Raw genomic sequence first — 57241 nt, forward strand, 5'->3', positions numbered from 1 at the left:
GTGTCGCCGAGGCGGTGCGCCGGGCACGGGCCGCGCAGGCCGGCTGGGCCGGGGCCAACGCCGCCGAACGCGCCGCCGCGCTCACCGCGGCGGCCGCGGCCGTCGCCGGAGCGGCGGACGAGCTCGCCGCGCTGGTCGTCCGCGAGGTCGGCAAGCCGGTGACCGAGGCCAAGGGCGAGGTCGCCCGGTCCGTCGCGATCCTGCGCTACTACTCCCAGCAGGTCTTCGACCCGGTCGGCGCCGTGCACGAGCCGTCCGGCACCGGGCTCGCCTACACGCGCAGGCGCCCGCGGGGGGTCGCCGGGCTGATCACCCCGTGGAACTTCCCGCTGGCCATCCCGCTGTGGAAGGCCGCTCCCGCCCTGGCGTTCGGGAATGCGGTCGTGCTGAAGCCGGCCCCGCAGGCGCTCGGCAGCGCGCTGCGCCTGGCCGAGCTGCTCGGCCTGCCCGAGGACCTGTTCCAGGTCGTGCCGGGCGACGCCGAGGAGGGCTCGGCGCTGGTGGAGGCCGCCGACGTCGTCTCCTTCACCGGATCGGCCGCCGTCGGCCGCAAGGTGAGCGTCGCCGCCGTCGGCCGCGGCACCCCCGTGCAGGCCGAGATGGGCGGGCAGAACGCCAGCATCGTGCTCGACGACGCCAACGTCGAGGCCGCCGCCGCGCAGATCGCCGCCGCCGCGTTCGGGTACGCCGGGCAGAAGTGCACCGCCACCAAGCGCGTCATCGCCGTGGGCAACGGCGAGCAGGTCCGCGAGGCGCTGGTCGCCGCGGTCGCCAAGCTCGGTGTGGGCGACCCGTCCGACCCGGGCACCGCCGTGGGTCCGGTGATCGAGGAGACGGCCCGCGACCGGGTGGTGGCGGCGACCGTCGGGGGACGTGTGCTCACCGGCGGCGACGCCCTCGACCGGGCCGGCTGGTTCGCCGCCCCCACGCTCGTCGACGGCGTCCCGGACGGGCACGTCCTGGCCTGCGACGAGGTGTTCGGGCCGATCTGCCTGGTGCAGGACGCCGGCTCGGTGGACGAGGCGGTCGCCCTGGCCAACGGGGTGCGGTACGGCCTGGCCTCCGCGGTGTACACCCGCGACCTCGACCGCGCGCTGTCGGTGTCGGCGCGTCTGGAGTCGGGCCTGGTCAAGGTCAACACCCCGACCACGGGCGTCGACTTCTACATGCCGTTCGGCGGCGAGAAGGACTCCAGCTACGGCCCCCGCGAGCAGGGCAAGGCCGCCCAGGAGTTCTACACCTCCACCCACACCGTCGCCCTCGGCCTGTCCGGCAACTGACCCGTCCACGCGGCCACATCGACCCGGCGCCGTCATCGGCGCCGGGTCCCGCCGTGGGCGGGTTTTCCGTTTCGCCGTTCTGCGCGGCTTTCCGGTCGTGACGGCAGGGACGGCTGAGGAGCGTGGTGCATTACGGGTTCTACCAGCGGGTTAACGGTCTGGTCTCGAAGCTTGACGCCCGCTTTTCGCGCGGTGTGCAATGTCACACACCATGCGGAGCCGGTGTTTTCGGTAGGAGAGATACAAGATGGGCAAATCGCGCATAGCGGCGATCTGGTCAGCGGCCGCGGCCGTGACCATGCTGACGGCCGGCTGCGGCCAAGGCCTCCTCGGCGGTGGCGGCGGCTCGGACGCCTCGCAGGACAAGGGGCCCATCAGCCTCGGCATGCTCGTCCCCCAGTCGGGCAGCGAGGCGGCCATCGGACCTTACATGAAGAACGCCGCCCAGCTGGCGGTGGACGAGATCAACGCCAAGGGGGGCGTGCTGGGCCGCAAGCTCGAGCTCAAGGTCGCCGACGACGCGTGTGACGCGCAGACGGCCGTCGCCGGCGCCAACAAGCTCGTCACCGAGGGCGTCAAGATCTCGGTGGGCGGCTACTGCTCGGGCGCGACGCTGCCCACCCTGCCGGTCTTCGGCAAGGCGAACATCCCCATGATCATCCCTGCGGCCAACTCGCAGGAACTCGTCGACCAGCACCTCAAGCACGTCTTCCTGATCAACGGCACCGGCACGCAGCAGGCGTCGGCCGCCATGGCCTGGATGACCAAGCAGGGCGCCAAGAGCGTCGCGCTGGTGCACGACAACACCAGTTACTCCAAGGACATCGCCGTCCGCACCCAGCAGCTCCTCGACCAGGCCGGCGGCCCGGACACCGCGATCCTCGAGGCGGTCACGCCCAAGGAGAGCGACTACAGCGCGAACATCCACAACATCTTGGCCAAGAAGCCCGACTTCGTCTACTGGACGGGTTACTTCCAGGAGGGCGGCCTCATCATCCGCCAGCTCCGCCAGGCCGGGTACAAGGGCGCGATCATGGTGGGCGACGGCGCGGTCTCGGAGAAGCTCGCCCAGATCGCCGGCGGCGACACCGCCGAAGGCGTGTACGCCACGATGACCCAGACCCCCGACACCCTCGAGGGCGCCCAGGGCTGGATCGACAGCTACAAGAAGAAGTTCAACGCCGACCCCGGCCCGTACTCCAACCAGGCCTACGACGCCGTCCGGCTCGCCGCCGAGGCCGTCAAGAACGCCGGGTCGACCGACGGCGCGAAGGTCATCTCCGCGCTGGAGGGCATCAACGGCTTCCAGATGTTCTCCGGCCCGCTGAAGTTCACCCCCGACCACACGCTCTCCAGCGGTGGCTTCCAGATCCTGGTCGTCAAGGGCGGGAAGTTCGTCCTGCAGGACTCGCTCAAGTGACCTTGGGCACCGATCTTCCCCGGGCGGCCGGCGCCCGCGTCCCCCTCCGGCGGGTGGGCGCCGGCCCCTCCGGTTCCAAAGGAAACGTGAAATGTCACAGCTGATCTGGAACGGCCTGTTCGTCGGCTCGTTCTACGCGCTGGTGGCGCTGGGCTACAGCATGGTCTACGGGATCATGAAGCTGCTCAACTTCGCCCACGGCGACATATACATGCTCGGCGCCTTCACCGGGTTCGCGGTCCTCGGTGCCGTCGGCGGCATCTCCCCGGGCATGGCGCTGCCCGTGCTCCTCGGGGTCCTCGTCGTGACGATGGCCGTCACCGGCATGTCCGGCGTCGTGCTCGAGCGCATCGCCTACCGCCCGCTGCGCCGGGCGCCGAGGCTCTCCCTGCTGATCACCGCGGTCGGCGCGTCCTTCGCACTGGAGTACGGCATGCGGGCGGTCGCCGGGCCGGACCCGCAGGTCTACCCGGTGCGGCTCGGCGGCACCTCGGTCCAGGTGCTGGGCGCCACGATCACGCTCCAGCAGGTCGCGCTCATCATCATCGCCGTCGCGCTCATGGTGGGCCTCAACCTGCTGGTCACCCGCACCCGCGAGGGCCGCGCGATGCGCGCCATCGCCCTCGACCCGCGCACCAGCGCGCTGATGGGCATCGACGTCAACGCCGTGATCTCCCGGACGTTCTTCCTCGGCTCGGCCCTCGCCGGCGCCGCCGGCGTCATGGCGGGCGCCTACTACGGGAAGATCGACTTCCTGATGGGCTTCCTCATCGGCCTCAAGGCGTTCACCTCGGCGGTCATCGGCGGCATCGGCAACATCCCCGGCACCATGCTCGGCGGTCTGCTGCTCGGCCTGCTGGAGTCGTTCGGCACCTACTTCCTCGGCGGCGAGTGGCGTGACGTCTTCGCCTTCGGCGTGCTGATCCTGTTCCTGTCCGTGCGGCCGACCGGCCTGCTCGGCGAGCGCGTGACGGAGCGCGTATGACGACGGCCAAGACCCGCGGGCGGGTCACGCCGCTCGGCCGCGCCACATCCCGGCTCCTCGAGAGCAAGTGGGCCCTCATCGGCCTGACCGTCGCGCTGCTCGCGCCGTTCGTGATCGCCACGCCGTACGCGCTGTCGGTCATGACCATCGCCGCGATCTTCGTGATGCAGGCGTCCGGGCTGAACATGGTGGTCGGCTTCTGCGGCCTGCTCGACCTCGGGTACGTCGCCTTCGTGGCCATCGGCGCCTACACCAGCGGCGTGCTGTCCACCCGGCTCGGGCTCCCGCTGATCGCCACCGTCCCCGCGGTCATCGTGGTCACCGTCATCGCGGGCATCGTGATCGGCGCCCCCACCCTGCGGCTGCGCAGCGACTACCTGGCCATCGTCACCCTGGGCTTCGGCGAGATCATCCGCATCACCGCCAACAACCTGGACGTCACCGGCGGCCCGTCGGGCATCTACGGCATCCCGAGCCTGATCAACGCGCAGAACTCCCAGCAGGGCGCCGTCCTGTTCTACTACGCGACCGTGATCATCGTCGCGCTGGCCGTGATCGGGTCCTCCCGGCTCGGGCGCTCCCGCCTCGGCCGGGCCTGGCGGTTCATCCGCGAGGACGAGGACGCCGCCGAGGCCATGGGCGTGCACACCTACAAGGTCAAGCTCGCCGCCTACATCGCCGGCGCGGTCTGGGGCGGGCTCGCCGGGGTGCTGTTCGCCTCGCAGCTGACCGCCATATCGCCGGGCAGCTTCTCGTTCCTGCAGTCGGCGCTGGTGCTGATGGCCGTCGTGCTCGGCGGCATGGGCTCCACCCCCGGCGTCGTCATCGGCGCCATCGTGATCAGCCTCCTGCCGGAGGTGCTGCGCGACTTCGCCGACTACCGCTTCTTCGCCTTCGGCGTGCTGCTGATCATCGTCATGCTGGTCCGCCCGCAGGGCCTGTGGCCGCACCGATCCAGGGAGGCGAGCTCATGACGCTGCTGTCCGTCGAGGGCCTGCGGCTCTCCTTCGGCGGCCTGCTCGCCATCGACGGCCTGTCGTTCTCGGTCGGCGAGGCCGAGATCGTCTCGGTCATCGGGCCGAACGGCGCCGGGAAGACCTCCGCGTTCAACTGCGTGACCGGGTTCTACAAGCCCACCGCCGGGCGGATCTCGTTCAAGGGGCAGCCGATCAGCGGCATGCGCCCCTCGCGCATCGCCGGCCTCGGCGTCGCCCGGACCTTCCAGAACCTGCGGCTGTTCGGCGAGATGTCCGTGCTCGACAACGTCCGCGCCGGATCCCACCTGTGGCTCAGGCAGAGCTTCGTCGACGCGCTGCTGCACACCCCCCGCTACCGCCGCACCGAGCGCGAGTGCACCGAGCAGGCCCACCACTGGCTCGACTTCGTCGGGCTGCGCGGCGACCGGTACGGCGAGGCGCGGGCCCTGCCGTACGGCGAGCAGCGCCGGGTGGAGATCGCCCGCGCCCTGGCCCGCAAGCCCGACCTGCTGCTGCTGGACGAGCCGGCGGCCGGTCTCAACCACGGCGAGAAGGCCGAGATGCTCGACCTGATCCGCCGGATCCGCGACCTCGGCGTCGCCACCGTGCTGATCGAGCACGACATGGGCCTGGTCATGGAGGTGTCCGAGCGCGTGGTCGTGCTGAACTTCGGCAGGGAGATCGCCGACGGCCGTCCCGAGGACGTACGCCGCGACCCCGCCGTCATCGAGGCCTACCTCGGCCGGGACGACGACGAGGACGGGGATCCCACGGAGGAGACGAAGGGAGCCCGCGATGGCGGCGCTTGAGGTCGACGGGCTCGACGTCCACTACGGCGGCGTGCACGCCCTGCGGGGGCTCTCCCTGACCGTCGAGCCGGGGGAGATCGTCGCGCTGCTCGGCAACAACGGCGCCGGCAAGACCACCACCCTGTCGGCCGTCTCCGGACTGGTGCGGCCGAGCGCGGGGAAGGTCGTCTTCGACGGCACCGACGTCACCAAGGCCAAACCGGAGGCCATCGTCAAGGCCGGGCTGGTCCACGTCCCCGAGGGACGCCGGGTGTTCAGCACGCTCACCGTGCACGAGAACCTCCAGATCGGCGGGTACCTCGTGCGCGACCAGGCGGAGATCCGCAAGCGCATCGACCGGGTGTACTCCCTGATGCCGCGCCTGGCCGAGCGGCGCACCCAGCACGGCGGCACGCTGTCGGGCGGTGAGCAGCAGATGCTGGCCATCGGCCGCGCCCTGGTCACCGGGCCGCGCCTGCTGCTGCTGGACGAGCCGTCGATGGGCCTGGCGCCGCTGGTAGTGGCCTCGGTGATGGAACTGGTGCGCGAGGTGAACGCCGAGGGCGTCGCGGTGCTGCTGGTGGAGCAGAACGCCAAGGCCGCCCTGAAGATCGCGCACCGGGGCTACGTGATCGAGAACGGCGAGTGCGTGCTCGGCGGCACCGCCGCGGAGCTGCGCGGCGACTCGCGCGTGGTCGAGGCCTACCTCGGAGGGGTCTGATGACCGTCCACGCGCAGGCGGAGATCAGCACCGTCGACTACCACACCGGCGGGGAGCCGTTCCGGATCGTCACGGCGGGTGTCCCGGAGATCCCCGGCGACACCGTCCTGGCGCGCCGTGAGCACGCCTCGGCGCCGGAGGTCGACCGGGTGCGCCGCCTGCTGTGCCACGAGCCGCGTGGGCACGCCGACATGTACGGCTGCTTCCTGGTGCCGCCGGACGACGACGGCGCCCACCTGGGCGTGCTGTTCTGGCACAAGGACGGTTACTCCACCGCCTGCGGCCACGGCACCATCGCCCTCGGCGTCCACGCCGTGGAGTCGGGGCTGGTCGAGGCCGATCCCGACGGCGACACCGACGTCGTGGTGGACGTGCCCTCCGGCCGGGTGACCGCGCGCGTGCGCCGCCGCGCCGGGCTGATCGAGGCGGTGACGTTCAGGAACGTTCCCAGCTACGTGGTCGCCCGCGACGTCCCGGTCACCCTCGCCGGCCACGGCGAGGTCGCGGTGGACGTGGCGTACGGGGGCGCCTTGTACGCCTCGGTCCCGGCGGCGGCCTTCGGGCTCACGGTGGAGCCCGGGCATCTGACCGAGCTCATCGCCCTCGGCCGCTCCGTCAAGGCGTCGCTGGCCGGGCACCCGGCCGCCCGGCACCCCGAGGACGACCGGCTGTCGGGGATCTACGGCGTGATCTTCCACGACGAGCTCGGCCCCGCCCGGCAGCGCAACGTCACCGTCTTCGCCGACGGCGAGGTGGACCGCTCACCGTGCGGCTCGGGGACGGCCGCGCGGCTCGCCCTGCTGCACGCCGGCGGCTTCACCGGCGAGCTCACCCACGAGAGCATCGTCGGCAGCGTCTTCACCGCGCGGGTCGCCGGGACGCGCGGCGAGGCGATCATCCCGGAGATCACCGGGATGGCGTACCGCACGGGCGCGCACCGGTTCGTCCTGGACCCCCGCGATCCGCTGGGTACGGGGTTCACCCTGCGATGAGCGATCTGCCCTACATCGACGGGGACACCCTGCGGCGGCTGGTCCCGGTGGAGGACGCCGTGCGCGCGCTCGCCGGGGCGCTGCGGGGCGGCCTGGACCCCGAGGGCGGCACGCCGCGCCAGGTGGCCGGCGTGCCCGCCGGGCAACTGCTGCTCATGCCGGCCGCCCACGGCCGGTACGCCGGGGTCAAGGTCGTCAGCGTCGCCCCTGGCAATCCCGCCAGGGGCCTGCCGCGCATCCAGGGCACCTACCTGCTGTTCGACGGTGGGACCCTCACGCCGGTGGCCGCCATGGACGGCGTCGCGCTGACCGCGCTGCGCACCCCGGCGGTCTCCGCGCTCGCCGCGGCGCACCTGGCGGGCCCGGACGCGCGCTCGCTGGCCGTGTTCGGCACCGGGCCGCAGGCGTGGGGCCATGTGGAGGCGCTGCGCGCCGTACGCCCCGTGGAGCGGGTGACGGTCGTCGGCCGGGACCTCGGCCGCGCCCGGGGCCTCGCGGCCCGCAGCGCGGGCCTGGGCCTCACGGCGGAGGCGGTCTCGATGGGGGACGGGCGGGCGGTGGCCCGCGCCGTCGCGTCCGCCGACCTGATCGCGTGCTGCACCAGCGCCCGTGAGCCGCTGTTCCCCGGCGATCTGGTGGCCGATGGCGCTACCGTCGTCGTGGTCGGCTCGCACGAGCCCGACGCCCGCGAGATCGACGGCGACCTCGTGACCCGCGCCACCGTGGTCGTCGAGTCGCGCGCGGCCGCGCTGGCCGAGGCCGGCGATGTGATCATGCCCGTCCGGGCGGGCCTGATCGGCCCGGAGCACCTGGCCGGCGATCTCGCCGACCTGGTGAACGGCGAGGTGAAGCCGGGCCCCGCACCCCGTGTGTTCAAGAGCGTGGGCATGGCCTGGGAGGATCTGATCGTTGCGGCCGCCGTCCACGAGGCGTGGGCGGGGCGATGAACCCGGGGAGGGGATGCCTGCATGGGCAGCGGGTCCAAAGGGGTCCGGCGATGAAGGACGTGACATGAGCGAAGAGGGCAGGCTCGACCTGCCGGTCATGGCCGGGCGCCAAAGCCTGCGCGAGCAGGTGGCGCAGGCGCTGCGCGACGCCCTCGTCGCCGCCGAGATGCGCCCCGGCGTGGTCTACTCGGCCCCGGTGCTCGCCGCGCAGTTCGGCGTCTCCGCCACCCCGGTGCGCGAGGCGATGCTCGACCTCGCCAAGGAGGGCCTGGTCGAGGCCGTCCGCAACAAGGGGTTCCGGGTCACCGAGCTGTCGGAGCGCGACCTGGACGAGCTGACCGAGATACGGGCCCTGCTGGAGGTGCCGACCGTCGCCCGCCTGGCCGACTCCTCGCGGGCCGCCGACTTCGAGGCGCTGCGGCCGGTGGCCCAGGAGATCGTGACGGCCGCCGAACGCGGCGACCTGCTCGCCTACGTCAACGCCGACCTGCGCTTCCACGTGGAGCTGCTCGCGCTGTCCGGCAACGCCCACCTGGTCGAGATCGCCAGAGACCTGCGGTACCGCGCGCGGCTGTACGGGCTGAAGTCCATGTCGGAGCGGGGCACCCTCGGCGACTCCGCCCGGGAGCACCTCGCCATCCTCGACGCGCTCATCGGGGGCGACGCGGAGGCCGCTCGCACGATCATGGAACACCACATCCGGCACGTGCGCGGCATCTGGGCCGACCGGCCCGAATGACACCCGGAGCGCCTCCGGCCGACCGGCCGGAGGCGGCTGCTGGAGCGCGCCCGGCCGGCCGACGCGGGTGACGCCGGGAGGTCACCGCGTCCGGGACGCCGGGCGGCCGTTGTGCGCGCAGACGGCGAGGGGCAGGCGCAGGACGAATCGCGCGCCGCCGAGCGGGGAGGCGCACGCCTCGATCGTCCCGCCGTGGGCGATCGCCACGTCGCGCGCGATCGCCAGGCCGAGCCCGGTGCCCCCGGTGTCCCGGCTGCGGGCGGAGTCCAGCCGCGTGAAGCGCTCGAAGATGCGTTCGCGGTCGGACTCGGCGACACCGTCGCCGTCGTCGTCCACGATGAGCTCGGCGCAGCGGCCGTCACCGCGCACCTCGACGAGCACGTCCTTGTGGGCGTGGCGCTCGGCGTTGTCGAGCAGGTTGGTGACGACCCTCTCGATCTGCGTCGGTATGACGTCCACGGCGATGCCCGGCGTGAGCCGCAGTCGTATCGGGAGCCCGGCGATCCGCCGGGTCACCAGCTGCTCGGCGGTCGCCGCCAGGTCGATCGTCTGCCGCGTCTCGGGGGAGCTCACCCCGATGCGCGCCAGCAGCAGCAGGTCGGTGATGATGGCCTCGAGCCGGTCGACGTCCCGCAGCGTGTGCTGGAGCAGCGACTCCAGGTCGGTGCTCTCGGGGTGGAGCTCGGCCTCCTCGAGCTGCGCGCGGATCCCGGCGATCGGGGTGCGCAGCTCGTGCGAGGCGTCGGCGGCGAACTGCCGCTGCTTGTCCATGACGGCCTCCATGCCCTGCTTCGCCTCTTCCAGGCGATCGAGGGTGGCGTTGATGGTCCGGGTCAGCCGGGCGACCTCGTCGTCGCCGGCTCTGTCGGGGACGCGGGCGCCCGGCTCGCTGAGGTTCATCGTCGTCAGATCCGATTTGATGACGCGCAGCGGCCGCAGCATCCAGCCGGTGATCATCCAGGACGCCACGACGGCGAGGATGATGATCACGATGTTGCGGATCGTGATGTACAGGTCCTGAGCGGACGTCGAGATCTCCCGCGGAGCGGGCCGGCCGGCGTACACGATCCTCGCCCCCGGCGAGGAGCCGGTCCTGAGCGCGGAGACCCGGACGCACCCCACCCGGGGCAGGCCGCAGGTCCGCACATCTTTCCCGGCCTGGTCGGCGGGCCAGGCCGAGGAGAGCGGTGGCAGCCCCTTCGCCGCCGCCGAGGCGGCGACGAGCCGGTGGTCGCGGGAGAAGACCTGCACCAGATCGATTCCCGGCACGCCCGAGTCGACCGGATCGGTGAGCATCCCCAGCCGGTCGGCCTCGGCGACGCGGGCCGCCGCCTCCCGGTTCTCCCGCCACAGGTTGTCGACGACGGTCTGCCGGGTCAGCCTGACGGTCAGCGCCGCCGTCGGGACGAGCAGGAGCACCGCGAGGACGGCCACCAGGGCCGTGATGCGTCCCCGGATGGTTCGCGGGCGGCGTCCCTTCCGGAACACCCGTGCTGACGGACCCATGATCACACCTCGCCCATGGGCCACGGACGCCTCGCGTACACCGGCAGCTCGAACCAGACGGTCTTGCCGCGGTCCCTGCCCTCCACGCCCCAGCGGCGGGACAGCAGGTCGACCAGGTGCATCCCCCGGCCGGTCTCGTCGTAGGCGTCCACCTTCACGGCCAAGGTCGGCGGCTCGGGATTGCCGTCCTCCACCTCGCAGCGCAGCGTGCCCGCCGCCGAGCGGAGCCTGAGCACCGGCGCTCCCCATGCGTGCCGCAGCGCGTTGGCGAGCAGCTCGCCGGCGAGCAGTTCGGCGATCTCACTCTGGTCGTGGTGACCCCAGTCGGCCAGCTGCGACCGGATGAGGGACCGCCCCACCGGTATGGACCGGAAATCCTCACTGAGCACCCAGGACGCCCGCCGGGGACGCCGGGTGGACAGCCGCCGCACCGGCCCCGGGAGGCGGTGCAGCATGGTCCCGAGCCTCCGCAACAGCTTCGGAGGGTGCTTCGTGGGCCGGCACAGCAAGGTCGGTGCGGGCGTGTGGATCCGCAGAAACCGGTCGGCCACCGAGGTGAGGCACGTGAGCGCGAGACACGCCGGCAGGGCCGACTCCGCGAGGACGCGGGCGGCGGGAGAGCGCGGCAGGGGCGACGCCAACGGCGCCGTGGCCGTCATGGGTGCGGTGTACGTGCTGGTGAGCCGGGTATACATGGCGTTTCCCCTCTCCGCTCGCTTGCTGCTCCAGGTGCGTCGCGGTGGCCTGGCCTCCCGCGTTTCCCTGTCCACGATCCCGGCTCCGGCGCCCGCCGTCTTCGATGGCAGCCCCCATCTTGGGCTTCGCGCCAGCGGGGGCACCGACATTCCTGCTAGCTGCAATGCGCTCGGGGGACGGTGTTGAAATCCTGGTGATGTGCCGCTCAGCTGTCTCATCGTCGACGACAACGATCACTTCCTCCAGGTAGCCCGCCAGGTGCTCGAACGAGGGGGGATCGCCGTTGTAGGCGTGTCGTCGACCACCTCCGACGCGATGCGGCGGTTCGAGGAGTCCCGGCCCGACGTCGCGCTGGTCGACATCGATCTGGGTGACGAGAACGGCTTCGATCTGGCACGCCGCTTCTCCGAGGCCGCCGGGCGATCGGCCGGCGGCACGTGTTCGAGGGTGATCCTCATGTCGGCGCACCTCGGCGACGACTTCGCCGAACTGATCGCCGACAGCCCCGCCGTCGCGTTCCTTCCGAAGACGGACCTGTCCGCGAGGATCATCCACGACATCCTGGGCGAGAACGACTTCGGGAGCCCCGCGGGCCTCAGCTGACGCGGCTCCCGGACCTGTACTCGGGACGCCGGCCCCGGTGGTTCACACCCGGCCCGTCAGTGGAAGTCGGTGATGCGGAACACCGCCATCATGTCCGCCGCCCGGGAGCCGGTGGTGGAGAAGGAGGCCTCCACGCCGACCCAGCCACGGAAGGCTCCCCTGTCGTCGATGATCTGCATGAGCGGCTTGACGTGAGAGTTGCCGGTGTAGCAGAACTCACCGCGCTCCATCGCCAGGCAGGTGCACCAGTGCCACAGCGTGTCGCGGCGGTCGGAGTTGGAGATCTTCGTGAGGTAGTACTGGATGGAGCTGATGTCGGCGCGCGTTCCGCCGCCGTACTTGGGGCAGCCGCCGGACTTCTGGCACGCGCCGCGCGAGGAGGGCTGCAGGTAGGTCAGGCACGAGGTGGTGGTGGCGCAGGCCCGGAAGGCGGAGTTGCCGAAGGGCTGGTCGCCGGAGGTGACGAGCTTGCCGCCCGCCCAGCTCGTCAGGTCCTGCCTCAGCGAGCCGGGGAACGCCCTCACCGAGCTCATCGCGCGCCGGACGCCGGGCGCCGCGTTGCTGCCGTAGCCGTACCCGTGAGTGGCCAGCGTGCTGTACTTGAGGTCCAGACGGGCCAGCTTCCCGTCGGGGGAGGGCCGCACGTACCACTGCTCCGTCCACGTCTGGGCGATCTTCCAGCGGATGGTCAGCACGTTCCCCGACACGGTGTACGTCCCGGTGCGGCTCTCGCCGGGAGCGCCGGTGAAGCCTCCGGCGGTGAGCACTTCGCAGGTACGGGGGCGCGACCGGGAACCGCCGGCCTTGGTGCTGCAGCCGGCGTCGGGGACGAGGCCGGTGCGCTGCCTGGCGACGGGGTGACGCTGCCACCACAGGTACAGCGCGGCGGTCACGGTGCCGTCCGGGGCGAAGCGGTAGCTGCCCAAACGGACCCAGTTCTGTCTGGAGGCGGCTTCGAGATGCCCCTGGGAGACGACATAGGCGGCCCTGCCACCCGGCAGCGGAGAGGCGGAGACGCCGGCGGAGGCCGGCTGGGGAGGCGCCATGACGATGCCGAGAACGAAGGAGAGGACTGCCGCTGCAGCACGCATGGAGAGACTCCCGAAGGCTTGCGGACGTGGCCGTTGTCCACGGGCCACCGTATTCGCCCCGGACCCGTTGCGTCCCCCGAACGGCCGAACGGCCGCGCGACGGCAGGGGGAACCATGGAGGCTTCACGATCACCGCACCGGAACGAAGGTCGACCGCCGGACCCCACCGATCTCGACTTGGTACAGGCCCTACCGCGACTCCAGGAACGCCAGGACGGCGAGGACGCGGCGGTGGTCCTCCTGCGTCTCGGGCAGCTGCATCCTGGTCAGGATGCTGCGCACGTGCTTCTCCACCGTGCCCTCGGTGATCCACAGCCGGTGGGCGATGCCGGCGTTCGACCGGCCTTCCGCCATCAGCGAGAGCACCTCGCGCTCACGCTGCGTGAGCAGCTCCAGCGGGTCGTTCTTCCGGTGGGCGGCGACCAGCTCCTGGACGACGCAGGGGTCGACGACCGACGCGCCGAGGTCGATGCGCCGGATCGTCTCGATGAAGTCGGCGACGTCCATCACCCGGCTCTTCAGCAGGTAGCCGACCCTGCTGCCCGCGGCGAGCAGCTCCATCGCCTGCTCGACCTCGACGTGCGCAGACAGCAGCAGGATGCCCGTGCCGGGGAACTCGCGGCGTATCAGGCGGGCCGCCTCCAGCCCCTCGGTGGTGTTGCTGGGCGGCATGCGGATGTCCACGATCGCCAGATCGGGGACGTGCTCGCGGACCAGGGCGACCAGCTCGGAGGCGTCCTTGGCCTGGCCGACCACCACGAAGCCGTACCGCTCCAGCAGGCTGGCGAGCCCTTCGCGCAGCAGGACGTCGTCGTCGGCCAGCACCACCGTCCTCGGACGCTCGGTGCGCTCCGCGCCGCGCCCCGTGGCGCCCGCCGACGGGGCGCCCGCACTGGTCACGGAGAGTGGGACATCGCCGGCAGAGGCGCCGGGACGGGACGGGGAATCCCAGGTGGAACGGGGTGGGCGGGCGCCGGCACGCGAGCACGGACGGTCAGGGGCCCGCCTCGACACGGGGGTATGCTTGAGAGTTATGTGAGCGGTTTTCATCACTGCTGCTCCGCCCGGAACGTCCGCGACTTGCGATCGGAGTCGCGGTCGGCGCCGTGTGTGTCGCCCTGGAAACCCTCATCGCGCATCATCTGGATGCGATCGCGCCCGTCCAATCTCTGGCGATAGTCTATCTTCCCGCCGTCCTGCTGTTCTCCCTCGCCTGGGGCCTGCCGGCCGGCATCCTGCTCGCGCTCGTCAGCGTCCTGGCCTACAACTACGTCTTCATCGCACCCTACGGGTCCATCGCCGTCGCCGACAGCGAGGACATCGTCACGATCCCGATCTTCCTCGTCGTCGCCGCTGTGACGAGCTGGCTGGCGGCCCGGGTCCGACGCATGGCGGCCGAGACCACGCGGCGCCGTCAGGAGGCCGACCTGTCCGCCCGGCTCGGCCAGATCCTGCTCGGTACGATCGACCTGGAGGCGGGCCTGGAGGCGGCGGCGTCCCAGCTGGCCGTCGATCTGGGCCTGCCGGAGGCGAAGATCGAGGTCTCCGCGGTGACCGGTGACGAGGCGCACCGGGCCGTACCGCTCGTGGACGGTCGTGCCCCGGTCGGCACGCTCCTGCTGCCCGCCGGCACGCCCTCCGAGACCGTCGAGTCCCTGCGCGCCAGGATCGTGCCGTCACTGGCCGCGCTGGTCCGGGCGGCCCGCGACCGCGCCGTCATCCGCGGTTCGCTGGCGGCCAGCCGCGACGAGTACCGCCGCGTCGCGGAGGAGCAGGCCGCCCTGCGGCGGGTCGCGACGCTCGTGGCGCGAGGCGTCTCGCCGACCGAGCTGTTCAGCGCCGTCGCCTGCGAGATGGGACGCCTCCTGCACGCCGACCACGCCGGGATCACCCAGTTCGACCGGGCCGCCGGTCAGATCGTCTCGGTCGGCTCCTGGAGCGTCTTCGGCCCCGAGTTCATGCTGCCCGTCGGTTTCACCTGGCCGGCCGACCACCCGAGCGCCTCGGCGAAGGTGTGGCGCACCGGGCGCCCGGCGCGGATGACCGACTACGCGACCGCCGGCGGCCACATCTCCGAATGGGCGCGTACCCGCGGCATCCGCTCCTCGGTGGCCTGCCCGATCACCGTGGACGGCCGGCTGTGGGGCGCGATGGTGGCCCTGGCGGCAACGCCGTTCCAGCGGGAGGACGCCGAGCGGCGCATGGTCGGCTTCACCGAGCTCCTCGGCACGGCGATCGCCAACGCGCAGGCGCACGCGCAGCTCGCGGCCTCCCGGGCGCGGGTCATGGCCGCGGCCGACGAGTCCCGCCGCCGCGTCGAGCGCGATCTGCACGACGGCGCCCAGCAGCGCCTTGTGTCCCTCGGCCTGGAGCTACGGGCCGTGGAGGCCGCCATGCCGCCCGAGCTGGAGCAGCTGCGTGAGCAGCTGTCGCTCACCGTCGAGGGCCTCGGGGGGGTGCTCCAGGAACTGCAGGAGATCTCCCGGGGCCTGCACCCCGCGATCCTGTCCAAGGGCGGCCTGGCCCCGGCCCTGAAGGTGCTGGCGCGCCGTTCCTCGGTCCCGGTGAAGCTGGAGGTGGACCTGGAAGGCCCGCTCGCCGAGCGGGTCGAGGTGACCGTCTACTACGTGGTGTCCGAGGCGCTGACCAACATCGCCAAGCACGCGCAGGCCTGCGAGGCCTCCGTCCGGGTGACGGGGCGCGACGGCGCCGTCGAACTGGTGGTGCACGACGACGGGGTGGGCGGGGCGCGGCTCGACCAGGGGTCCGGGCTGATCGGCCTGATGGACCGCGTTGAGGCGCTCTCGGGCAGGATGGAGGTCTTCAGCCCCAAGGGGAACGGCACCCGCATCGAGGTGCGCATCCCCGCCCAGCGGCGGTAGCCGCCGCCGGGCCGTCAGGACGTCCGGGTGGCGCCGACCGAGGCGATGACCACGCAGCCGATCGCCGCCCACTCGCGCACCTGCAGGAACTCTCCCAGCACGAACAGGCCGACCAGGGCGGCGGCGGCCGGCTCGAGGCTCATCAGGATGCCGAAGACGCGCTTGGGCATCGTCCGCAGCGCCTGCAGCTCGAGGCTGTAGGGGATCACCGAGGACAGCAGCCCGACACCGGCGCCCAGCAGCAGCAGATCCGGGCGGAGCAAACCGGTGCCGCCCGTGGTCACCCCGATCGGCGCGATCACGACGACCGCGATGATCATGGCGAAGGACAGCCCCGTGGTGCCCGGGTAACGCTTGCCGACCGCCGCCGACAGCAGGATGTACCCCGCCCAGCACAGTCCCGCCAGGGCCGCGAAGCCCATGCCCACCAGGTCCAGCCCGCCGCCCTGCCACGGGGCGAGCAGGACGATGCCCGTGGCGGCCAGCACCACCCACAGCAGGTCGAGGCGGCGCCGCGAACCGGCCACCGCCACCCCGAGCGGGCCGAGGAACTCGATGGCCACGGTGACGCCCATCGGCAGGCGCGCCAGCCCCTCGTAGTACGAGAGGTTCATCAGGCCGAGCGTGACCCCGAAGGCGGCGCCGACGGCGAGGTCGCGCCGGGTGAGGCCGCGCAGCCGGGGGCGGGCGACCAGGGCGAGGATCACGGCGCCGGCGGCGATCCGCACGAAGACCACCGCGCTCGGCGGCAGCTGCGTGAAGAGGTTCTTGGCCAGCCCGGCCCCGATCTGCACCGAGAGGATCCCCAGCATGACCAGGCTGGAGGGGGGAAGCGCGCCGGCGGCGCTGCGCAGGAGGGCGCCGGGGCGGAGGCGGTCCGGCTCGTACGGCCCGGAGGACGCGGACAGGGAGGGCACGGTCATCAGGCGTTCTCACGTTCCTCGCACGCGGCGGTGCGATCGGGGGGAGGGGGATGCGGAGGAGCCGGGCTCACTCCCAGCGGAAGGTACGGGAGGCCACGAACAGCGTCACCGCGGCCCAGGCGAGCAGCACCAGCAGCTCGCGGGCCGGCAGCCCGCCGCCGTGCGCGAGCACCGAGCGCAGGCCCCCGGTGAGCGCCGTGATCGGCAGCAGCTCGACGACGGCCCGCACCGCGTGCGGGAACGCCGTGACCGGCAGGACCACGCCGCCGAGGCCGAGAAGCACCAGGTAGACGAGGTTCGCCGCGGCCAGGGTGGCCTCGGCGCGCAACGTGCCCGCCATCAGCAGCGCCAGCCCGCTGAAGGCCGCCGTGCCGGCGATCACCAGCAGGACCGCCCAGACGGGATCGCCCTGGGGGTGCCACCCCATCGCGAGCGCCACGGCGGCGATCACCACGATCTGGAGCACCTCGACGGTGACCACCGCGAGGGTCTTGGCCAGCATCAGCCCCGGCCTGGACAGGGGAGTGGCGCCGAGGCGTTTCAGCACGCCGTACCGCCGCTCGAACCCGGTGCCGATCGCCTGCCCCGTGAAGGCCGTGGACATGATCGCCAGCGCGAGCACGCCGGGGGCCACGAAGTCGATGCGCCTTCCGGGCAGCTCCAGCAGCGGCGCCGCGGAGAACCCGACGAGCACCAGGATCGGGATGATCAGCGTGAGCAGCAGCTGCTCGCCGTTGCGCAGCACCGCCCGCACCTCGGCGGCGGCCTGCGCGAGCACCATGCGGGGCAGCGGCGCCGCGCCCGGGGCCGGGGTGAAGTCGAGGGCCGGGCGCGAGGTCAACGCAGTTCCCTTCCGGTGAGCTCGAGGAAGACGTCTTCGAGGGTGCGGCGCTCGACGCTGAGGTCGTCGGTGGTGACGCCCTCGGCGGCGCACCAGGCGGTGACGGTGCCGAGGAGCTCGGGGCCGACGTGGCCCTCGATGACGTAATGGCCGCTCGGCGACTCCTTGGCGGTGCTGCCCGTGGGCAGCGCGGTCAGCAGCTCGTCGAGGTCGAGGCCGGGCCTGGCGCGGAAGCGCAGCTGCCGCTCGGCGCCGGTGAGCCCCTGCGGGCTGCCCTGGGCGACGACGGTGCCGCGGTCGATGATCACGACCTTGTCGGCGAGCTTCTCCGCCTCGTCCATGTGGTGGGTGGTCAGGACGACCGACACGCCCCGGGCGCGCAGCTCGCCGACGACGTCCCAGCAGGCGTGGCGGGCCTGCGGGTCGAGGCCGGCCGTCGGCTCGTCGAGGAAGACGAGCTCGGGGCGGCCGACGACGGCGGCGGCGAGCGACAGGCGCTGCTGCTGGCCTCCCGACAGGCGGCGATAGGGGGTGCGGGCGTGGTCGGCGAGGCCCAGCCGTTCGAGCAGGGCGCCGGGGTCGAGGGGAGAGGCGTGGAAGCGGGAGACCAGCCGCAGCCACTCACCCGCGCGGATCGCCGGCGGCACCCCGCCGGACTGCAGCATCACGCCCACCCGCGGCTTGAGCTCGGCCGCCTGGCGGACGGGGTCGAGGCCGAGGACGGACACCTCGCCGCCGTCGGCCTTCCGGAACCCCTCGCAGATCTCGATGGTGGAGGTCTTCCCCGCGCCGTTGGGGCCGAGGATCGCGGTGACGGCACCGCGATCGGCGGTCAACGTCAGGCCGTTGATCGCGACGGTGCGGCCGTATCGCTTGACCAGGTCGGTGACCGCGACGGCGGGGGCTTCCATGCTGACGAGTTTAGGGACCGCCGTGTGTGGTTCCTTCGCCGGACCTCGGGCTCGGCGTCGGGGGCCGGTAAAGGTTGGGAGCGTCTCCTCCCAAGTGGGGCGTCCGGCCCGGGTCCGGACGCCCGCCGCGTGTGAGGCTGGCCCCGTCCCCACCGCCCGAGGCGGCCGCGGCGCGAGCCCTCCGGCGCGTCCCGGCGAGCGGGACAGCGCGACGACGCCGTCGAGGAGGCCCGCATGCCCGCCCGTACCGGTTACAAGCCCGGCATGCCCTGCTGGGCCGACCTGTCCAGTGCCGACCTCGCCGTCTCCGTGGCCTTCTACGAGGGCCTGTTCGGCTGGCGCGCCGAGTTCGATCCGCGCCCGGAGGCCGGGGGGTACGGGTACTTCCGGCAGCGGGACAAGCTGGTGGCCGGGATCGCCCTGGCGTTCGACCGGGCCAGGCCCTCGGCGTGGAACGCCTACATCGCGGCCGACGACGCCGAGCCGGTCGCCCTGAAGGTCAAGGAGGCGGGCGGGCACGTGGTCACCGGCCCCGTCCAGGTCTTCGACGAGGGCACCATGGCGGTCTTCCGCGACCCGTCCGGGGCGGCCTTCATGGTGTGGCAGGCGGGCAGGCACCACGGCGCGCAGCTGGTCGACGAGCCGGTCGCGCTCTGTCGGCTCCACCTCGACACCCGCGACCCGATGGCGGCCAGGTCGTTCTACCCCGCCGTCTTCGGCTGGGGCTCCCGCACCTCGCCGGACGGCCGGTACACCGAGTGGCTGGCCGACGGCCGCCCCGTGGCCGGCATGCCGACCCAGCCCGGCCCGCCGGCGTCGGCCCCGGAGGCCCACGCCGGTGCGATCGCCCCAGAGGCCCGTACCGGGTCCGCCGTCCCGGAGGCCGGCACCGGGGCGGTCGCCGCCCCGGACGCGCGGTGGCTGGTCTGCTTCGCCGTCGCCGACTGCGACGCGACCTCCGCCCTCGCCGAGCCGTGGGGCGGCGGTGTGCTGCGCCCCCCGTCGGACCTCCCCATAGGGCGCCTCGCCGTCCTCGCCGACCCGCACGACGCCTCCTTCGCCGTGGTCACCCCGAGATCCCCCAGGTGACCGCCCGCGCGCTCTGAGAGCAGGAGCGGGAAGAAAGTTCTTTATCTGGGAATTGGATGACCTTTACCCCTGTTGGTGTCCTCTTGGGCCCCTGAGGGCCGCTTGGCGTCGGGCGCTTGGGAGGGGACCGCATGACCGTCGGCATGCCGCGAGACGAGACCGTGGCGGAGGCCGGAACGGCCGTGGCGGGACCCCGGCGCAGAGGGCTCCTGCTGCTCGTCCTCGGCGCGCTGTCGGCGATCGGCCCGCTCTCGATCGACATGTACCTCCCGGCGCTGCCCGCCATCAGCGGCGAGATGCTCACCGGGGCCGCCCAGATCCAGCTGACCCTGACCGCCTGCCTGGTCGGGGTGTCGGTGGGCCAGTTGGTGGCCGGGCCGGTGAGCGACGTGCGGGGACGGCGGGGCCCGCTCATCGCGGGCGTCGGCGCCTACGCGCTGACCTCGCTGCTGTGCGCCTTCGCCCCCTCGGTCGAGGCCCTGGTCGCGCTGCGCCTGCTCCAGGGACTCGCGGGCGGCGCCGCGCTGGTGATCGTCCGCGCCGTGGTGCGCGATCTGTACGACGGGCCCGCGATCACCCGGATCTTCGCCACGCTGATGCTGGTCAGCGGCCTGGCGCCCATCATCGCCCCCATCGCGGGGGCGCAACTGCTCGCCGTGACCTCCTGGCGGGGGATCTTCGTGACGCTCAGCGTCGCCGGCCTCCTCCTGCTCCTCGCCGTGCTCGCCGTGGTGCGCGAGACCCTTCCTCCCGGGGACCGGGACGGCGGAGGGCTGCGGCACACCCTCGCGACGTTCGCGCTGCTGCTGCGTGACCGGTCGTTCATGGCGGCCGCGATGGCGGGCGGCCTCGGTTTCGCCGCCATGTTCGGCTACATCTCCGGCTCGCCGTTCGTCCTGCAGCAGATCTACGGGGTGAGCCCCGCGGGCTTCTCACTGATCTTCGCCGCCAACGCGCTCGGCCTCACGCTGATGGCCCAGGTCGGCGGCCGGCTGGCCGGCCGGGTGTCCGCCGGACGGCTCGTGCTCAGCGGGCTGCTGGTCAGCTTCGCGTCGGCGGCCGTGCTGACGGCCGCGGTCGTCGCCCACCTCGGGGTGGCCACCGTGGTGGCCTCGCTGTTCGCGATGATGTGCGGGATGGGCCTGTCGATCCCGGGCTCGGGCGCGCTCGCGCTGGCCGGGCAGCCGCCCCAGGTCGCGGGCAGCGCCTCGGCGCTGCTCGGCCTGCTGCAGTTCCTGCTCGGCGGTGTCGCCGCGCCGCTCGCCGGGCTCGGCGGCTCGGGCACGGCGCTGCCGATGGCCGTGGTGATGACGGGGCTCTCGGTCGTGGCCCTGGTGGCGTTCCTGGCGCTGAGCCGGGGACGGGTGGCGGAGGCGGCTTGATCGGCGTCGACGTTTCTCCTGCTTAGGTAAGCCTTTCCTACGTGACCAAGGCCATGTGGGGTGCCCCCACATCAGGTTGTGTCTCGGGAAGGAATTACGGCACACTGATGTTGTGAAAAACGTGGCTGGGATTACGCAGGCCGAGAAGGGCGCGGAGCGCGGCACACGCGCACGCGTCGCTCGGCTGATCCTGGAGCACGGCCCGATCAACGCCGCCGCCCTCGGCGAACGGCTCGGGTTGACACCGGCGGCGGTGCGTCGCCACCTCGACGCGTTGCTCGCCGAGGGCATGATAGAGCCTCGAACGGGACGGCCACGCGGCCAGCGGGGGCGCGGACGGCCGGCGAAGCTGTTCGTGATCACCGACGCCGGGCGCAGCGCCTTCGTGCACGCCTACGACGGCCTCGCCGGGAGCGCCCTGCGCTTCCTGGCCGAGCGCGCCGGGGCGGAGGCGGTCGCCGACTTCGCCCGATCCCAGGTGAGCGGCCTGGTGAAGCGCCTCGCGCCCCTCATGCGCGAGGTGCCCGCCGACCAGCGGGTGCGCGTGCTGGCCGAGGCCCTGACGGCCGACGGCTACGCCGCCTCGGCCAGCCAGGCCAAGTCGGGCGGAGAGCAGCTCTGCCAGCACCACTGCCCGGTCGCGCACGTCGCCGCGGAGTTCCCGCAGCTGTGCGAGGCCGAGACCGAGGCGTTCGGGCAGCTGCTCGGCACGCCGGTGCAGCGCCTGGCGACGATCGCCCACGGCGACGGGGTGTGCACGACTCATGTGAGTCCGCGCGCCCTCACATCACAGAGGAACGCGCCGCCGCACTCCAGGCGGAGCGCGAACCAAGCCACGTCAGACAGCTCCGACGTGACGATAAGCACTTCGCGGCAAGCGATTGAGACGAGCAAGGAGACCGGAAGGTGACTGTCACCGACCGCCCGGAGCTTGAAGGCCTCGGGAGTTACAAGTTCGGCTGGGCCGACCCCGACGTGGCCGGCGCCACGGCGCGCCGAGGCCTCTCCGAGGAGGTCGTGCGCAACATCTCCGCGCTGAAGGACGAGCCGGAGTGGATGCTCGACCTGCGCCTGAAGGGACTTCGGCTCTTCGGTAAGAAGCCCCTGCCGACCTGGGGGTCCGACCTCACCGGCATCGACTTCGACAACATCAAGTACTTCGTGCGCTCCACCGAGAAGCAGGCCGCCTCCTGGGACGAGCTCCCGGCCGACATCAAGTCGACCTACGACAAGCTCGGCATCCCCGAGGCCGAGAAGCAGCGCCTGATCGCGGGCGTCGCCGCCCAGTACGAGTCCGAGGTCGTCTACCACAAGATCCGTGAGGACCTCGAGGAGAAGGGCGTCATCTTCCTCGACACCGACACGGGCCTGAAGGAGCACCCCGAGCTCTTCAAGGAGTACTTCGGGTCGGTCATCCCCGTGGGCGACAACAAGTTCGCCTCGCTCAACACCGCCGTGTGGTCGGGCGGGTCGTTCATCTACGTGCCGCCGAACGTCCACGTCGAGATCCCGCTGCAGGCCTACTTCCGGATCAACACCGAGAACATGGGCCAGTTCGAGCGCACCCTGATCATCGTCGACGAGGGCTCCTACGTCCACTACGTCGAGGGCTGCACCGCGCCGATCTACTCCTCCGACTCGCTGCACAGCGCGGTCGTGGAGATCATCGTGAAGAAGAACGCCCGCTGCCGTTACACGACCATCCAGAACTGGTCGAACAACGTCTACAACCTGGTCACCAAGCGCGCCGTCGCCTACGAGGGCGCCACCATGGAGTGGATCGACGGCAACATCGGCTCTAAGGTCACGATGAAGTACCCGGCCGTCTACCTCATGGGCGAGCACGCCAAGGGCGAGACCCTGAGCGTCGCCTTCGCCGGTGAGGGCCAGCACCAGGACGCCGGCGCCAAGATGGTGCACCTCGCGCCGAAGACCTCCTCGACGATCGTCTCCAAGTCGGTCGCCCGGGGCGGCGGCCGCACGTCCTACCGCGGCCTGGTCCAGATCGAGGAGGGCGCGGCCGGCTCGGCGTCGACCGTCAAGTGCGACGCCCTGCTCATCGACCAGATCAGCCGCTCCGACACCTACCCCTACGTCGACGTCCGCGAGGACGACGTCTCCATGGGCCACGAGGCCACGGTCTCCAAGGTGTCGGAGGACCAGCTGTTCTACCTCATGAGCCGCGGCCTCAACGAGGACGAGGCCATGGCGATGATCGTGCGCGGCTTCGTGGAGCCCATCGCCCGCGAGCTGCCGATGGAGTACGCCCTGGAGCTCAACCGCCTGATCGAGCTGCAGATGGAAGGAGCGGTGGGCTGACCATGGGCCTCGACACCAAGCCCCTCTCCACCCTGCACGGCAGGTCGTCCTACAAGCTGGAGGACTTCCCCGTCCCCAGCGGGCGCGAGGAGATGTGGCGCTTCACGCCCCTCTCGCGCCTTCGGGGGCTGCACGACGGCACGGCCAAGCCGTCCGGCGAGATCCTCGTCGAGGTGCACCCCGCGCCCGAGGTCTCGGTCGAGACCGTCGGCCGTGACGACTCCCGCCTCGGCAAGGCGTACGTTCCGACCGACCGCGTGAGCGTGCAGGCCTTCACCTCCTTCGAGAAGGCCACCGTGATCACGGTGCCGAAGGAGGCCGTCGCCTCCAAGCCCACCGTGGTCAACCTCCGCGGCACGGGCACCGGCACGGCGTACGGCCACATCGTGGTCGCCGTCGAGCCGCTCGCCGAGGCCGTCGTGGTCCTCGACCACCAGGGCAGCGCGGTCTACGCCGACAACATCGAGTTCGTCGTCGGCGACGGCGCCACGCTCAAGGTCGTCAGCCTGCAGGACTGGGACGACGACGCCGTGCACGTCTCCCACCACCACGCCCAGCTCGGCAAGGACGCCACGTTCAAGAGCTTCGTGGTGACCCTCGGCGGCGACCTCGTGCGCCTGTCGCCGTCGGTGGCCTACACCGGGCGCGGCGGCGACGCCGACCTGAGCGGCATCTACTTCGTCGACGCCGGCCAGCACCTCGAGCACCGCCTGCTGGTCGACCACAACGTGCCCGACTGCCGCAGCAACGTCGACTACCGCGGCGCGCTGCAGGGCGACGACGCGCACGCCGTGTGGATCGGCGACGTGATCATCCGGGTCGAGGCCACCGGCACCGACACCTACGAGCTCAACCGCAACCTGATCCTCACCGACGGCGCCCGCGCCGACTCGGTGCCGAACCTCGAGATCCTCACCGGTGAGGTCGCGGGGGCGGGTCATGCCTCGGCGTCGGGCCGGCTCGACGACGAGCACACGTTCTATCTGCAGGCCCGCGGCATCCCGTACGACGAGGCGCGCCGCCTGGTCGTGCGCGGCTTCTTCGCCCAGCTGATCCAGAAGATCGAGGTCGAGGAGATCCGCGACCGGGTGCTCACCGCGGTGGAGGCGGAGCTCGCCCGATGACGTTCGAGAAAGTCTGCTCTCTGACCGACATCCCCGACGGCGGCGTCGTCGGGGTCGAGGTCGAGGGCAAGCCGGTCGCGCTGGTGCGCGAGGACGGCGAGGTGTACGCCCTGCACGACGTCTGCTCGCACGCCGAGGTCAGGCTGAGCGAGGGCGAGGTGTACGACGGCACCCTTGAGTGCTGGCTGCACGGCTCGTGCTTCGACGTCCGCACGGGCAAGCCCACCGGGCCTCCGGCCACCAGGCCCGTCCCTGTCTACCGAGTGAAGCTCGAAGGCGACGACGTGCTCGTCTCGCTCGACAGCGCCGAGAATGCCGAAAACCAGGAGTCTTGAAGTGTCCACCCTCGAAATTCGTGACCTGCATGTCGCCGTGGAGGACAAGGAGATCCTGCGCGGCGTCAACCTGACCGTCCGGGCGGGCGAGACCCATGCGCTCATGGGCCCGAACGGCTCGGGCAAGTCGACGCTCGCGTACGCGATCGCCGGCCACCCGAAGTACACCGTCACCTCCGGCACGGTCACCCTCGACGGCGAGGACGTCCTGTCCATGTCGGTCGACGAGCGCGCCCGCGCCGGCCTGTTCCTCGCCATGCAGTACCCCGTCGAGGTGCCCGGCGTCTCGGTGTCGAACTTCCTGCGCAGCGCCGTCACCGCCGTCCGCGGCGAGGCCCCCAAGCTGCGGGTGTTCACCAAGGAGCTGAAGGAGGGCATGGACGCCCTGGCCATCGACTCCGCCTTCGCCCAGCGCAACCTCAACGAGGGCTTCTCCGGCGGTGAGAAGAAGCGCCACGAGATCCTCCAGCTGGAGCTGCTCAAGCCGAAGGTCGCCATCCTCGACGAGACCGACTCCGGTCTCGACGTCGACGCCCTGCGCGTCGTCTCCGAGGGCGTCAACCGCTTCAGCGCCAGTGGGGAGACCGGCATCCTGCTGATCACCCACTACACCCGCATCCTGCGCTACGTGAAGCCCGACTTCGTCCACGTCTTCGCGGGCGGCCGGATCGTCGAAGAGGGCGGGCCGGAGCTCGCCGACAAGCTCGAGGCCGAGGGCTACGAGCGCTACACCAAGGCGAATGCATGACCTACAGCACGTTCGACGTGGAGAGGATCCGGAAGGACTTCCCGATCCTCTCCCGTGAGCTGCCCGGCGGCAGGCCGCTGGTCTACCTCGACTCGGGCAACTCCTCGCAGAAGCCCGCGCAGGTGATCAACACCATGCGCGACCACCTCGAGCAGCACTACAGCAACGTCGGGCGGGCCCTGCACGCGCTGGGCAGCGAGTCGACCGAGGCCTACGAGGGGGCGCGCGACAAGGTCGCGGCCTTCATCGGCGCGCCCAGCCGCGACGAGGTGGTCTTCACCAAGAACGCCTCCGAGGCGCTCAACCTCGTGGCCTACTCCTTCGGCAACCCGGCCTGCGACGACGAGCGGTTCAGGCTGGGCCCCGGCGACGAGATCGTGATCTCCGAGATGGAGCACCACTCCAACATCGTGCCCTGGCAGCTGCTCGTGCAGCGCACCGGCGCGACGCTGCGGTGGTTCCCGGTCACCGACGAGGGCCGTCTGGACCTGTCCGGCCTGGACGAGCTGGTGAACGAGCGCACCAAGATCGTCTCGATCGCGCACCAGTCGAACGTCCTCGGCACGGTCAACCCGGTCGCCGACGTCCTCGCCCGGGCCCGCCAGGTCGGCGCGCTGATGATGCTCGACGCCTCCCAGTCGGTGCCGCACCGCCCGGTCGACGTGACCGCGCTCGGGGTCGACTTCGTGGCCTTCACCGGCCACAAGATGCTCGGCCCGTCGGGCATCGGCGTGCTGTGGGGCCGCTACGACCTGCTGTCGGCCATGCCTCCGTTCCTCGGCGGCGGCGAGATGATCGAGGCGGTCTGGATGGACCACTCGACCTACGCCCCGGTGCCGCACAAGTTCGAGGCCGGCACGCCGCCGATCGTCGAGGCCATCGGGCTCGGCGCCGCCGTCGACTACCTCACGTCGATCGGCATGGAGGAGATCCAGCGCCACGAGCACGAGCTCACGGTGTACGCCCTGAAGGCCCTCGGGGAGTTCCCCGGCCTGCGCATCATCGGCCCGACCACGGCCGAGGACCGCGGCGGCATCGTGTCGTTCACGATCCCCGACGTGCACCCGCACGACGTCGGGCAGATCCTCGACGACACGTTCGGCGTGGCCGTGCGGGTGGGGCACCACTGCGCGCGCCCGCTGCACCTGCGCTTCGGAATACCCGCGACCACGCGGGCGTCTTTCTACTTGTACAACACCACGGACGAGATCGACGCACTGGTCCGGGGCCTCCACCACGTCCAGAAGGTGTTCGGATAAGAGATGATCGCCGAATCGCTCTACCAGGAACTCATCCTGGAACACTACAAGCACCCGCAGGGCCGGGGCCTGCGCGAGCCGTACGACGCCGAGGTCCACCATGTGAACCCCACGTGTGGTGACGAGGTCACGATGCGGGTGAAGGTGGGCGATGGCGGTAAGGTCGAAGACGTCTCCTACGACGGCCAGGGCTGTTCGATCAGCCAGGCCGCCGCGTCGGTGCTCCACGAGCTCGCGACCGGCCAGACCGTGGCCGACACCCTCGTGGTGGTCGACGAGTTCACCCGGCTGATGCAGGGCCGGGGTCAGGTGGAGCCCGACGAGGACGTCCTGGGAGACGCCGTCGCGTTCGCCGGCGTGGCCAAGTTCCCGGCCAGGGTCAAGTGCGCCCTGCTGGCCTGGATGGCCTACAAGGACGCGGTGGCGAGGAGCTCGTCGTGACACGGCGGGCCGATGCACCCGACGGCCGCGCCCGGCGCGCGGCCATGGAACGACGAGGCGAGGAGACGGCGTGAGCAAGCCTGTGGAGACCCCCACCGGGTACGACGGTGAGACCACTCTCGACGAGGTGCTCGAGGCGCTGAAGGACGTCGTCGACCCCGAGCTGGGCATCAACGTCGTCGACCTCGGCCTGGTCTACGGCGTCAACCTCGACCCGGGCGAGCCGGGCGGGGCTCCGGTCGCGACCCTCGACATGACGCTCACCAGCGCGGCCTGCCCTCTGACCGACGTCATCGAGGAGCAGGCGCACTCCGCCCTCGACGGCATGGTCTCCGATGTCAAGATCAACTGGGTCTGGCTTCCCCCGTGGGGGCCGGACAAGATCACCGATGAGGGGCGTGACCAGCTCCGCATGTTGGGCTTCAACGTCTGATCGCTCATGGTGATCGCCTCCGTCGCGAGGCGCCGTACCACGGCGCCCTCCTCGGAGGCACGGCGCGTCCCTGGCGCGCCGCCACGCCCCTCTGCCGGGCGTGGCCGTCCTTCGGACCGCCGGCCCTCGGACGCGACGGCGGGGCCTGGTCCCCGCCGCCCGCATCCGGAGGCCTCCGCCGGGTTCTGCGCGTGACGTTCGTCTCTCCCGGCCGGTCGTTCTCGCAGTTCCGCGCCCGTTTGTCGGCGCGGGGACGACCCCCTTGATCGCGGCCGCATCACGATCGGGTAGACTTCACTTGTCGCCCCTGATCATGAGCTCTGCTCATCACTTGCGGCCAGCATTTCGCGGCGTCCCCCTGGATCCCGCGTGTTCCCCGCACGGATGCCCGTGCGCCCCCGGCTCGTCCTTTCGCAGAAGTGACGTGCCATGTCTCTTCGACCGAAAGGCACGACCAATCGTGACCAGCACCAACGCCGCCATGCCCGCCGACGCCCGGATCGGCGACGGGCACGACGAGGACGCGCCCGCCGCGCGGACCGGGCAGGCGGTGTCCGAGACCCCCGCCGGGCCGCCGGAGTTCTCCCTCCTCGGCCTGCCCAAGCCCCTGATCGCCGCACTCGCGCGGCAGGGCATCGACAGCCCGTTCCCCATCCAGCGGGCCACCATCCCCGACATCCTCTCGGGCCGCCACGTCCTCGGCCGCGGCCAGACCGGCTCCGGCAAGACCCTGGCGTTCGGCCTGCCCACCATGACCCGCGTCGCCGGCACCAAGGCCGCCCCGCGCCGTCCCCTCGCGGTGATCCTCGTGCCCACCCGCGAGCTCGCCATGCAGGTCACCGACGCCCTGGAGCCCCTCGGGCGCGGCCTGTCGCTGCGCATGAAGACCGTCGTCGGCGGCATGTCGATGGGAAAGCAGATCGAGGCGCTGCGGCGCGGCGTCGAGATCGTCGTCGCCACCCCGGGCCGGCTCACCGACCTCATCCAGCAGGGCGAGTGCTCGCTGGACGACGTCCGGGTGACCGTCATCGACGAGGCCGACCACATGTGCGACCTCGGCTTCTTCCCGGTGGTCAGCGCGATCCTCTCGCGGACGCCGGCCGACAGCCAGCGGCTGCTGTTCTCCGCCACCCTCGACGGCGACGTCGACAAGCTCGTCCGGCGTTTCCTCAACGACCCGGTCACCCACTCGCTGGCCCCGGCCACCTCCCCGGTGGACACCATGGAGCACCACATGCTCCAGGTCACGCGGGACGACAAGTTCCCCGTCACCGCCGAGATCGCCAACCGCGAGGGCCGCACGATCATCTTCGTGCGCACCCAGCACGGCGTCGACCGCCTGGTCAAGCAGCTCGCCCGGGTCGGCGTCCGCGCCGGCGGCCTGCACGGCGGCAAGCGGCAGAACCAGCGCACCCGCATCCTCGCCGAGTTCCGCGAGGGCACGATCGGCGTGCTGGTCTGCACCGACGTGGCCGCGCGCGGCATCCACGTCGACGACGTCAGCCTCGTGCTGCACGTCGACCCGCCCACCGACCACAAGAGCTACCTGCACCGGGGCGGCCGTACGGCCCGCGCGGGCGAGCGCGGCACCGTGATGACGCTGGTGCTGCCGAACGAGCGCCGCTCCGCCGAGTCGATGACCCGCCGCGCCGGGGTCGAGCCGCACCGCCTGAAGGCGACGCCGGGTCACCCGCGCCTGGCCGAGGTCGCCGGCGCGCAGCAGCCGAGCGGCATCGAGATCCCCGTCTGGGAGCCGCCGGCCCCGGCCGCCAAGCGTCCGCGCCGCGAGGGGGGCCACGGTGGCGACCGCCGCCCGCGCCGCTTCCACGACCGCTCCCGCGAGGGCGGCGACCGCCGTGAGGGCGGCTTCGGCGACCGCCCGTCGGACGGTTACCGTTCGGGCGGTTCCCGCGGTGAGCGTCCGTCCGAGGGCTACCGTTCGGGCGGCTCGCGCGGCGGCGACTTCCGCGGCGAGGGCCGCGGCGATCGGCGCCCCGAGGGTCGCGGCTCGGGCTTCCGCGGCGGCCGCCAGGGTTCCACCGACCGCGGCCGCACCCGCTGACCTTCCTCGAAGTGAAAGGCCGCTCCTCCGCCGAGTGATCTACCTCGGTGGGGGAGCGGTGCTGCCACGGGGGGTGAGGCGGGCCGGGGGGGTCTCCAGGCCCGTCACCTGGTCGCCGGCGATCAGCGAGAGCAGCCGCCCGGCGGCGTGGGCGCCGTAGGCGGGGATGTCGCGGGTCAGGGCGGTCAGCGGCGGGCGTACGACCTGTGCCAGCGGCGAGTCGTCCCAGGCGACGACCGACAGGTCGGCCGGGACGTTGAGCTGCATCTCCTGCGCGACCGACAGCCCGGCCACCGCCATGATGTCGTTGTCGTACACCACGGCCGTCGGCCGGGCGGGGGAGCTGAGCAGCCGCCTGGTCGCTCGCGCGCCCTCCTCGCCGGTGTAGTCGGTGTGCACCGTCACGGCCTCGCCGAGGCCGAGCTCGGCGCAGACGGCGGCGAAGGCCCGGTCGCGCTGCATGGTGTGCAGGAGCCTGGGCAGCCCGGCGACCCGGGCGATGCGCCGGTGGCCCAGCGCGGCGAGGTAGGTGACGGTCTCGCGCACGGCGGCCTCCTCGTCGGACCACACCGGGAGCAGCGAGCCGGCCTGCGAGGGATGCCCGACCACCACGACCGGCATGCCGAGCGACTCCATCACGGGCACGCGGGGGTCGGCCAGGTGCAGGTCGACCAGGATCGCGCCGTCGACGCGCCCCTCACCCCACCAGCGGCGCCACAGCGCGATCTCCTCGTCATGGTCGGCGACGACCTGGAGCATCAGGGCGTACGACCGGGCCGACAGCTCGCCCTCGATGCCGCTGATCAGCTCCATGAAGAACGGCTCGACGCCGAGGAAGCGGGCGGGGCGGCACAGGGCGAGCCCGACCGTGTCGGCCCGGGCGCCGTTGAGGGCGCGGGCGGCGCTGTTGGGGCGCCAGCCGATCTCCTCGGCGATGGCCATGATGCGCGCCCGGGTGGACGCCGACACCCCCGGCTGGCCGTTCAGGGCGTAGGAGACCGCGCCCTTGGAGACGCCCGCCCGCCGCGCGATGTCGGCGATCGTCGGTCGTTTCACTCCTTGCCCCTTCGCTGAACCGGTCCAGACCGATCTCGTGCGTACATTACTACGCCTGCTGGGCTGCGCGAACGCCTTCCTCCCGCCGGCCGCCGGAACGCCGGGCCGGAGCGGCCTCCCGCTCGACCGTTGACACTCCCGTCACATGCGTCGTACTTTCACGTTACTTATCCGGTTCAGCAGCATCACCCGCGACCCGGCCTCCCGTCGCCGGCGTCGAAGGAGGGACACGTGAGCATGCACCGCCCGCTGCACGACGGCTGGACCCTCACCGCCGCATCGGACGAGGTGGACATCGCCGGCGTCCCCGCGACCGTCCCCGGCTGCGTGCACACCGACCTGCTCGCGGCCCGGCTCATCGACGATCCCTATCTCGACGGCAACGAGAACCGGCTCACCTGGATCGGCCGCACCCCCTGGACGTACGCCACCTGCTTCACCTGGCGGCCGGGCGAGGAGGACCGGGCCGACCTGGTGTGCGAGGGCCTGGACACCGTCGCCACCGTCGTGCTCAACGGCACCGAGCTCGCGACCACGGCCAACATGCACCGCTCCTACCGCTTCCCGGTGCGCGAGCTACTGCGCGAGGGGGACAACAGCCTGGAGGTGCGGTTCGCCTCGCCGTACGCCTACGCCGAGGAGCGGCGCGCCGCGCTCGGCGACCGGCCCGCGGCCTACGCCGAGCCCTACCAGTTCATCCGCAAGATGGCCTGCAACTTCGGCTGGGACTGGGGTCCCACGCTGGTCACCTCCGGCATCTGGCGGCCCGTCGGCCTGCACTCCTGGCGCGGGGCGCGCCTGGCCGCCGTACGTCCCCTGGTGACCCTGGAGGGACGCGACGGCCGGGTCGAGGTGCACGTCACCGTGGAACGGGCCCGCGAGGAGCCGCTGACCGTGACCGCCTCGGTGGCCGGGGTGAGCGCCGAGGCGCGCCTGGCGCCGGGGGAGAGCCAGGCCGTGATCACTCTCGCGGTGCCGGAGCCGAGGGTGTGGTGGCCGCGCGGGTACGGCGGGCAGCCGCTGTACCGGCTCACCGTGCGCCTGGCCGGGGACACCGCGGCCGACACCTGGACCCGATCGGTGGGATTCCGCTCGGTGCGGCTCGACCGGGACGGCGGCGCGTTCACGTTCGTCGTCAACGACGTGCCGGTCTTCGCCCGGGGCGTCAACTGGATCCCCGACGACTGCTTCCCCTCACGTCTGACCGCGCAGCGCCTGGCCGGGCGGATCGACCAGGCCTGCGCGGCGGGGGTGAACCTCGTGCGCGTGTGGGGCGGCGGCCTGTACGAGAGCGGCGCCTTCTACGACCTGTGCGACCGGCGCGGCCTGCTGGTCTGGCAGGACTTCCCGTTCGCCTGCGCCGCCTACCCGGAGGAGGAGCCCTTCGCCTCCGAGGTCGAGGCGGAGGCCCGGGAGAACGTCGTCCGGCTGGCGCCGCACCCGAGCCTGGTGCTGTGGAACGGCGGCAACGAGACCATCGAGGGATTCTCCGACTGGGGCTGGAAGGAGAGGCTGGGCGGCCGTACCTGGGGGGCCGGCTTCTACTTCGACCTGCTGCCGAGGGTGGTCGCCGAGCTCGACCCGACCCGGCCGTACTGGGCGGGCAGCCCCTACTCCGGCGCGCCGGACCTGCCCCCGAACGACCCCTCCCGCGGCACCGTCCACATCTGGGACGTCTGGAACCGTGAGGACTACCTCCGCTACGGCGCCTACCGCCCGAGGTTCGCCGCCGAGTTCGGCTTCCAGGGCCCGCCGGCGCACGCCACACTGCGCCGCGCGCTGGGCGAGGACGCGCCGGAGCCGGGCTCGCCCGGCCTGGCGGCTCACCAGAAGGCCGACGAGGGCGACGCCAAGCTGCTGCGGGGCCTCGGCCGCCACCTGCCCGCCCCCGAGGGCTTCGACGACTGGCACTACCTGACCCAGCTGAACCAGGCGCGGGCCGTGGCCTTCGGCGTCGAACGGTTCCGCGCGCTCGCCCCGTACTGCATGGGCACCGTCGTCTGGCAGCTCAACGACTGCTGGCCGGTGATCTCCTGGTCCGCCGTGGACGGCGACGGCCGCCGCAAGCCCCTGTGGTACGCGCTGCGCCGCGCCTACGCCGACCGGCTGCTGACCTTCCAGGACGACGCGCTGGTGGTGGTCAACGACAGCGCCGCGGAGTGGGCGGGAGAGCTCATGGTGACGCGGCTCTCCCTGCAGGGTGACCCGCTGGCCAAGGAGTCCTTCCCCGTCGCGGTCCCGCCGCGCACGGTCGTCCCCGTGCCGCTCCCGGAGACTCTGCTCACCCCCGCCGACCCGGCCCGGGAGCTGCTCGCCGCCCGCCTCGGCGCCCGGGAGGCGCTGCGGTTCTTCGCCGAGGACCCGGAGGTGGACTTCCCCGCGGCGGAGTTCGACGTCAGGGCCGAACGCGCGCCGGGCGGCGCCCGCGTCACCGTCACCGCGCGGACGCTGGTGCGCGAGCTGGCGATCTTCGCCGACCGGTTCCACCCGGACGCCGAGGTGGACGACATGCTGCTCACCCTGCTGCCCGGCTCGGCCGCGACGTTCGAGGTGCGCGTCCCCGGCGACCCGGACCTCGCCCCGCTGACCGCCCCTCCGGTGCTGCGCTGCCTGAACGAACGCCAGCGGGCGTCCTGACCGCTGAACCGCTTAAGAAAACAGGTTTCCGGCGACTCCTACCCCCCGGGAGAAGAAATGAGACCACTCACCGGCAGGCGCCTTCCCGGCGCGCTCGCGGCGGCGGCCCTCGCGCTGAGCCTCACCGCCGCGTGCAGCGCCGGCGGCGGCCCGCCCGTCGCGGCGGGCGGCGGCGCGAGCGCGAAGTCCTCCGCCCCCGCCTCGGCCCGCATCCTCAACGTCCACACCGGCGGCAGCGGCCAGTTCACCCCGAACTACAACCCCTTCACCCCGGCCCCCCTGCCCGGCGTGCAGGGCATGATCTACGAGCCGCTGATGTTCTTCAACCAGGCCAGGTCCGGGGACGTCCAGCCGCAGCTGGCCACCGCCTACCGGTTCGCCGACGGCGGCCGCACCCTGACCTTCACCCTGCGCGAGGGCGTGAAGTGGAGCGACGGCGAGCCCTTCACCGCCGACGACGTCGCCTACAGCTTCACCCTCGCCAAGGACAACCCCAAGCTCAACAGCGGCATCAACTCCGGCGGCAACGTGCTCGCCTCCGTCACCGCCGCCGACCCCACCCACGTGACCCTGAAGTTCACGCGGCCGGCCTACACGCGGCTGTGGAACATCGCCGGACAGTCGTGGATCGTGCCCCGGCACGTCTGGGAGAAGATCAAGGACCCCGCCGGCGACACCAACGACCATCCCGTCGGGACCGGGCCGTTCGTGCTCGGCACCTTCGCCCCGCAGAGCTACGTGTTCAAGAGGAACCCCCTCTACTGGGAGCCCGGCAAGCCGAAGATCGCCGGCCTGCGCTTCTGGTCGTTCAACGGCGGCGACGCCGCCACCACGGCGCTGGCCGCCGGGCAGCTCGACTGGACCGGCCTGTTCATGCCCGACCCCGACAAGCAGTACGTCGCCAAGGACCCCGCCCACAACAAGTACAAGAACGAATCGTTCCTGTACGTCACCAACCTGGTCCCGAACCTCACCAAGGCGCCCCTGGACGACCTCGCCGTCCGGCAGGCGATCAACGTGGCCCTGGACCGCAAGAAGATCATCGAGCTGGCCTTCGCCGGCCTCGGCACGATGCCGAGCCCGCTCGAACTCGTCCTGCCCCAGTACCAGGACTACGTCTCCCCGAAGTACGCCGGCGCCCAGGTGGAGTACGACCCGGGCAAGGCGCGCGGCATCCTCGAACAGGCCGGATACCGGCGCGGATCCGACGGCGTCTACGCCAAGGACGGCAAGCGGCTGTCGATCACCTGCACCGTCGTGAGCGGCTGGACCGACTACATCAGCGCCATGCAGGTCATCAAGCAGGAGCTCAAGGACGTCGGCATCGAGTTCGCCGCCAAGGAGGTCTCCTTCAACGCCTTCACCGCCGCCCAGACCAGCGGCGACTTCCAGATGCAGATCTGGAACGGCTACGGCGGCCCCAGCCCGTACTACATGTACAACAACATCCTCAACAGCGAGAACGTGCCTCCCCTGGCCCAGAACCAGGCGCGCTGGAAGAACGCCGAGGTCGACGCCGCGCTGGAGGCCATCGCCCAGACCCCGCCCGAGGACACCGACGCCATCAAGCAGCAGATCCACCGGATCCAGGACCAGGTGATGGCGCAGGTCCCCTACATCCCGATCCAGCAGTCGAGCGCGCTGGCGGAGTTCCGCACCGTCAACGCCACCGGATGGCCGAGCGAGGAGAACCCCTACGCCCTCGCGCTGCCGTTCTACACCCCCGACGGCGCCATCGTCGCCAAGAACCTCGTCCCGACCGGCTGAGCGATGGGCTACCTGCGCCGCAAGCTGGCCTTCTACGCGGTCGCGCTGTGGGCGGCCGTGACACTGAACTTCCTGATCCCACGCCTGATCAAGGGCAACCCGGTCGACATCATGCTGTCGCGGGTGCAGGGCCAGCCGATGCCGCCGGAGGCGAGGAGGGCGCTGGAGCTGCAGTTCGGCGTGAGCCACGACCCGCTGTGGCAGCAGTACCTCGGCTACCTCGGCAACCTGCTGCGGGGCAGGCTCGGCCTGTCGGTCACCTACTACCCGACCCCGGTCGGCACGGTGATCGCGCAGTCGCTGCCCTGGACGCTGGCCCTGGCGGGCGTCTCGCTGGTGATCACGGTCGCCCTCGGGCTCGGCCTCGGCACGCTCGCCGGGTGGCGCCGGGGCGGGCGGCTGGACGCGCTGGTCCCGGCCACCACGTTCATGGCCGCGATCCCGTACTTCTGGCTCGCCCTGATCCTGCTGTACGTGCTCGGGCTCGGCGCGGGCCTGTTCCCGCTGAACGGCGGTTACGACTACGCCGGCGTCACCATGGGGCCGAACCTCGCCTTCCTGGGCAGCGCCGTCTACCACGGCGCGCTTCCGGCCCTCACCGTCGTGGTGTCGTCGGTGGCCGGCTGGATGCTCGGCATGCGCAACATGATGGTCTCCACCATGGCGGAGGACTACGTCGTCATGGCCGAGGCCAAGGGGCTGCCGCCGCGCCGGGTCATGCTGGCGTACGCCGCGCGCAACGCCGTGCTGCCCAGCGTCGCGGGCTTCGCGGTGTCGCTCGGCTTCGTGGTCAGCGGCCTGCTGGCCACCGAGGTCGTTTTCGCCTACCCCGGCATCGGCTTCGCCCTGCTGCAGGGGGTGCAGAACGCCGACTACCCGCTCATGCAGGGCATCTTCCTGATCATCTCGCTGGCCGTGCTCGGCGCCAACCTGCTGGTGGACCTGCTGTACGGCGTGATCGACCCCCGCACCCGGAGGGCCTGAACGATGGCAGCCATCGCCGCCGCCCCACCCGCACGCGCGACCCGGTTCCGCCCGTCCGGCAAGCTCGCCGCCGGGCTCGTCATCGTCGCCTGCTTCGTCCTGGTGGCCGTGCTCGGCCCGCTCCTCGCCGGCGACCCCGACGCGATCGGGTACGAGCGGCTCGCCCCGCCGTCGGCGTCCCACTGGCTCGGCACCACCAACACCGGTCAGGACGTGCTCGCCCAGCTGATGTCCGCCACCCGGGGATCGCTGCTCATCGGCGTGATCGTCGGGGTCCTCGCCACCGTGGTCTCCCTGCTGGTCGGCGTGCTCGGCGCCTACCTCGGCGGCTGGTTCGACGAGGGGTTCTCGCTGCTGAGCAATGTGTTCCTGGTGATCCCGGGCCTGCCGCTCGTCATCCTGATCACCGACTACGTGGAGACGACCGGGCCGGTCGCGATCGCCCTCACCATCACGCTCACCAGCTGGGCGGGCCCGGCGAGGGTCGTCAGGGCGCAGACGCTGTCGCTGCGCGGGCGCGACTACGTGGACGCCGCCCGGGTCAGCGGTGAGCCCGGCTGGCGGATCATGGTGTTCGAGATCCTGCCGAACCTGCTGCCCGTCATCGCCGCCCAGCTCGTGTTCGCGGTGCTCGGCGGCATTCTCCTCGACGCCGCCCTGTCGTTCCTCGGCCTGGCCGGCGGGTCCGCCGGCTCCTGGGGCAGCATGCTCTACTTCGCGCAGAACGCCTCGGCCCTGTCGACGGGCGCCTGGTGGTGGTTCGTCCCGCCGGGGCTGTGCATCGCGGTGCTCGGCGCGGGACTCTCCCTGGTCAACTTCGGGATCGACGAGATCGTCAATCCCCGGCTGCGGAAGGGCGGCGCATGAACGTCCTGTCGGTACGCGACCTGAGCGTGGTCTACGGCGGCGAGCGGCCCACGCGCGCCGTGCGGGAGGTGAGCCTGGAGCTCGCCAGGGGCGAGGTCCTCGGCGTCGCGGGGGAGAGCGGGTGCGGCAAGTCCACCCTCGCCTACGCCGTCACCCGGCTGCTGCGTCCCCCGGCCGCCGTCACCGCCGGCGAGATCGTCTTCCGGACCCGGGAGGGGCGGGAGGTGGACGTCCTCGCCCTCGGCCCGCGGGAGCTGCGGGCCTTCCGCTGGCGCCGGATCGCGATGGTCTTCCAGAGCGCCATGAACGCCCTCAACCCGGTGCTCACCGTGCGGGACCAGCTCGCCGACGTGTTCACCGCCCACGAGCCGGGCATGGGCAGGCGCGAGCGCGAGGAACGCTGCGGCGAGCTGCTCGACATGGTCGGCATCGACCGGAGCCGGCTGTCGTCCTACCCGCACGAGCTGTCCGGCGGGATGCGGCAGCGGGTCCTCATCGCGATGGCCATGGCGCTGCACCCCGACGTCGTGGTGCTCGACGAGCCGACCACCGCCCTGGACGTCGTGGTGCAGCGCGACATCCTCCGTCGGATCGACCGGCTGCGCGAGATGCTGGGCTTCTCGGTGATCTTCATCACGCACGACCTGTCGCTGCTGCTGTCGATCAGCGACCGGCTCGCGATCATGTACGGCGGGCGGATCGTCGAGACGGGGCCCGCCGCCGCCGTCCGGGCCGCCCCGGCCCACCCGTACACGGCGGGGCTGCTCGGCTCGTTCCCCAGCCTGCGCGGCCCCCGGCGGGTGCTGCACGGCATCCCCGGAACCCCTCCCGACCTGTCCGGGGAGACGCCCGGCTGCGCCTTCGCCCCGCGCTGCGCGCACGCCTTCGACGCCTGCGGCGCGGTGACCCCGCCGCTCGTCCCGGCCGGCGGCACCGTGGCCGCCTGCCTCAAGCACGACGACGGGGGAGGACCCGCGTGACCACGCTCACCGCCGACGAGCTGACCAAGCACTACACGATCAGGGACGGGCGCGGCAGGCGCACGCTGCGGGCCGTGGACGGCGTCTCCTTCACCCTTCGCTCCGGCGAGACGGCGGCGCTGGTCGGGCAGAGCGGCAGCGGCAAGTCGACGGTCGTCCGCATGCTGGCCCGGCTGACCGAGCCCACCTCCGGCGCGATCCTGCTGGACGGCGAGCGGGTGCGCTCGGCGCGGCGGTACCGCAAGGACGTCCAGATGGTGTTCCAGGACCCCTTCGCCTCCCTCAACCCCGCCCACACCGTGGGCTACCACCTGCGCCGCCCGCTGCGCCTGCACGGTACGGCCGCCGACCTGACGCGCGGCGTGCACGAGCTGCTCGAACGCGTCGGGCTGACCCCGGTCGAGAGGTACGCCCGCAGGCTCCCGCACGAGCTGTCGGGCGGCCAGCGCCAGCGCGTCGCCATCGCCAGGGCCCTCGCGCCGCGCCCCAAGGTGCTGCTCGCCGACGAGCCGGTGTCCATGCTGGACGTGTCGATCCGGCTGGAGATCCTCAACCTCGTCGACGAGCTCAAGCGCGAGCAGGACCTCGCCGTCCTGTACGTCACGCACGACCTGGCCACCGCGCGGTACTTCTCCTCGACCATCATGGTCATGAACGAGGGGCGCGTCGTGGAGCGCGGCCCGAGCGACGACGTCATCCTGCGCCCCGCCCACCCCTACACCAGGCTCCTGGCGGAGGCCGCCCCCGACCTGTCGGCGCCCGCCGAGGCGACGCGATCACCGGAAATGGGTGCCTAGCACGTGTTCCGCCCGGGGCAGACTACTCTTGGCAGGGCAGGCACGCCTACGTGAGAGAGATCATGAAGACCTTCGAAGAGCTGTTCGCCGAGCTGTCGGAGAAGGCGCGCACCCGTCCCGCCGGGTCGGGCACCGTCGCCGCCCTGGACGCCGGTGTCCACGCCATCGGCAAGAAGGTCGTGGAGGAGGCCGCCGAGAGCTGGATGGCGGCCGAGCACGAGACCACGGACCGGGCCGCCGAAGAGATCTCCCAGCTCCTCTACCACGTGCAGGTCCTCATGATCGCCCGAGGCATCGGGCTCGACGAGGTCTACAAGCATCTCTAGACCTGTTTTCCGCACGAGCCCGACTCTCCCTGATCAGACGCTGTGGTCCGACACCATCAGTGGCCGGTCCAGGTCGACGAGGGCGATGTGCGGAAACCAGGTCTTGCCGGCGCCGCCGGCCTTCCCGACGACCGACCTCGTCCGCCCGACCCGAAGGATTCCCTTAACGCCATGCTCCGCCTCGCCGTACCCAACAAGGGCGCCCTCACCGAGGCCGCCCAGACCATGCTCAAGGAAGCCGGTTACCGTCCCCGCAGAGACTCCAAGGAGCTCGTGGTCGTCGACCCCGCCAACTCCTGCGAGCTGTTCTTCCTGCGCCCCCGCGACATCGCCGTCTACGTCGGCGAGGGCACGCTCGACGTCGGCATCACCGGCCTCGACATGCTGTACGACTCCGGCGCGCCCGCCGAGGAGATCATGCCGCTCGGCTTCGGCGTCTCCACCTTCCGCTTCGCCGCCCGGCCCGGCGCGTTCTCCTCGGTCAAGGATCTCCAGGGCATGCGCATCGCCACCTCCTACGCCGGGCTGCTCGGCAAGCACCTGGCGGACGAGGGCGTCGAGGCCCGCATCATCAAGCTCGACGGCGCGGTCGAGACCGCCATCCACCTCGGCGTGGCCGACGCGGTGGCCGACGTCGTCGAGACCGGCACCACCCTGCGCAACGTCGGCCTGGAGGTCTTCGGCGAGCCGATCGCCCACTCCCAGGCCGCGCTGATCAAGCGCACGGGCGCCGAGCAGACGCCGGGGGTCGAGCAGTTGATCCGCCGCCTGCAGGGTGTGCTGGTGGCCCGCGACTACGTCATGATCGACTACGACATCCGGGCCGAGCGCATCGACGAGGCCATCGCGATCACCCCCGGCATGGAGGGGCCGACGGTGTCCCCGCTGCACCGTGAGGGCTGGGTCGCCGTCCGCGCCATGGTGCCCCGCAAGGACCACCAGCAGATCATGGACCAGCTGTGGGAGATCGGCGCCAAGGCCGTCCTGGTCACCGCCATCTTCGCCTGCCGCCTCTGAGCCACGTGGCCGCGCCGGTCCCGCCGTCCGCGCGGGCGGGACCGGCGCCCTACGGCCGCCGGTGGCGCGCGATGACAAATGTCATCGCCGACGCCGGACGAGAGGCACTGATGATCTTTCCGCCTCCTGCCTACGGTTGACCCCATGAACGCCATCGCCCTCACCGAGGTGAGCAAGAGCTATGGTGAGGTCCACGCCGTGAACGGCCTGAACCTCACGATGGAGGCGGGCCGCACGGTGGCCCTCCTCGGGCCGAACGGGGCCGGCAAGTCCACCACGATCAACATGCTGCTGGGCCTGATCCGCCCCACGGCCGGAGAGGTCCGCGTCTTCGGCCGCACCCCGGACGAGGCGGTCGCCCACGGGGAGATCGGCGCGATGCTGCAGGAGGGGACGCTGATCCCCGAGCTGACCGTGCGCGAGCTGGTCGACTTCATCCGCCGCCTGTACCCCGATCCGCTGCCGCTCGACCAGGTGCTCCAGGTCGCCGACCTGACGGCCCTCGCCTCCCGGCGCGCCGGCAGGCTCTCCGGCGGGCAGGCCCAGAGGGTGCGCTTCGCCCTCGCCATCGCCGGCGCGCCCAGGCTGCTCGTCCTCGACGAGCCGACCGCCGCGATGGACGTCGAGTCGCGCCGCGCCTTCTGGGCCGGCATGCGCGACTACGCCGCCCAGGGCCGCACGGTCCTGTTCGCGACCCACTACCTGGAGGAGGCCGACGAGAACTCCGACCGCGTGATCGTGGTCGCCGGCGGCAGGGTCGTCGCCGACGGCACGGCGGCGGAGATCAAGGCCGGGGCCGGGGGCAGCTCGGTGGCCTTCTCGCTCGACGGGCAGTCGTCCGCGGGCCTGGACGCGCTGCCGGGGGTCACCGCCGTCGAGATCCTCTCCGGCACCGTCACCCTGCGCACCGCCGACGTCGACGCCACGGTCGCCGCGCTCTACCGGGGCACCACCCTGGACGTTCGCGATCTGCGGATCGACGGGGCCGACCTGGAGGACGCCTTCCTCACTCTCACCCGGTCCGCGGAGGTCTGACCCATGCTGAACTACGTCAAGCTCGAAGCCACGCGGATGCTGCGCAACAAGCGCTACGTCATCTTCGTCGTCGCCTTCCCGATCGGCTTCTACCTGCTGTACTCCAACCTCTGGGGCGACCAGGTCGACGAGAGCACCGGCGTGAAGGGCGCGGTCGTGCTCATGGTGTCGATGGCCGCCTACGGCGCGCTGGCGGCGTCCATCATGTCCACCGCCGTGCCGTGGTCGCAGGAGCGGCAGACGGGATGGCTGCGCCAGCTCCAGATCACCCCGCTGCGCAGCTGGACGATCATCGTGACGAAGCTGGTCACGTCGCTGCTGCTGGTGCTGCCCTCGCTGCTGCTGGTGGCCCTGGCCGCCGTGGTCACCCAGCACGTCTCGCTGTCGGCGGGCCAGTGGGCCGGGCTCATCGCCGCGATGTGGGCCGGGACGATCCCCTTCGCCGCGCTCGGCCTGACCATCGGCTCGCTCGTGCCGCCCGACACCGCGCAGCCACTCGCGATGATCGGCATGTTCGGGCTGGCGCTCCTCGGCGGGCTGTGGTTCCCCATCGCCCTGATGCCGCCCGTCATGCGGAACATCGCCCAGGTGCTGCCCTCCTACGACTACGCGAACATCGGCTGGCAGATCGTCGCGGGGCACGCCCCGGCGGGGTCGGCGGTCGCGGGCATCGCCGCCTGGGGGGTCGCCCTGTGCGCCCTGGCGCTGTTCGCCTACCGCAGGGCCACCGTCCGGGCCTGAGATGGGCGACCTGCGCAACATCTTCACCTTCGGCGGGACGGACGAAAGGCCGTCCCGCTGGCGGCGGCTGATCGGCCTCTCCGTGGGCCTGATCTACCTGTTCTATCCGGCCTCCGACATCACCTCCGGGGCGACCACCGGGACCGAGGCGTACTGGGCGGTGGCGTCGCTGGTGGCCTTCCTGGTGAGCTACGTCGCCACCGTGCTCAGCCCGAGGGGCTACGGCCGGCCGAGCCCCTGGACGCTCCCGCTGCTCTGCCTCACCACGCTCATGGCCGTGGTGTTCCCCCTCGTCTTCGGCGGTGCGTGGCTGACCTTGCCGGTCTACATCGCCATCATGCTCAGCATGGCGCTGCCTCCCCGGCAGGCGTTCGCCGGGGTCGGCTGCATGGCGCTGATCGTGCTGGTGGAAGGCCTCATCGTCGGCGCCGGGGACGCCATCCCGGTGCTGGAGTTGCAGGTGGTCACGCTCGGCGTGCTGTTCATGAGCATCCGCAACACGCGCATGCTGGTGGTCGAGCTCCGGCAGGCCCAGGACGAGGTGGCGAGGCTCGCGGCGAGCGAGGAGCGCCTGCGCATCGCCCGCGACCTGCACGACCTGCTCGGGCACAGCCTGTCGCTGATCGTGCTCAAGAGCGAGCTGGCCGGGCGGCTCGCCGAGCAGGGGTCGGACAAGGCGGTGGGGGAGATCCGCGACGTGGAGTCGGTGGCCCGGCTCGCCCTGCAGGAGGTGCGCGAGGCCGTGACCGGCTACCGGCGGCGTGGCCTGTCCGAGGAGCTCGACAACGCCCGCTCCGCGCTCGCCGCGGCCGGGGTGCGGGCGGTCGTCCGCACCTTGGGCACCCCGCTCCCCGACGTCCTGGACGGGTTGTTCGGCTGGGCCGTGCGCGAGGGCGTCACCAACGTCGTGCGGCACGCCGGAGCGTCCAGCTGTGAGATCACCGTGGCCTTCCAGGACGGCGGGGCGAGCATGGAGATCGACGACGACGGCACGCAGGCCGGGCCGTGCCGGCCGGGCAGCGGGCTGACCGGGCTCACCGAACGTGTCCAGGCGGCCGGTGGGACGGTTGAGGCGGGCCCGCGGCCCGGCGGTGGTTTCCGTCTGCGGGTGGCCGTCCCGGCCGCCGTAGAATCTCGCACCTGACGTCCTCGCCCGTCACCGGAGAGCGGGCGCACACATTCCGGGAGCATCAGTGATCAGGGTCGTGCTGGCGGAGGATCAGGCGATGGTCCGGGGCGCGCTGGCGTCGCTGCTCGGCCTGGAGCCCGACATCGAGGTCGTCGGGGAGGCCGCCACCGGTGAGGAGGCCGTGTCCGCCGCTCTGTCCACCCGCCCGGACATCGTGCTCCTCGACATCGAGATGCCGGTCATGGACGGCATCACGGCGGCGGCGCGCATCACCGGCGAGCTGCCCGGATGCCGCGTGATGATCCTCACCACCTTCGGCAGGCCGGGGTACCTGCGGCGCGCCATGGAGGCGGGCGCGGCGGCGTTCATGGTGAAGGACAGCCCGGCCAGGGAGCTGGCCGCCGCCATCCGCAGGGTGCTCGCCGGGGAGCGGGTCATCGACCCCGCGCTGGCCGCCGCCGCGCTGAGCGCCGGCCCGAACCCCCTGTCGGCCCGCGAGCGCGACGTGCTCGCCGCGGCCTCCGACGGCTCCACGATCGGCGACATCGCCGTGCGCCTGCACCTGTCGGAGGGGACCGTCCGCAACTACCTCTCCTCGGCCATCCAGAAGACCCACGCCCGCAACCGCATCGAGGCCGTCCAGCGTGCCCAGTCGCAGGGCTGGCTCTAGACCCCGGCGACGGTGCCGAAGGGGGCGCCCGCCCGCCCCCTCAGGTCAGAGCTGGTGCACCGGGGCGTGCGCGTGCAGGTGCCTGCGCGACCGGGTCAGGAGCGTGTCCAGCGACCACGCTCCGCCGCCCAGCAGGGCCACCAGCAGGAACGACCAGGAGAACAGCGCCGCGGGCTCGCCCCCGTTCATGATGGGGAACAGGCCCTTGGGCAGGTGGACCGTGAAGTACGCGTAGGCCATCGTGCCGGAGCACAGCAGCGCGGCGGCGCGGGTGGCGAGCCCGACGAGCACCAGACCGCCCGCGCCGAGCTCGATCGCACCGGCCCACCAGTCGGGCCACGCGCCGACGGCCGGGATCCTCCCGTCGTGCGGGCCGCCGAGCACGCCGAACAGGGTGGCCGCGCCGTGGCAGGCGAACAGCAGGCCGGTCACGACGCGGAACAGCGACACGACGGCTTCACGTAAGCGGTCCATGGTCACACCCGCTGCCAGAGTGCGGGGACGTTCGGCGGCTCCCAGCCCGCGATCGCCGTGTGCGACTGGACGCACCGGTAGGTGGAGCCTCCGTAGGTCACCACGGCGCCGATGGCGTAGACGGTGCCCGCCTGCCAGGTGCCCGAGGGCGTCGGCGTGGGCGTCGGGGTGGGAGTCGGAGTCGGGGTGGGGGTGGGGGTCGGCGTGGGTGTGGGTGTGGGTGTGGGTGTGGGGCCGCCTCCGCCGCCGATGTTCAGGTCGATGCAGGAGTAGAAGGCGTTGGCCGTGTCGGCGATGTTCCAGATGGCGAGGACCTTCTGGCGGCCGGAGTACCCGGCGAGGTTCACCGTCTGCGAGATCGTGTCCGGCGGCTGCTTCCCGCCGCCGTCGAAGACCGCGACCCGCGTGTTGCCGATGTAGTACTCGTAGTTCAGCGTGGCGTGCCTGGCGGTGAACGTCCAGGTGAAGGTCACCGAGGTGCCGACGGACGTGACGGGCCAGGCCTTGCTCTCGTCGGCGAGCTGGGCGAACTGCGACAGGCCCGCGTTGCAGCTGCGCAGGCCCTTGGGGCCCTCCACGCTCTGCGGCTCGTAGATGATGTCGCCGCAGTTCGGCACCTTGCCCTGCGCGCAGAACGCCTGCCTGCTGGGCGGGTAGTTGACGTAGCCGTGGGCGTACGCCGGGCTGGAGGTCACGACGATGGTCGCGGCGATGGCCACCACCGCCGCGGAGACTAACGTGAGAGTCCTTCGCATTGAAGTTCTCCTCTACATGGGGGGATACCCCTAACTTAAAAGAAAGTTTCTTAACAGTAAAGAGCCTGTTACGGAGATTCCACGCGAGGGGGTTCCTTCTGTGCCGTACCTGCCACCGCTCTCGAAGGGACCAGGGCGCGCTCCTCGTCGCCGCCTCCTGGCCGGTGGGGGCGACGGGGCCGGCGGAACCAGCTCACGCCCTGGACGGCGCGATCTCGGCGACCGGATTGTTCACGTCCGCATTCACGATCAGGAAGACCGTTCACCGATACATTCATGGTCCGGAGGGGCCCATGGAACCGGGCCAGGCCACCGCCGGCGTCCCCGCCGAGTTCACCGGCTTCTATCCCTGGCCCGACCTGACCACCGTGCCGATCCGCGACGCCGCCCCCTGCCAGTGGGCCTTGATGTGGCGCACGGCCGCGGAGAGCCCGTTGATCCGCGCGTTCGCCCAGGCCGCCACCGACGTCCGGAACGCCGCCGAGCACCCGGAGTGACCCGTCGCCTCGGCACGGGCGTGGCCGGACGTGGAAACGGCAGGCGGAGCGCTCCGCCTGCCGGACCTGAATGCCGCGTCAGGGCAGCAGCGCGGCGGCCTTGACCTTGTGCAGGTGGATCACGATGTCGAAGGACTCGCCGAGAGCGACCTTGGTGGCCTGGTCGGGGGACCAGAAGCCGCCGCCGATCAGCCGGGTGGGGCGGCTCTGCGCGAGCCACGTCCGTGCCGGCTGCGGCGCGGTGCGGGTGTCCAGGATGAAGTCGCGGTAGCGGACCTGGTCCAGGACGTACTCGTTATAGTCGCTGCCGGCGGCGTCCACCGAGCCCTTGCAGGTGAGGGGCCGCTCGGCCGGGCGCGAACCGGCCGGGCAGGTGCCCTTGTCGATCAGGAAGTTGTAGCCGCCCTGGTCGAAGGAGGTGCCGACGGTGACGAAGCGGCGGCCCAGACGCTCGCGCAGGACCCCGCCCATCGGCGCGGGCACGAACATCGTGTCGATCGGGGTGTAGCTGATGTGCGCGTTCAGCCCCGACATCTGGATCTTGTGGCCGGTCGTGGTGTTCCACCAGACGACGTTGTCGGCCATGGCCTTGTCCCGGTAGACCTGCGCCTGCCGGCGGCCCTCGGCGGTGGCCTGGTCGAAGGCGAAGTCGGTGAAGGTCTGCGACAGGGCGCGGGCGTGCTGCACCGCCCACCGGTAGTCCTCGCTCGCGCTGGTGTGCCGCTGGAGGAGCTTCAGGGCCTGGGTGGCGCGCCGGGCGTTGTCCTGGCGGGTCTCCAGCGGCTGGGACAGCGCCATGCCCATGTACTCGCCGGCGTCGGGAGTGGTGGGCCGCAACCCGTCGTACAGCTGGGTGAACCGCTCCAGCAGGCCGGGGTGGTGCTGCTCGACGTAGGCCAGGACCTTGTCGAACAGGACGTCGCCGGGGTAGAGCAGGTCGGCGCCCATGAACTGGACCTTGGCCTGGTGGGTGGCGTTGTAGGAGCGCATCCAGGTGATCAGGCCGAGGAACTCGCTGTTGTCGAACAGGTCGTAGGGGCCCTTGACCTCGTCGTGCATGATCGCGCGCGGGTCGCCCTTGCCGTTCAGGACGTAGTCGTTCAGCCGCACACCGGTGCTCCAGCTCAGCTCCCGGGCGAAGGTCGTGAAGCCCTTCTCGGTCACCAGGTAACGCAGCAGCCGCTGGTTGAGGGTGTAGAACTCGGCGGTGCTGTGCGTGGCCTCGCCGACGCCCACCACCTTGGCGCCCGCCACCATCGCGCCGAACGCCTTCAGGTCACGCTGGCCCGCCTGGGGCGCGGCCGAGGCGAGCGGCCTGGCCGCACTGTCGAGCGCGGCGACGACCTTCGCCTCACCGGTGTCGGCGGCGGCGGAGGTGGTGGCGACGGCGGCGGCGGCCAGGCCGATGGTCAGGGCCGCGGCCCAGGTCCTGCTGTTCATGATGTGTTTCCCGTTGTCTGAGAGGTCGTTGACGGATGCAACCCTCGGGGCGGGCGCCGACAACCGTCCGACAGGACGCTGACGGTGCCCGGCGAGCCTGTCAGCGCCGAGTCGGTCAGCTCACCGGCCGGATCGGGCCGGCGCCGGCCTGACCGCCGATCGCCTTGAGCTGGGCGCGGACCGATCTGGTCAGCCGGTGGTCCTCGCCGAGGACGCGGACACAGTCGGTGAGCGCCTGCTCGAAGTGGGAGACGGCGCCCGCCCGATCACCGTCGGTGTACAGGGCGGCGGCGAGATTCGTCCGGGCCCCTATCGTCTCGGCGTGGTCGTCGCCCAGCGTGCGCCGCCGGCCGTCCAGGACCCGCCGGAAGAGCCGCACGGCGCGCTTGGCGGTCCCCAGGTCATGGTGGAGGGCGGCGAGGTTGTTCACCGCCACCAGCGTCCGGGGGTGGTCCGGGCCCAGGGCTCTCTCGCAGTCGTCCGCGGTCTTCTTCTGCAGGACCAGAGCCCGCCACGGGTCGCCGGCCGCGCGGCAGGCGCCCGCCAGGTAGCCGCGGACGGTCAGCGTCCGCGGGTCGTCGGCGCCGAGGTAGCTCTCACAGTCGGCGACGATCGCCTCGAACATCGCCGTCGCCCGCTCGTGATCGCCCACGGTCTCGTGCGCGCGGGCGAGGGCGGTCCGCGCGGTCAGGGTGAACGGGTGCTCACGGCCCAGCAGGCGGTCGAGATCCGACACGTTGCGCTCGTACAGCGCGAGCGCGCGCCCAGGCTCACCCGTCGTCAGGTACACGTCCGCGAGGTCGTCGCGCAGACGGGCGGCCTGCAGACAGGCGCCGCCGAGGGACCGCTCGTACCCGGCGAGGGCCTGTTCGTAGAGCCTGACGGCGCGGGGATGGTCACCTGCCTGCTCGTGAGCCCGGGCGAGCGAGCCGAGGGTGGCGAGGATCTCGGGGTGGTCGTCGCCGAGCGCTCGCCGGTAGTCGGCCAGGACCTCCTTCAACAGGGCGATCCCCAGCCGCCGCCGGCCCGCCGCGTGATGGGCGACGGCGAGGCCGACACGGGTGGCCAGAGTGTTCGGGTGGTCCACGGACAGCACCCGCGTCTGGACGGCGAGGGTCCGCTCGTACAGGTCGATGGCGCGCGCTACGTCACCGGCGGCCTGGTAGCACGCCGCCAGGCTGTTCGACGTCGTCAGGACGCTGGGATCCTCGTCGCCGAAGACCCGGCTCTCCTCCGGGAGGTTGAGCTCGTAGAGCCGGATCGCCTCGTCCACCTCATCGGCGACGTAGTAGGCGAGCGCGAGGTTGCTCCGGCCCATGACGGTGTAGGGATGGTCGTCGCCGAGGACCCGGCTCTGCTCGCCGAGGTTCAGCTCGTACAGCTCGATGGCCCGCCCGATCTGCCCGGCGTCCTGACAGGTGCCCGCCAGGCCGTTGCGGGACGACATCGCCAGCGGGTGCTCGGCGCCGAGGACCCGCAGGACGTCGGTCAAGGTCCGCTCGTACAGCTCCTGCGCCGTCCGCCAGTCGCCGGCCGAGTTGCGGGCGTTGGCCAGGTCGAGGCGGCACGCCAGTGTCAGGGGGTGCTCCCCGCCGAGGGTCCGCTCGTATCCGGCGTAGGTCTGCGCGCACAGCTCGATCGCCTCGCCCAGGCGGCCCGCCTCGCGGTAGTGGCCGGCCAGGACGTGGCGGAAGTGCAGCAGGTCCGGGTGCTGCTCGCCGAGCACCCGGACGCCGTCGGTGACGGCCCGTTCCTGCAGTTCGATGGCCTCGTCCAGCCGGCCCGCCTGCCGCAGGAAGTACGCCAGGCCGTTGAGCGACCGCAGCGTCCGCGGGTCGTCCGCACCCAGGGTGCGCAGGCACACGTCCAGCGTCAGCCGTTCGAGCTCGATCGCCCGCCGCGCGTCGCCGGCCTCGCAGTGGGAGGCGGCCAGGTTGGTCCGGGCGTTCAGCGTGTCGAGATGGCCGGGGCCCTGGATCCGCGTCATGGCCGCGACCGCGCGCTCGAAGAGGACGATCGCCCGCGCCTGTGCTCCCTGATGCCCGAGGAAGACGCCGATCTCGTTGACCAGCCGGGCGACGGCGACGCCGTCCACCGGTCCGTGCTCGATGAGCGCGGTGACATGCGGGAGCAGCGCGCGCCAGCGGGGCCATCCGTCCGGTTCGAGCGGGTCCTCCGGCAGCGCGGCCGCCAGCAGTTCGGTGGCGTCGGCGCGGGCGCGGGCGATGTCGTCCGCCTGCCGGTGGGGGTCGTCCCGGTCGGCGGTGCGGGTCAGCGCCCGCACCAGGTCGTGGACCCGCAGCGTGCCGTCGTCGTCCACGGTCAGCAGGTTGTATGCGGCCAGCCTGCCGATGGCCTGCTGGAGCCGGGGCCGGTCGGCGAGGGGGCTGAACACCTCGACCGGGATCCGCTCGGGGGCGAACCAGGCCAGCACCCGCAGCAGGTGCCCGGCCAAGGGCGTGTCCGCGAGCCGGTCGAGGGTGACGCGCCAGACGCGGGCGACGGTCGGCTCAGGGCCCGGCGGCTCCGCCGCCTGGTCGTACATGAACGCCGGGTCCTCGGCCAGGAGCGCCAGGTAGCCGCGCGGCGGCATGCGGTTCTGACGCATGTACGCGGCGGCCTGCCCGACGGCCAGGGGGAGACATCCCAGCGCGCGCACCAGGTCGAGCGCCCCGTCCGCGTCCGGGACCCCGGTGACCTTAGCGAGCAGTTCGACCGCCTGCTCCTCGCTCAGCATGCCGACGTGCAGGACGGCGGCGCCGAGCCGGTGCCAGCCCTCACGCAGCCGGGTGGTCACCACGATCCGCCCGTGAGGCGCGGGCCGGGCCGGAAGCCGCTCCAGCAGCCGCGCGACGTCGTCGGGGTGGGTGACGTCGTCCAGCACCAGCAGCCAGCCCTGGTGCGCCGCCAGCCACGCGGTGGCCCAGTCGGCGAGGGACTCCGACGGCAGGGCCGCCGTCAACTCCGGCTGCAGCGCGCCCGCCAGCGTGGCCAGACCGGCCCGCAGGGCGGAGACGGTGTCGGCCGCGATCCACCACACCGGGTCGAACGTCTCCCGACCGGTCGCGGCGTAGCGGGCGGCCAGCGTCGATTTGCCGGCCCCGCCTAGCCCGTGCACGACCACCACGGCGGGCCCCGCCCCGCCGTCGTCCAGGGCCTTCTCCAGGGCGGCCAGTTCGTCGTCGCGGCCCACGAACACCGGCGGGGGCGAAGGCGCCTTGCGCAGGCCGGGCGGGGCGGGCACCTCGGCGGCCGGCCGCAACGCCGGCGGAGGCAGCACCACCTGGTTGAGGATCTGGTCGCCCCCCACCTGGTACACCCGGCCGTGCTCCGACGCCGTGGCCTCCATCCGGACGCTCGCGCGCCTCGGCGGGTCACCCGCCCAGGGGAACCTGAACCTCACACGCGCCATCATGGATCAGGCGACGGGACCACGTACCACGATCGCCGGATAATGGCCGGAACAGGGGATGGTCGGTGAAATGCCGGCGGGGTCCGGCCGGACCGGACCCCGCCGGCGGCGTGCGACCGCTCAGCCGGAGAAGATCGCGCTGTGGACGTCCACGGGGTTGGCGGTGTCGCCGGTGGCGACGCCGTACACGGCCGTGAACCCGGTGCCGGTCGAGACCAGGCCGGTGTAGTCCCCGACCAGGCGTCCCGCGCTCGTCGCCGGGACCTTGCGGGCGTCGAACGGCCCCTCGAGGTGCTGCTCACGCCACGCCCCGGGCTGCGTGCAGTCCTTGGCGCAGGTGACGGCCCACACGTCGGTGGGCAGGGTGGCGGGATCGGCCGTGTTGTTGCGGAAGTCGTAGTAGGTGACCGCGACGGTGCCCGTCCGGGACGTGGCGACGACCGGGACGGCGGCGGAACCGGTGGGGGTCTTGTCGACGCGGACCGGGCCGGACCAGGTCTTCCCGCCGTCCGCCGACCGCGAGTAGGCCACGTGGAAGGTGCCGTCGGAGTTCTGGCTCTGCCAGACCGCGTTCACCACCTGGGTGCCCGGCTGGGCGGCCAGCAGCGGCAGGGAGGCGTTGCGCACCGGGTCACCCGAGTTGTCCGGGTCCGGGATGCGGGGGCCCACCGCGAGCGGCGCCGGAACGTTCAGCGTCGGCGCCGACCAGGTCTTGCCGCCGTCGGTCGAACGGATGACCTGGGTGGCACCATCGGTGTCCGTCTCGTAGTGCATGCCGATCAGCAGCGTCCCGTCCGGGAGCGGCGTCAGCTGGGTACCGATGACACCGCTGTTGGTGGGGACGTCGTACACCTTGCCGGTGGTCCAGGTGCGCCCGTCGTCGGTCGACTTCGCCATGTAGATCGGCTGCACCCAGTTCTCGACCGTGTCGGTCGACTGGTTGTCGATGCGGTCCCACACGGCGTAGACGACGCCCGGGTGGTACGGGTCCGCGGTGATCGAGGGGCGGTCGTTGAAGAACCTCGGGTCGTCGTCCCGCTGCAGGGTGACCGGCGCGTCCCACGTCCAGCCGCCGTCGGCGGACCGGGCCACCAGAACGGCGGTCACGTCGCCGGTGCGGGACAGCGAGAACGACGAGGCCAGGGCGGTGCCCGTCGGTGTGACCGTGATCCAGTGGTCGGTCGTGACGTCGTAGTCTCCGCCGTTGGCGGCGTTGCCGCCGTTGCACCGGGAGAAGCCGGGCAGGTTCTCCGACCGCTGCCAGGTCCGGCCGTAGTCCTCGGACACGGCCGTGACCGCGCCGTTGCTGCCGTACCGGTTCCAGCGGTCCTGCTGGAACACCGTGACGAGGTGCCACGGATGGTTCGGGTCCCGCGCCAGTACGGGCAGGACCTCGGTGTTCGGGTTCAGCGTGTAGCCGTCGCCGGGGGGAAGTCCGCAGCCTGCGGGCAGCGGGCTGAAGCCCGAGACCGGCCGTACGACGGCGGGTCCGGGGGATGTGGCACCGTCCGCGGAAGCGGGCTGGGCGACGGCGCAGGCCAGCAGGATGGCCGCTGAGCCTAACAGTGCCCTGGAGCGTCGGATCACGAGCTTCCTCATCTTGTCTAGAGGGCGTGTGTCACCGCCTCGCCGGGGAGCTGGGCGTCTCCGGGAGCCGGCAAACGATCAAGGGCACATTACTGCAACAAGATCAGCGCCCCCCTGTCACCCCTCGGACAGACCGGTCGCGGCGACCACCCGGGCTCGCCCCAGTTCTTCATGCGCTCGAGAAAGGCCGCCCCTTCCAGGCCGGGGAAGACGAGCGCCGGTCTCTCCGGGTGCCTGGAGTCGCGTACGCCCGCGAGCGTAAGGGATCTCCGGCAGTCTGACCTGGAGCACTCTCGATCTCTCCTCGCGCAATCTTGATCTTGTGGTTCGCAATCTGGATCCTGAGAGCGAACCGCAGAGACTTCGATGTGGGAGCACCGCGTGATGAACGAGAACCCGGGTGGCTCACAAGGAGGCAGTGTGGAGTACAGAGTGCTTGGACCGGTGGGCTTGTGGCGCGACGGGCGTCTGACGTCGATCGTCGGTCAGAAGCAGCGCACCTTGCTGGCGGTCTTGGTCCTGCACGCCAACCACGTGGTCTCGCACGACCGATTGCTGACCGCACTATGGGGAGTGGAGATCCCGGTGTCGGGCCGAAAACTCCTGCAGAACCACGTGTGGTCTCTACGTCGGTCGCTCGCGGATCCCGGCCGGCTGACCGGTACCCCCGCCGGTTACTGTCTGCAGATACCGCCCAGCGCATCGGACCTCGATGTCTTCACTGCCGAGACCGACGCGGCCCGTAAAGCTCTTGCGGCGGGCGATGCTCAGCAGGCGGCCGATCGGCTCCGCGGAGCCCTCGCATTGTGGCGCGGAACGGCTCTGGCCGGGACACGGGACGAGCTGCAACTCACCGATGGTGCCGCCCTCGAAGAACGGCGCGTCGCCGCGTTCGGTGACCGTATCGAAGCGGATCTGGCGCTGGGCCGTCACGATGATCTCATCGGCGAATTGCGTCGGCTCGTTGTGGACTATCCGCTGCAGGAGCGGCTACGGGGTCAGCTGATGTTGGCGCTTCACCGCTCAGGCCGTACGGCGGAAGCTTTGGAGGAATACCGGCTCGGTTGCCGGCATCTACGCGAAGAGTTCGGGCTGGAGCCCGGCGCGGACATAAGCAGGCTGCATCAGGCGATCTTGGCGGCTGATCCTCACGATGCGATGAGCACCTGTGGGCAAGCGGCGACCGCACCGGGAACCGCAGCGGCTTCCAGGCCGGTGCCCCGCCAACTCCCCCCTCATGTCTCTCGCTTCACCGGGCGCGTGGACAGCCTGCGGCTGCTGGACTCACTGCTCGGCGGCGCGGAGAACGGCCATGCGGCGACGATCTCGGTCATCGCCGGTACGGCCGGGGTGGGCAAGACGGCGCTGGCGACATATTGGGCACACAGCGTGGCTGATCGGTTTCCCGACGGGCAGTTGTTCCTGAATCTGCATGGCTATTCCCATGGAGAACGGGTCGCTCCGGGCCAAGCACTCCAGCAACTTCTCCTGGGCTTGGGCGTCGCCAGGGAAGCCATTCCTCATCTGGAAGACGAGCGTGTCGGGCTCTACCGCACGCTGGTGGCCGACAAGCACATGCTCATCGTCTTGGACAACGCGGCCACTCCGCAGCAGGTGCGTCCGCTACTGCCAGGTTCGCCGCATTGCAAGGTCGTCATCACCAGCCGGGATTCTTTACGCGGTCTCGCTGTCACTCATGACGTGCATACCTTCGCGCTGGGAATGCTGACGGCAGCGGAGGCGAAGGCCTTTCTTATGGCTCAGCTCGGAGCGGAACGTCTGGGCGCTCATGCCGGGGAACTGGCTCGACTGTGTGGCGGCCTCCCTCTTGCTCTGCGGCTGGCTTCCGCTCACCTCCACTACCAACCTGAGCTCCGTATACAAGATTTCATGGCGCGCCTACGGGAAGAGAATCCGCTCTCCGCCCTGGAAATCGACGAAGATCCCGGCGTGGGGGTCCGTGCCACCTTCGAGCTGTCTTATCGGGCTTTACCCGACATGCCCAGGCGGGCCTTCCGGCTGCTGGGGCACGCCCCTGGACCGGACATCGACCTCGACGCGGTGGCCGTCTTGGTGGATGCGACACCCGCCGAGGCGCGTAAAGCAGTCGACGTACTGGTCAACGCCCACCTTGTTCATCGGGTCGGGGCGCGTCTGGCAATGCACGACCTCCTGCGCGTCTACGCTCGCGACCGCAGCGCTGTCGAAGACAGCGAGAGAGAGCGGCGCACTGCCCTGACGGACCTGCTGAGCTGGTTCATCCATTCTTCTGGCTCAGCCGTCGCTCACGTGTCGCCCGGCAGTAAGCGTCTCGATCCCGGCATACCCCTGCCGCGCAACGGAAAGCGGAGGTTCACGCGCCATGACGATGCTCTGGCGTGGCTGGAGACCGAACGCGAGACCTTGGTGGCGAGCATCGGCTTCGCCGCCTCTGCCGGTTGGCCCGGCCTCGCATGGCGACTCGCCCATACGCTCACCAGATTCTTCTACTCCCAAGACTACATAGATGACTGGATAACCACTCACGAGGTGGCGCTCTCCGCGGCTCGCGGGCTCGATGACAACAAGGCGGAGAATTTGATTCTGTGCGATCTGGCTTATGCTTACCTGTTCGCGGGGCAGTATGCGAAGTACCTGAGCCACCAGCGGTGCAGTTTACAGCTCTGCCGATCTGCGGGAGATGAGAGCGGCGAGGCCAGTGCCCTTCAACATCTGGGATATGGCCTCTTGCGGACAGGGGAACTGGCGGCCGCGATCGAGGCGTTCACGCAGGCGCTCGCCAAGCATCGCGGCATCGCGGATCTGGACGGTGAGATGGAATCCACCTACAGACTGGCCTGCGCCTACTTGAGGGCAGGGCGTACCACAGACGCGGCTGACTTGCTGAACAAGTGCATAAGTCACTTTCGGAAGGCCGGCAAACGCTACGATGAAGCCTACGCGTCTATTTATCTGGCAGACGCCCACGGGTGGCTCGGAGATTTCTCATCGGCCGTTGAGCGTGCACTCGATGCTCTGCGGGTGGGTCGCGAACTGCGTAATTCGCGACTCGAGGCGGACGCGCTGAGCACCGTCGGACGGTGGCACCGGAAGTCGGGGCGACTCGACGATGCGCTCGCCTGTCAGCGGCGAGCTCTTTCCATAGTGGAGAACCTGAGCACCCGTGAACTGGAGTGCGAAATATTGCTTGATCTCGGCGACACCTTTCTCGCCATGGGAGAGAGGCGTGACGCACTGGAGTCGTACAAGGCTGCTCTGGTGATTTCTCGTGGCCTCAAGGGGTCTCACCTGGAAGGTCTGGCCCTCAGGGGGATCGGTGACGTGGATCACTCTGGCGGAAATTCGGAGCGGGCGGCAGCGTATTGGCGGAAGGCGCTCGACATTTTGTCGTCGATGCACGTACCCGAGGCCGAGGTGGTAGCCGCCAAGCTTCGTGGCATCGCCGGAACCCGCGGTGAATGAGGCCCGATGAGGACATCGCGCCGTAGGCGTTCGTCTGGCCGGACGGCCTGCCAAGAAGGTCCGTGAGGGTGGCCGGACCCCGTGAAGTCTGGAAGCGGATCTGGTCGAACGATCCCGGGGAACGGCTGAGAAGGAGATCCGCCGCCGCACGGACGTCGTAAGGATCTTCCCCGGCCGGGCGTCGATCATCAGACTGGATCTCCATCGGCCCCAGGACGCGAAGCGTCAGCCTGGCCCCTCCCTCGTGGTCACGATCGTGCCCCGTCCCCATCGTGGTCCGCCTCAGTTGCCCGTGGCCCCCAACAGGCGACGACACATCCGCGAACAAGATCGCGACAAAGTGGAGAGAGTCTCCAGAGCACCGCCCTCCATGCTGCTTTATGCCGTACTTATCCCCTCCGATCGCTTACAGATCTTCACTTGGGAGGTTGGGTGCACATCCGCCGAAAGGCTTGTTTCGCCATGCCCGGAAACAGGTGGGCCTGGCGACGAGCAGCCCTCACCGCGGGGTTGGCGACCTCGCTCCTCTTACCCACCGGCTACGTGGCGGAGGCCGCCACCTCGGCGTCGACCGCGCCGCCCGCCCCCGGCCCGGCGGCCGCGAAGGCCCCGCAGGTCACCGAGCGGGCCGACCGCGTCTCCGCCGCCCTGAGCGCGCGCCTGCAAGGCAGCCGGGTCCTGGTCACCGGCGAGACCACGGAGACCAGCCTCACCTACGTCAACCCGAACGGCACCGTCACCCTCGAGACCTCCTCCAACCCCGTACGCGTCAAGCGGGGCGACAAGTGGACGCCTGTCGACACCACGCTCGCGGTCTCAGGAGGGCTCCTCAAGCCCAAGGCGGCTCTGGCCGATGTCTCCTTCTCGGCTGGTGGCGCGGGGCAGACGCTCGCGCAGTTGAAACGTTCCGACAAGGAGTTCTACGCCCTCACATGGCCGACGGCGCTGCCCAAGCCCAAGGTCGAAGGCGACAAGGCCACCTACACCGACGCCGCGGGCCCTGGCGCCGACCTCGTCCTGACCGCGCTTCCCACCGGCTTTCGCCATGACGTCGTGCTGCGCCAACGTCCCAGCGGCCCTGTCGAGTACAAGATCCCTGTCAGGACCGGCGGGCTGAAGCTCACCGAGACCGAGCAGGGCCGGCTGAAGCTCACCGACGGCAAGGGCAAGACCGTCGCTTCGGCACCGGCACCTGTGATGTACGACTCGCCAGGGCAGGCCGCGCAGGCCGGCGACTCCCGCAAGGGGAAGCTGGAGACCGAACTCACCACCGAAGGCGATCAGCAGTTCCTGGTGCTCAAGCCCGACCCGGCGTTCCTCTCCGACCCACGCACCCGCTGGCCCGTGGTCGTCGATCCCACGCTGACGCTGGGCGTGCAGTCCTACCGGACCCTGTACGCGCCGTGCAACGACGGCACCCAGCTCACCTCCGCCGAGATGGTAGCCGGCATCATCGACGGCTTCTACAGCTGGGACGGCTGCGGCGCCCACAGCGAGGAGGAGCAGGACGTCCCCGCCCGGGCGCTGATCAAGTTCGACACCTCCACCCTCGCGGGCAAGAACGTGGTCGACGCCCGCCTCGACCTCAACACGACCATGGTGGGCTACGAAGGACAGCCGGCCTGCCCCGTCGGTCGCAAGCTCACGGTCCGCCGCCTGACCGGAACGTGGTCACCCGCCAACGTCCGGTGGGGCAACCAGCCCGCCACGAGCAACGACGGCGCCGTCACCACGCCTCCGCCCTCCGCCTGTGCCAGCGGCGGCCTGGCCGAAGACGTCATGTGGAGCATTCCGATCACGCCGATCGCCCAGGCGTGGGCCGGAGGCGCGGCGGGCAACGGGCTGCAGCTCAAGCTGGACGACGAAGCGACGGACAGCGGCAATTTCTACTGGACCTTCAATCCCGTGACACTCTCCCTGACCTTCGGCAGCACCCCATGGACCGAGAACCTGCGGGCCGCGCCGATCACGGGTAATGACGGGGTCTTCTACACCAACACCCTCACCCCCAGCCTGTGGGCGGGGGTCAGGGACAACGACGGCGGGCTGCTGAAGGCCGACTTCGAGGTCGAGCACGATCCCGCCGACACCGCTCACGGCGCGGGTGTCATCTG

At 71.4% G+C, this 57241-nt stretch carries 51 protein-coding genes and 1 pseudogene (1 of these 52 cut by a window edge); 38 read left to right on the forward strand and 14 right to left on the reverse strand.

All coding sequences use genetic code 11. The features are described 5' to 3' along the window. The 9 genes from KIK05_RS12195 to KIK05_RS12235 all read left to right on the forward strand — a co-directional run. Positions 1-1280 (forward strand): aldehyde dehydrogenase family protein (locus tag KIK05_RS12195; protein WP_214410774.1); only part of this gene is annotated, 1280 nt, incomplete at its 5' end. A 247-nt stretch (positions 1281-1527) separates the two neighbouring features. Next, positions 1528-2700: a branched-chain amino acid ABC transporter substrate-binding protein gene (locus KIK05_RS12200; protein WP_214410775.1), complete on the forward strand. Its 1173-nt coding sequence runs from the start codon at positions 1528-1530 to the stop codon at positions 2698-2700. Between the two features lie 91 nt (positions 2701-2791). Further along, positions 2792-3685, forward strand: coding sequence for a branched-chain amino acid ABC transporter permease (locus KIK05_RS12205; RefSeq protein ID WP_214410776.1), 894 nt, complete (start codon positions 2792-2794; stop codon positions 3683-3685). After that, a complete protein-coding gene (locus KIK05_RS12210; RefSeq protein WP_214410777.1) occupies positions 3682-4659 on the forward strand; it encodes a branched-chain amino acid ABC transporter permease in 978 nt (325 codons plus the stop codon). The genes KIK05_RS12205 and KIK05_RS12210 overlap by 4 nt, the downstream gene beginning before the upstream one ends. Continuing rightward, positions 4656-5471 carry an ABC transporter ATP-binding protein gene (locus KIK05_RS12215; RefSeq protein ID WP_214410778.1) on the forward strand — a complete coding sequence of 272 codons (816 nt, stop codon included), beginning with the start codon at positions 4656-4658 and terminating at the stop codon, positions 5469-5471. Before KIK05_RS12210 ends, KIK05_RS12215 begins: the two co-directional genes overlap by 4 nt. After that, complete coding sequence (locus KIK05_RS12220) at positions 5458-6171, forward strand: ABC transporter ATP-binding protein (protein ID WP_214410779.1); 714 nt, start codon at positions 5458-5460, stop codon at positions 6169-6171. The genes KIK05_RS12215 and KIK05_RS12220 overlap by 14 nt, the downstream gene beginning before the upstream one ends. Continuing rightward, positions 6171-7163, forward strand: coding sequence for a proline racemase family protein (locus KIK05_RS12225; protein WP_214410780.1), 993 nt, complete (start codon positions 6171-6173; stop codon positions 7161-7163). The genes KIK05_RS12220 and KIK05_RS12225 overlap by 1 nt, the downstream gene beginning before the upstream one ends. Beyond that, on the forward strand, positions 7160-8110 hold the full coding sequence (locus tag KIK05_RS12230; protein ID WP_214410781.1) for an ornithine cyclodeaminase family protein: 951 nt from the start codon (positions 7160-7162) through the stop codon (positions 8108-8110). Before KIK05_RS12225 ends, KIK05_RS12230 begins: the two co-directional genes overlap by 4 nt. Before the next feature lie 64 nt (positions 8111-8174). Then, on the forward strand, positions 8175-8849 hold the full coding sequence (locus KIK05_RS12235) for a GntR family transcriptional regulator (protein WP_214410782.1): 675 nt from the start codon (positions 8175-8177) through the stop codon (positions 8847-8849). An 81-nt stretch (positions 8850-8930) separates the two neighbouring features. Here the strand turns inward: KIK05_RS12235 and KIK05_RS12240 are convergent, their stop codons facing one another. Both KIK05_RS12240 and KIK05_RS12245 read right to left on the reverse strand, forming a co-directional pair. Next, complete coding sequence (locus KIK05_RS12240; RefSeq protein WP_214410783.1) at positions 8931-10355, reverse strand: sensor histidine kinase; 1425 nt, start codon at positions 10353-10355, stop codon at positions 8931-8933. A gap of 2 nt (positions 10356-10357) precedes the next feature. After that, entirely contained in the window at positions 10358-11050 is a 693-nt protein-coding gene (locus tag KIK05_RS12245; protein WP_214410784.1) for an ATP-binding protein, read from the reverse strand. Between the two features lie 199 nt (positions 11051-11249). Here KIK05_RS12245 and KIK05_RS12250 point away from each other — a divergent pair, with 199 nt between their 5' ends. After that, positions 11250-11654, forward strand: a complete 405-nt coding sequence (locus KIK05_RS12250; protein ID WP_214410785.1) for a response regulator — start codon at positions 11250-11252, stop codon at positions 11652-11654. A gap of 56 nt (positions 11655-11710) precedes the next feature. On the opposite strand, the gene KIK05_RS12255 is transcribed toward KIK05_RS12250, so the two are convergent. Next, the gene (locus KIK05_RS12255) at positions 11711-12745 is read right to left on the reverse strand and encodes a hypothetical protein (RefSeq protein WP_214410786.1); all 1035 of its coding nucleotides are present in this window, start codon (positions 12743-12745) and stop codon (positions 11711-11713) included. A gap of 189 nt (positions 12746-12934) precedes the next feature. Beyond that, entirely contained in the window at positions 12935-13645 is a 711-nt protein-coding gene (locus KIK05_RS12260) for a response regulator (protein ID WP_443729118.1), read from the reverse strand. Positions 13646-13851: 206 nt separating this feature from the next. Here KIK05_RS12260 and KIK05_RS12265 point away from each other — a divergent pair, with 206 nt between their 5' ends. Continuing rightward, positions 13852-15627 carry a sensor histidine kinase gene (locus tag KIK05_RS12265; protein WP_214410788.1) on the forward strand — a complete coding sequence of 592 codons (1776 nt, stop codon included), beginning with the start codon at positions 13852-13854 and terminating at the stop codon, positions 15625-15627. A 14-nt stretch (positions 15628-15641) separates the two neighbouring features. Here KIK05_RS12265 and KIK05_RS12270 read toward each other — a convergent pair whose 3' ends face one another. The 3 genes from KIK05_RS12270 to KIK05_RS12280 form a co-directional block, all read right to left on the reverse strand. After that, positions 15642-16550 (reverse strand): EamA family transporter, encoded by a 909-nt coding sequence (locus tag KIK05_RS12270; RefSeq protein ID WP_214410789.1) that lies wholly within the window; start codon positions 16548-16550, stop codon positions 15642-15644. A gap of 67 nt (positions 16551-16617) precedes the next feature. Then, entirely contained in the window at positions 16618-17391 is a 774-nt protein-coding gene (locus KIK05_RS12275; RefSeq protein WP_372455583.1) for an ABC transporter permease, read from the reverse strand. After that, the gene (locus KIK05_RS12280) at positions 17388-18302 is read right to left on the reverse strand and encodes an ABC transporter ATP-binding protein (protein ID WP_214410790.1); all 915 of its coding nucleotides are present in this window, start codon (positions 18300-18302) and stop codon (positions 17388-17390) included. The genes KIK05_RS12275 and KIK05_RS12280 overlap by 4 nt, the downstream gene beginning before the upstream one ends. 234 nt (positions 18303-18536) lie before the next feature. On the opposite strand from KIK05_RS12280, the gene KIK05_RS12285 reads away from it, so the two are divergent. The 11 genes from KIK05_RS12285 to KIK05_RS12335 all read left to right on the forward strand — a co-directional run bounded on the left by KIK05_RS12285 (position 18537) and on the right by KIK05_RS12335 (position 29494). Further along, positions 18537-19391, forward strand: coding sequence for a VOC family protein (locus tag KIK05_RS12285; protein ID WP_214410791.1), 855 nt, complete (start codon positions 18537-18539; stop codon positions 19389-19391). Positions 19392-19522: 131 nt separating this feature from the next. Beyond that, positions 19523-20773: a multidrug effflux MFS transporter gene (locus KIK05_RS12290; protein ID WP_250562687.1), complete on the forward strand. Its 1251-nt coding sequence runs from the start codon at positions 19523-19525 to the stop codon at positions 20771-20773. A gap of 112 nt (positions 20774-20885) precedes the next feature. Next, positions 20886-21683, forward strand: coding sequence for a helix-turn-helix transcriptional regulator (locus KIK05_RS12295; RefSeq protein WP_372455584.1), 798 nt, complete (start codon positions 20886-20888; stop codon positions 21681-21683). Beyond that, on the forward strand, positions 21680-23092 hold the full coding sequence (gene sufB / locus KIK05_RS12300) for a Fe-S cluster assembly protein SufB (RefSeq protein ID WP_214410792.1): 1413 nt from the start codon (positions 21680-21682) through the stop codon (positions 23090-23092). The genes KIK05_RS12295 and sufB overlap by 4 nt, the downstream gene beginning before the upstream one ends. A 2-nt stretch (positions 23093-23094) precedes the next feature. Then, entirely contained in the window at positions 23095-24216 is a 1122-nt protein-coding gene (sufD, locus tag KIK05_RS12305) for a Fe-S cluster assembly protein SufD (protein ID WP_214410793.1), read from the forward strand. Beyond that, positions 24213-24551 carry a non-heme iron oxygenase ferredoxin subunit gene (locus KIK05_RS12310; RefSeq protein WP_214410794.1) on the forward strand — a complete coding sequence of 113 codons (339 nt, stop codon included), beginning with the start codon at positions 24213-24215 and terminating at the stop codon, positions 24549-24551. The genes sufD and KIK05_RS12310 overlap by 4 nt, the downstream gene beginning before the upstream one ends. Before the next feature lies 1 nt (position 24552). Further along, entirely contained in the window at positions 24553-25299 is a 747-nt protein-coding gene (gene sufC, locus KIK05_RS12315) for a Fe-S cluster assembly ATPase SufC (protein ID WP_308249878.1), read from the forward strand. After that, positions 25296-26558 carry a cysteine desulfurase gene (locus tag KIK05_RS12320; protein WP_214410796.1) on the forward strand — a complete coding sequence of 421 codons (1263 nt, stop codon included), beginning with the start codon at positions 25296-25298 and terminating at the stop codon, positions 26556-26558. Before sufC ends, KIK05_RS12320 begins: the two co-directional genes overlap by 4 nt. A 3-nt stretch (positions 26559-26561) precedes the next feature. After that, entirely contained in the window at positions 26562-26999 is a 438-nt protein-coding gene (sufU, locus tag KIK05_RS12325; protein WP_214410797.1) for a Fe-S cluster assembly sulfur transfer protein SufU, read from the forward strand. Positions 27000-27069: 70 nt separating this feature from the next. Beyond that, the gene (locus KIK05_RS12330) at positions 27070-27432 is read left to right on the forward strand and encodes a metal-sulfur cluster assembly factor (protein WP_214410798.1); all 363 of its coding nucleotides are present in this window, start codon (positions 27070-27072) and stop codon (positions 27430-27432) included. A gap of 481 nt (positions 27433-27913) precedes the next feature. Beyond that, positions 27914-29494, forward strand: a complete 1581-nt coding sequence (locus KIK05_RS12335; protein WP_214410821.1) for a DEAD/DEAH box helicase — start codon at positions 27914-27916, stop codon at positions 29492-29494. A 39-nt stretch (positions 29495-29533) separates the two neighbouring features. On the opposite strand, the gene KIK05_RS12340 is transcribed toward KIK05_RS12335, so the two are convergent. Next, entirely contained in the window at positions 29534-30550 is a 1017-nt protein-coding gene (locus KIK05_RS12340) for a LacI family DNA-binding transcriptional regulator (RefSeq protein WP_214410799.1), read from the reverse strand. Between the two features lie 237 nt (positions 30551-30787). On the opposite strand from KIK05_RS12340, the gene KIK05_RS12345 reads away from it, so the two are divergent. From KIK05_RS12345 to KIK05_RS12400, 12 genes are all read left to right on the forward strand, one after another. Further along, complete coding sequence (locus KIK05_RS12345) at positions 30788-33187, forward strand: glycoside hydrolase family 2 protein (RefSeq protein ID WP_214410822.1); 2400 nt, start codon at positions 30788-30790, stop codon at positions 33185-33187. A gap of 57 nt (positions 33188-33244) precedes the next feature. After that, a complete protein-coding gene (locus tag KIK05_RS12350) occupies positions 33245-34954 on the forward strand; it encodes an ABC transporter substrate-binding protein (RefSeq protein ID WP_214410800.1) in 1710 nt (569 codons plus the stop codon). A 3-nt stretch (positions 34955-34957) separates the two neighbouring features. Continuing rightward, positions 34958-35938: an ABC transporter permease gene (locus KIK05_RS12355; RefSeq protein ID WP_214410801.1), complete on the forward strand. Its 981-nt coding sequence runs from the start codon at positions 34958-34960 to the stop codon at positions 35936-35938. Positions 35939-35941: 3 nt separating this feature from the next. Beyond that, on the forward strand, positions 35942-36805 hold the full coding sequence (locus KIK05_RS12360) for an ABC transporter permease (protein ID WP_214410802.1): 864 nt from the start codon (positions 35942-35944) through the stop codon (positions 36803-36805). After that, positions 36802-37785 carry an ABC transporter ATP-binding protein gene (locus KIK05_RS12365; RefSeq protein ID WP_214410803.1) on the forward strand — a complete coding sequence of 328 codons (984 nt, stop codon included), beginning with the start codon at positions 36802-36804 and terminating at the stop codon, positions 37783-37785. The genes KIK05_RS12360 and KIK05_RS12365 overlap by 4 nt, the downstream gene beginning before the upstream one ends. Further along, a complete protein-coding gene (locus KIK05_RS12370; RefSeq protein ID WP_214410804.1) occupies positions 37782-38582 on the forward strand; it encodes an ABC transporter ATP-binding protein in 801 nt (266 codons plus the stop codon). Before KIK05_RS12365 ends, KIK05_RS12370 begins: the two co-directional genes overlap by 4 nt. Positions 38583-38644: 62 nt before the next feature. After that, positions 38645-38908 (forward strand): phosphoribosyl-ATP diphosphatase, encoded by a 264-nt coding sequence (locus KIK05_RS12375; RefSeq protein ID WP_214410805.1) that lies wholly within the window; start codon positions 38645-38647, stop codon positions 38906-38908. A gap of 171 nt (positions 38909-39079) precedes the next feature. Beyond that, positions 39080-39925 carry an ATP phosphoribosyltransferase gene (gene hisG / locus KIK05_RS12380; RefSeq protein ID WP_214410806.1) on the forward strand — a complete coding sequence of 282 codons (846 nt, stop codon included), beginning with the start codon at positions 39080-39082 and terminating at the stop codon, positions 39923-39925. Between the two features lie 144 nt (positions 39926-40069). Beyond that, positions 40070-40960, forward strand: a complete 891-nt coding sequence (locus KIK05_RS12385; RefSeq protein ID WP_214410807.1) for an ABC transporter ATP-binding protein — start codon at positions 40070-40072, stop codon at positions 40958-40960. Positions 40961-40963: 3 nt separating this feature from the next. Beyond that, positions 40964-41701 (forward strand): ABC transporter permease, encoded by a 738-nt coding sequence (locus KIK05_RS12390; RefSeq protein ID WP_214410808.1) that lies wholly within the window; start codon positions 40964-40966, stop codon positions 41699-41701. A 1-nt stretch (position 41702) separates the two neighbouring features. Next, on the forward strand, positions 41703-42845 hold the full coding sequence (locus KIK05_RS12395; RefSeq protein WP_214410809.1) for a sensor histidine kinase: 1143 nt from the start codon (positions 41703-41705) through the stop codon (positions 42843-42845). 49 nt (positions 42846-42894) lie between these two features. Then, positions 42895-43500, forward strand: coding sequence for a response regulator transcription factor (locus KIK05_RS12400; RefSeq protein WP_214410810.1), 606 nt, complete (start codon positions 42895-42897; stop codon positions 43498-43500). A 45-nt stretch (positions 43501-43545) separates the two neighbouring features. Here KIK05_RS12400 and KIK05_RS12405 read toward each other — a convergent pair whose 3' ends face one another. Then, on the reverse strand, positions 43546-43974 hold the full coding sequence (locus tag KIK05_RS12405) for a DoxX family protein (RefSeq protein WP_214410811.1): 429 nt from the start codon (positions 43972-43974) through the stop codon (positions 43546-43548). A 2-nt stretch (positions 43975-43976) separates the two neighbouring features. Then, the gene (locus KIK05_RS12410; RefSeq protein ID WP_214410812.1) at positions 43977-44729 is read right to left on the reverse strand and encodes a lytic polysaccharide monooxygenase; all 753 of its coding nucleotides are present in this window, start codon (positions 44727-44729) and stop codon (positions 43977-43979) included. Positions 44730-45022: 293 nt separating this feature from the next. Between KIK05_RS12410 and KIK05_RS12415 the strand changes: the two genes are divergently transcribed. Continuing rightward, on the forward strand, positions 45023-45226 hold the full coding sequence (locus KIK05_RS12415) for a type 2 periplasmic-binding domain-containing protein (RefSeq protein WP_214410813.1): 204 nt from the start codon (positions 45023-45025) through the stop codon (positions 45224-45226). A gap of 78 nt (positions 45227-45304) precedes the next feature. Here the strand turns inward: KIK05_RS12415 and KIK05_RS12420 are convergent, their stop codons facing one another. The 4 genes from KIK05_RS12420 to KIK05_RS49400 form a co-directional block, all read right to left on the reverse strand. After that, complete coding sequence (locus KIK05_RS12420) at positions 45305-46666, reverse strand: erythromycin esterase family protein (protein ID WP_214410814.1); 1362 nt, start codon at positions 46664-46666, stop codon at positions 45305-45307. A gap of 115 nt (positions 46667-46781) precedes the next feature. Beyond that, complete coding sequence (locus tag KIK05_RS12425; protein ID WP_214410815.1) at positions 46782-50069, reverse strand: tetratricopeptide repeat protein; 3288 nt, start codon at positions 50067-50069, stop codon at positions 46782-46784. Positions 50070-50198: 129 nt separating this feature from the next. Further along, positions 50199-51665, reverse strand: a complete 1467-nt coding sequence (locus KIK05_RS12430; RefSeq protein WP_214410816.1) for a sialidase family protein — start codon at positions 51663-51665, stop codon at positions 50199-50201. An 89-nt stretch (positions 51666-51754) separates the two neighbouring features. After that, on the reverse strand, positions 51755-52144 hold the full coding sequence (locus KIK05_RS49400; RefSeq protein ID WP_214410823.1) for a DUF397 domain-containing protein: 390 nt from the start codon (positions 52142-52144) through the stop codon (positions 51755-51757). Between KIK05_RS49400 and KIK05_RS12440 the strand changes: the two genes are divergently transcribed. From KIK05_RS12440 to KIK05_RS12445, 3 genes and pseudogenes are all read left to right on the forward strand, one after another. Next, positions 52086-55127: an AfsR/SARP family transcriptional regulator gene (locus KIK05_RS12440; protein ID WP_214410817.1), complete on the forward strand. Its 3042-nt coding sequence runs from the start codon at positions 52086-52088 to the stop codon at positions 55125-55127. The genes KIK05_RS49400 and KIK05_RS12440 overlap by 59 nt on opposite strands. 71 nt (positions 55128-55198) lie before the next feature. Next, positions 55199-55320, forward strand: a pseudogene (locus KIK05_RS49685) (transposase); the annotation flags it as partial. Between the two features lie 269 nt (positions 55321-55589). Further along, positions 55590-57241, forward strand: the 5' end (the start) of a protein-coding gene (locus KIK05_RS12445) for a DNRLRE domain-containing protein (RefSeq protein ID WP_214410818.1). It continues 4639 nt past the right edge of the window; the window shows 1652 of its 6291 coding nt (coding positions 1-1652); its start codon is at positions 55590-55592; its stop codon lies off the right edge, out of view.

It is taken from the genome of Sphaerisporangium fuscum, assembly GCF_018531465.1.
GTDB lineage: Bacteria > Actinomycetota > Actinomycetes > Streptosporangiales > Streptosporangiaceae > Sphaerisporangium > Sphaerisporangium fuscum.

Coding starts and splice junctions, on each gene's coding strand:
- KIK05_RS12200 (WP_214410775.1), top strand. CDS start 1,528: ATGGGCAAATCGCGCATAGCGGCGATCTGGTCAGCGGCCGCGGCCGTG.
- KIK05_RS12205 (WP_214410776.1), top strand. CDS start 2,792: ATGTCACAGCTGATCTGGAACGGCCTGTTCGTCGGCTCGTTCTACGCG.
- KIK05_RS12210 (WP_214410777.1), top strand. CDS start 3,682: ATGACGACGGCCAAGACCCGCGGGCGGGTCACGCCGCTCGGCCGCGCC.
- KIK05_RS12215 (WP_214410778.1), top strand. CDS start 4,656: ATGACGCTGCTGTCCGTCGAGGGCCTGCGGCTCTCCTTCGGCGGCCTG.
- KIK05_RS12220 (WP_214410779.1), top strand. CDS start 5,458: ATGGCGGCGCTTGAGGTCGACGGGCTCGACGTCCACTACGGCGGCGTG.
- KIK05_RS12225 (WP_214410780.1), top strand. CDS start 6,171: ATGACCGTCCACGCGCAGGCGGAGATCAGCACCGTCGACTACCACACC.
- KIK05_RS12230 (WP_214410781.1), top strand. CDS start 7,160: ATGAGCGATCTGCCCTACATCGACGGGGACACCCTGCGGCGGCTGGTC.
- KIK05_RS12235 (WP_214410782.1), top strand. CDS start 8,175: ATGAGCGAAGAGGGCAGGCTCGACCTGCCGGTCATGGCCGGGCGCCAA.
- KIK05_RS12240 (WP_214410783.1), bottom strand. CDS start 10,355: ATGGGTCCGTCAGCACGGGTGTTCCGGAAGGGACGCCGCCCGCGAACC.
- KIK05_RS12245 (WP_214410784.1), bottom strand. CDS start 11,050: ATGTATACCCGGCTCACCAGCACGTACACCGCACCCATGACGGCCACG.
- KIK05_RS12255 (WP_214410786.1), bottom strand. CDS start 12,745: ATGCGTGCTGCAGCGGCAGTCCTCTCCTTCGTTCTCGGCATCGTCATG.
- KIK05_RS12270 (WP_214410789.1), bottom strand. CDS start 16,550: ATGACCGTGCCCTCCCTGTCCGCGTCCTCCGGGCCGTACGAGCCGGAC.
- KIK05_RS12280 (WP_214410790.1), bottom strand. CDS start 18,302: ATGGAAGCCCCCGCCGTCGCGGTCACCGACCTGGTCAAGCGATACGGC.
- KIK05_RS12285 (WP_214410791.1), top strand. CDS start 18,537: ATGCCCGCCCGTACCGGTTACAAGCCCGGCATGCCCTGCTGGGCCGAC.
- KIK05_RS12290 (WP_250562687.1), top strand. CDS start 19,523: ATGACCGTCGGCATGCCGCGAGACGAGACCGTGGCGGAGGCCGGAACG.
- sufD (WP_214410793.1), top strand. CDS start 23,095: ATGGGCCTCGACACCAAGCCCCTCTCCACCCTGCACGGCAGGTCGTCC.
- KIK05_RS12310 (WP_214410794.1), top strand. CDS start 24,213: ATGACGTTCGAGAAAGTCTGCTCTCTGACCGACATCCCCGACGGCGGC.
- KIK05_RS12320 (WP_214410796.1), top strand. CDS start 25,296: ATGACCTACAGCACGTTCGACGTGGAGAGGATCCGGAAGGACTTCCCG.
- sufU (WP_214410797.1), top strand. CDS start 26,562: ATGATCGCCGAATCGCTCTACCAGGAACTCATCCTGGAACACTACAAG.
- KIK05_RS12335 (WP_214410821.1), top strand. CDS start 27,914: ATGCCCGCCGACGCCCGGATCGGCGACGGGCACGACGAGGACGCGCCC.
- KIK05_RS12345 (WP_214410822.1), top strand. CDS start 30,788: ATGCACCGCCCGCTGCACGACGGCTGGACCCTCACCGCCGCATCGGAC.
- KIK05_RS12350 (WP_214410800.1), top strand. CDS start 33,245: ATGAGACCACTCACCGGCAGGCGCCTTCCCGGCGCGCTCGCGGCGGCG.
- KIK05_RS12355 (WP_214410801.1), top strand. CDS start 34,958: ATGGGCTACCTGCGCCGCAAGCTGGCCTTCTACGCGGTCGCGCTGTGG.
- KIK05_RS12360 (WP_214410802.1), top strand. CDS start 35,942: ATGGCAGCCATCGCCGCCGCCCCACCCGCACGCGCGACCCGGTTCCGC.
- KIK05_RS12365 (WP_214410803.1), top strand. CDS start 36,802: ATGAACGTCCTGTCGGTACGCGACCTGAGCGTGGTCTACGGCGGCGAG.
- KIK05_RS12375 (WP_214410805.1), top strand. CDS start 38,645: ATGAAGACCTTCGAAGAGCTGTTCGCCGAGCTGTCGGAGAAGGCGCGC.
- hisG (WP_214410806.1), top strand. CDS start 39,080: ATGCTCCGCCTCGCCGTACCCAACAAGGGCGCCCTCACCGAGGCCGCC.
- KIK05_RS12385 (WP_214410807.1), top strand. CDS start 40,070: ATGAACGCCATCGCCCTCACCGAGGTGAGCAAGAGCTATGGTGAGGTC.
- KIK05_RS12390 (WP_214410808.1), top strand. CDS start 40,964: ATGCTGAACTACGTCAAGCTCGAAGCCACGCGGATGCTGCGCAACAAG.
- KIK05_RS12395 (WP_214410809.1), top strand. CDS start 41,703: ATGGGCGACCTGCGCAACATCTTCACCTTCGGCGGGACGGACGAAAGG.
- KIK05_RS12405 (WP_214410811.1), bottom strand. CDS start 43,974: ATGGACCGCTTACGTGAAGCCGTCGTGTCGCTGTTCCGCGTCGTGACC.
- KIK05_RS12410 (WP_214410812.1), bottom strand. CDS start 44,729: ATGCGAAGGACTCTCACGTTAGTCTCCGCGGCGGTGGTGGCCATCGCC.
- KIK05_RS12415 (WP_214410813.1), top strand. CDS start 45,023: ATGGAACCGGGCCAGGCCACCGCCGGCGTCCCCGCCGAGTTCACCGGC.
- KIK05_RS12420 (WP_214410814.1), bottom strand. CDS start 46,666: ATGAACAGCAGGACCTGGGCCGCGGCCCTGACCATCGGCCTGGCCGCC.